Annotated in this window: 54 protein-coding genes (2 of these 54 only partly in view); 43 read left to right on the top strand and 11 right to left on the bottom strand. The window is 68.1% G+C overall.

The genetic code is table 11. The features are described from left to right. Positions 1-1406, top strand: partial view of a tetratricopeptide repeat-containing diguanylate cyclase gene (locus GZH52_RS14625; RefSeq protein WP_163317507.1) — the 3' portion only. 196 nt of this gene lie to the left of the window's left edge; the window shows 1406 of its 1602 coding nt (coding positions 197-1602); the start codon falls outside the window, past its left edge; it ends in the stop codon at positions 1404-1406. Beyond that, the gene (locus tag GZH52_RS14620; protein ID WP_163317505.1) at positions 1403-2026 is read left to right on the top strand and encodes an acyl carrier protein phosphodiesterase; all 624 of its coding nucleotides are present in this window, start codon (positions 1403-1405) and stop codon (positions 2024-2026) included. The genes GZH52_RS14625 and GZH52_RS14620 overlap by 4 nt, the downstream gene beginning before the upstream one ends. Here the strand turns inward: GZH52_RS14620 and GZH52_RS14615 are convergent. Then, the gene (locus GZH52_RS14615) at positions 1974-2672 is read right to left on the bottom strand and encodes a MarC family protein (protein WP_163317503.1); all 699 of its coding nucleotides are present in this window, start codon (positions 2670-2672) and stop codon (positions 1974-1976) included. The two genes, GZH52_RS14620 and GZH52_RS14615, sit on opposite strands and share 53 nt — an antisense overlap. Positions 2673-2810: 138 nt before the next feature. Between GZH52_RS14615 and GZH52_RS14610 the strand changes: the two genes are divergently transcribed. Further along, entirely contained in the window at positions 2811-4583 is a 1773-nt protein-coding gene (locus tag GZH52_RS14610; protein WP_163317501.1) for an ABC transporter ATP-binding protein/permease, read from the top strand. A 5-nt stretch (positions 4584-4588) separates the two neighbouring features. Here the strand turns inward: GZH52_RS14610 and GZH52_RS14605 are convergent, their stop codons facing one another. The 3 genes from GZH52_RS14605 to orn form a co-directional block, all read right to left on the bottom strand. Continuing rightward, positions 4589-5059 (bottom strand): CinA family protein, encoded by a 471-nt coding sequence (locus GZH52_RS14605; protein WP_432417440.1) that lies wholly within the window; start codon positions 5057-5059, stop codon positions 4589-4591. Beyond that, positions 5052-6701 carry a glucose-6-phosphate isomerase gene (gene pgi, locus GZH52_RS14600; RefSeq protein WP_163317497.1) on the bottom strand — a complete coding sequence of 550 codons (1650 nt, stop codon included), beginning with the start codon at positions 6699-6701 and terminating at the stop codon, positions 5052-5054. Before pgi ends, GZH52_RS14605 begins: the two co-directional genes overlap by 8 nt. An 81-nt stretch (positions 6702-6782) precedes the next feature. Then, complete coding sequence (gene orn / locus GZH52_RS14595) at positions 6783-7328, bottom strand: oligoribonuclease (protein ID WP_163317495.1); 546 nt, start codon at positions 7326-7328, stop codon at positions 6783-6785. Positions 7329-7401: 73 nt separating this feature from the next. On the opposite strand from orn, the gene GZH52_RS14590 reads away from it, so the two are divergent. From GZH52_RS14590 to GZH52_RS14575, 4 genes are all read left to right on the top strand, one after another. Further along, positions 7402-8655: a M48 family metallopeptidase gene (locus tag GZH52_RS14590; RefSeq protein WP_163317493.1), complete on the top strand. Its 1254-nt coding sequence runs from the start codon at positions 7402-7404 to the stop codon at positions 8653-8655. After that, positions 8652-8975, top strand: coding sequence for a 4a-hydroxytetrahydrobiopterin dehydratase (locus GZH52_RS14585; protein ID WP_163317491.1), 324 nt, complete (start codon positions 8652-8654; stop codon positions 8973-8975). Before GZH52_RS14590 ends, GZH52_RS14585 begins: the two co-directional genes overlap by 4 nt. Beyond that, entirely contained in the window at positions 8972-9844 is an 873-nt protein-coding gene (gene rsgA / locus GZH52_RS14580; RefSeq protein ID WP_163317489.1) for a ribosome small subunit-dependent GTPase A, read from the top strand. Before GZH52_RS14585 ends, rsgA begins: the two co-directional genes overlap by 4 nt. Positions 9845-9991: 147 nt before the next feature. Continuing rightward, complete coding sequence (locus GZH52_RS14575) at positions 9992-10726, top strand: beta-ketoacyl-ACP reductase (RefSeq protein WP_163317487.1); 735 nt, start codon at positions 9992-9994, stop codon at positions 10724-10726. A 66-nt stretch (positions 10727-10792) separates the two neighbouring features. Here the strand turns inward: GZH52_RS14575 and GZH52_RS14570 are convergent, their stop codons facing one another. Beyond that, positions 10793-12766 carry an SDR family oxidoreductase gene (locus GZH52_RS14570; protein ID WP_163317485.1) on the bottom strand — a complete coding sequence of 658 codons (1974 nt, stop codon included), beginning with the start codon at positions 12764-12766 and terminating at the stop codon, positions 10793-10795. 158 nt (positions 12767-12924) lie between these two features. On the opposite strand from GZH52_RS14570, the gene GZH52_RS14565 reads away from it, so the two are divergent. From GZH52_RS14565 to GZH52_RS14550, 4 genes are read left to right on the top strand one after another with little or no spacing between them, the layout of a single operon-like run. Further along, positions 12925-13497, top strand: a complete 573-nt coding sequence (locus tag GZH52_RS14565) for a phasin family protein (protein ID WP_163317483.1) — start codon at positions 12925-12927, stop codon at positions 13495-13497. Positions 13498-13557: 60 nt separating this feature from the next. After that, complete coding sequence (locus GZH52_RS14560) at positions 13558-14727, top strand: patatin-like phospholipase family protein (RefSeq protein ID WP_163317481.1); 1170 nt, start codon at positions 13558-13560, stop codon at positions 14725-14727. A gap of 38 nt (positions 14728-14765) precedes the next feature. Then, positions 14766-15416 carry a TetR/AcrR family transcriptional regulator gene (locus tag GZH52_RS14555; protein WP_163317479.1) on the top strand — a complete coding sequence of 217 codons (651 nt, stop codon included), beginning with the start codon at positions 14766-14768 and terminating at the stop codon, positions 15414-15416. A gap of 37 nt (positions 15417-15453) precedes the next feature. Further along, positions 15454-16230: a tetratricopeptide repeat protein gene (locus GZH52_RS14550; protein ID WP_163317477.1), complete on the top strand. Its 777-nt coding sequence runs from the start codon at positions 15454-15456 to the stop codon at positions 16228-16230. 9 nt (positions 16231-16239) lie between these two features. On the opposite strand, the gene GZH52_RS14545 is transcribed toward GZH52_RS14550, so the two are convergent. Then, positions 16240-17715: a wax ester/triacylglycerol synthase family O-acyltransferase gene (locus GZH52_RS14545; protein ID WP_163317475.1), complete on the bottom strand. Its 1476-nt coding sequence runs from the start codon at positions 17713-17715 to the stop codon at positions 16240-16242. 65 nt (positions 17716-17780) lie between these two features. Then, positions 17781-18062, bottom strand: coding sequence for a polyhydroxyalkanoic acid system family protein (locus tag GZH52_RS14540; protein ID WP_163317473.1), 282 nt, complete (start codon positions 18060-18062; stop codon positions 17781-17783). A 90-nt stretch (positions 18063-18152) separates the two neighbouring features. Between GZH52_RS14540 and GZH52_RS14535 the strand changes: the two genes are divergently transcribed. Beyond that, positions 18153-18890, top strand: a complete 738-nt coding sequence (locus GZH52_RS14535; protein WP_203525779.1) for a DUF8198 family protein — start codon at positions 18153-18155, stop codon at positions 18888-18890. Here GZH52_RS14535 and GZH52_RS14530 read toward each other — a convergent pair. Beyond that, on the bottom strand, positions 18887-19300 hold the full coding sequence (locus GZH52_RS14530; RefSeq protein WP_163317471.1) for a protease inhibitor I42 family protein: 414 nt from the start codon (positions 19298-19300) through the stop codon (positions 18887-18889). The two genes, GZH52_RS14535 and GZH52_RS14530, sit on opposite strands and share 4 nt — an antisense overlap. A 211-nt stretch (positions 19301-19511) precedes the next feature. On the opposite strand from GZH52_RS14530, the gene GZH52_RS14525 reads away from it, so the two are divergent. The 22 genes from GZH52_RS14525 to GZH52_RS14420 all read left to right on the top strand — a co-directional run bounded on the left by GZH52_RS14525 (position 19512) and on the right by GZH52_RS14420 (position 39387). Continuing rightward, on the top strand, positions 19512-20669 hold the full coding sequence (locus GZH52_RS14525; protein WP_203525778.1) for a hydrogenase small subunit: 1158 nt from the start codon (positions 19512-19514) through the stop codon (positions 20667-20669). Beyond that, entirely contained in the window at positions 20669-22462 is a 1794-nt protein-coding gene (locus GZH52_RS14520; RefSeq protein ID WP_203525777.1) for a nickel-dependent hydrogenase large subunit, read from the top strand. Before GZH52_RS14525 ends, GZH52_RS14520 begins: the two co-directional genes overlap by 1 nt. Positions 22463-22475: 13 nt before the next feature. Further along, positions 22476-23183 carry a Ni/Fe-hydrogenase, b-type cytochrome subunit gene (gene cybH / locus GZH52_RS14515; RefSeq protein WP_163317469.1) on the top strand — a complete coding sequence of 236 codons (708 nt, stop codon included), beginning with the start codon at positions 22476-22478 and terminating at the stop codon, positions 23181-23183. Between the two features lie 48 nt (positions 23184-23231). After that, complete coding sequence (locus tag GZH52_RS14510) at positions 23232-23546, top strand: HigA family addiction module antitoxin (RefSeq protein WP_203525776.1); 315 nt, start codon at positions 23232-23234, stop codon at positions 23544-23546. A gap of 160 nt (positions 23547-23706) precedes the next feature. After that, the gene (hybD, locus tag GZH52_RS14505; protein WP_203525775.1) at positions 23707-24291 is read left to right on the top strand and encodes a HyaD/HybD family hydrogenase maturation endopeptidase; all 585 of its coding nucleotides are present in this window, start codon (positions 23707-23709) and stop codon (positions 24289-24291) included. Next, complete coding sequence (gene hypC, locus GZH52_RS14500) at positions 24291-24590, top strand: HypC/HybG/HupF family hydrogenase formation chaperone (RefSeq protein ID WP_163317465.1); 300 nt, start codon at positions 24291-24293, stop codon at positions 24588-24590. The genes hybD and hypC overlap by 1 nt, the downstream gene beginning before the upstream one ends. Then, positions 24587-25036, top strand: a complete 450-nt coding sequence (locus tag GZH52_RS14495; protein WP_163317463.1) for a thioredoxin domain-containing protein — start codon at positions 24587-24589, stop codon at positions 25034-25036. The genes hypC and GZH52_RS14495 overlap by 4 nt, the downstream gene beginning before the upstream one ends. Continuing rightward, positions 25033-25899: a hydrogenase expression/formation protein gene (locus tag GZH52_RS14490; RefSeq protein ID WP_163317461.1), complete on the top strand. Its 867-nt coding sequence runs from the start codon at positions 25033-25035 to the stop codon at positions 25897-25899. Before GZH52_RS14495 ends, GZH52_RS14490 begins: the two co-directional genes overlap by 4 nt. Then, complete coding sequence (locus tag GZH52_RS14485) at positions 25896-26108, top strand: rubredoxin (protein WP_163317459.1); 213 nt, start codon at positions 25896-25898, stop codon at positions 26106-26108. Before GZH52_RS14490 ends, GZH52_RS14485 begins: the two co-directional genes overlap by 4 nt. Next, the gene (gene hybE / locus GZH52_RS14480) at positions 26105-26551 is read left to right on the top strand and encodes a [NiFe]-hydrogenase assembly chaperone HybE (RefSeq protein WP_163317457.1); all 447 of its coding nucleotides are present in this window, start codon (positions 26105-26107) and stop codon (positions 26549-26551) included. The genes GZH52_RS14485 and hybE overlap by 4 nt, the downstream gene beginning before the upstream one ends. After that, positions 26548-27468, top strand: a complete 921-nt coding sequence (locus GZH52_RS14475; protein ID WP_163317455.1) for a hypothetical protein — start codon at positions 26548-26550, stop codon at positions 27466-27468. The genes hybE and GZH52_RS14475 overlap by 4 nt, the downstream gene beginning before the upstream one ends. Beyond that, positions 27461-27802, top strand: a complete 342-nt coding sequence (gene hypA, locus GZH52_RS14470) for a hydrogenase maturation nickel metallochaperone HypA (RefSeq protein WP_163317453.1) — start codon at positions 27461-27463, stop codon at positions 27800-27802. Before GZH52_RS14475 ends, hypA begins: the two co-directional genes overlap by 8 nt. 28 nt (positions 27803-27830) lie before the next feature. Further along, positions 27831-28763, top strand: coding sequence for a hydrogenase nickel incorporation protein HypB (gene hypB, locus GZH52_RS14465; protein ID WP_163317451.1), 933 nt, complete (start codon positions 27831-27833; stop codon positions 28761-28763). Then, entirely contained in the window at positions 28760-31033 is a 2274-nt protein-coding gene (gene hypF, locus GZH52_RS14460; protein WP_163317449.1) for a carbamoyltransferase HypF, read from the top strand. Before hypB ends, hypF begins: the two co-directional genes overlap by 4 nt. Before the next feature lie 13 nt (positions 31034-31046). Then, positions 31047-31274 carry a HypC/HybG/HupF family hydrogenase formation chaperone gene (locus GZH52_RS14455; RefSeq protein ID WP_163317447.1) on the top strand — a complete coding sequence of 76 codons (228 nt, stop codon included), beginning with the start codon at positions 31047-31049 and terminating at the stop codon, positions 31272-31274. Continuing rightward, positions 31271-32383: a hydrogenase formation protein HypD gene (gene hypD, locus GZH52_RS14450; RefSeq protein WP_163317445.1), complete on the top strand. Its 1113-nt coding sequence runs from the start codon at positions 31271-31273 to the stop codon at positions 32381-32383. Before GZH52_RS14455 ends, hypD begins: the two co-directional genes overlap by 4 nt. Then, a complete protein-coding gene (gene hypE, locus GZH52_RS14445; RefSeq protein ID WP_163317443.1) occupies positions 32380-33417 on the top strand; it encodes a hydrogenase expression/formation protein HypE in 1038 nt (345 codons plus the stop codon). The genes hypD and hypE overlap by 4 nt, the downstream gene beginning before the upstream one ends. An 85-nt stretch (positions 33418-33502) precedes the next feature. Further along, on the top strand, positions 33503-34942 hold the full coding sequence (locus tag GZH52_RS14440) for a sigma-54-dependent transcriptional regulator (protein ID WP_163317441.1): 1440 nt from the start codon (positions 33503-33505) through the stop codon (positions 34940-34942). Further along, positions 34926-35927 (top strand): NADH-quinone oxidoreductase subunit B family protein, encoded by a 1002-nt coding sequence (locus tag GZH52_RS14435; RefSeq protein WP_163317439.1) that lies wholly within the window; start codon positions 34926-34928, stop codon positions 35925-35927. Before GZH52_RS14440 ends, GZH52_RS14435 begins: the two co-directional genes overlap by 17 nt. After that, positions 35924-37360: a nickel-dependent hydrogenase large subunit gene (locus tag GZH52_RS14430; protein WP_163317437.1), complete on the top strand. Its 1437-nt coding sequence runs from the start codon at positions 35924-35926 to the stop codon at positions 37358-37360. The genes GZH52_RS14435 and GZH52_RS14430 overlap by 4 nt, the downstream gene beginning before the upstream one ends. Beyond that, positions 37336-38664 (top strand): sensor histidine kinase, encoded by a 1329-nt coding sequence (locus tag GZH52_RS14425; protein ID WP_163317435.1) that lies wholly within the window; start codon positions 37336-37338, stop codon positions 38662-38664. Before GZH52_RS14430 ends, GZH52_RS14425 begins: the two co-directional genes overlap by 25 nt. 144 nt (positions 38665-38808) lie before the next feature. Continuing rightward, positions 38809-39387 carry a HupE/UreJ family protein gene (locus GZH52_RS14420; RefSeq protein ID WP_163317433.1) on the top strand — a complete coding sequence of 193 codons (579 nt, stop codon included), beginning with the start codon at positions 38809-38811 and terminating at the stop codon, positions 39385-39387. Positions 39388-39591: 204 nt separating this feature from the next. On the opposite strand, the gene GZH52_RS14415 is transcribed toward GZH52_RS14420, so the two are convergent. Both GZH52_RS14415 and GZH52_RS14410 read right to left on the bottom strand, forming a co-directional pair. Then, positions 39592-41244 (bottom strand): formate--tetrahydrofolate ligase, encoded by a 1653-nt coding sequence (locus GZH52_RS14415; RefSeq protein ID WP_349290664.1) that lies wholly within the window; start codon positions 41242-41244, stop codon positions 39592-39594. Positions 41245-41414: 170 nt separating this feature from the next. Beyond that, on the bottom strand, positions 41415-42410 hold the full coding sequence (locus GZH52_RS14410; RefSeq protein WP_163317428.1) for an NAD(P)H-quinone oxidoreductase: 996 nt from the start codon (positions 42408-42410) through the stop codon (positions 41415-41417). 48 nt (positions 42411-42458) lie between these two features. Between GZH52_RS14410 and GZH52_RS14405 the strand changes: the two genes are divergently transcribed. From GZH52_RS14405 to GZH52_RS14380, 6 genes are all read left to right on the top strand, one after another. After that, entirely contained in the window at positions 42459-44885 is a 2427-nt protein-coding gene (locus GZH52_RS14405; protein WP_163317426.1) for a heavy metal translocating P-type ATPase, read from the top strand. Between the two features lies 1 nt (position 44886). Further along, positions 44887-45072: a cbb3-type cytochrome oxidase assembly protein CcoS gene (gene ccoS / locus GZH52_RS14400; RefSeq protein WP_163317423.1), complete on the top strand. Its 186-nt coding sequence runs from the start codon at positions 44887-44889 to the stop codon at positions 45070-45072. Between the two features lie 118 nt (positions 45073-45190). Continuing rightward, positions 45191-46489: a NupC/NupG family nucleoside CNT transporter gene (locus GZH52_RS14395; RefSeq protein ID WP_163317421.1), complete on the top strand. Its 1299-nt coding sequence runs from the start codon at positions 45191-45193 to the stop codon at positions 46487-46489. 72 nt (positions 46490-46561) lie between these two features. Then, complete coding sequence (locus tag GZH52_RS14390) at positions 46562-47878, top strand: MFS transporter (RefSeq protein ID WP_163317418.1); 1317 nt, start codon at positions 46562-46564, stop codon at positions 47876-47878. A gap of 165 nt (positions 47879-48043) precedes the next feature. After that, complete coding sequence (locus tag GZH52_RS14385) at positions 48044-49474, top strand: carbon starvation CstA family protein (protein WP_163317416.1); 1431 nt, start codon at positions 48044-48046, stop codon at positions 49472-49474. A gap of 106 nt (positions 49475-49580) precedes the next feature. Beyond that, positions 49581-51989, top strand: a complete 2409-nt coding sequence (locus GZH52_RS14380; protein WP_163317414.1) for a sensor domain-containing protein — start codon at positions 49581-49583, stop codon at positions 51987-51989. Here GZH52_RS14380 and GZH52_RS14375 read toward each other — a convergent pair. Continuing rightward, positions 51944-52222, bottom strand: a complete 279-nt coding sequence (locus GZH52_RS14375; RefSeq protein ID WP_163317412.1) for a hypothetical protein — start codon at positions 52220-52222, stop codon at positions 51944-51946. The genes GZH52_RS14380 and GZH52_RS14375 overlap by 46 nt on opposite strands. A gap of 149 nt (positions 52223-52371) precedes the next feature. Between GZH52_RS14375 and GZH52_RS14370 the strand changes: the two genes are divergently transcribed. From GZH52_RS14370 to GZH52_RS14360, 3 genes are all read left to right on the top strand, one after another. After that, complete coding sequence (locus tag GZH52_RS14370; protein WP_163317411.1) at positions 52372-53568, top strand: multidrug effflux MFS transporter; 1197 nt, start codon at positions 52372-52374, stop codon at positions 53566-53568. Between the two features lie 552 nt (positions 53569-54120). Beyond that, complete coding sequence (locus GZH52_RS17075; RefSeq protein WP_163317409.1) at positions 54121-55674, top strand: EAL domain-containing protein; 1554 nt, start codon at positions 54121-54123, stop codon at positions 55672-55674. Between the two features lie 64 nt (positions 55675-55738). Next, positions 55739-55976: the 5' portion of a multidrug effflux MFS transporter gene (locus tag GZH52_RS14360; RefSeq protein WP_163317407.1), read on the top strand. Its footprint extends 5 nt past the window's final position; 238 of the gene's 243 nt are visible here — the first part of the coding sequence; it begins with the start codon at positions 55739-55741; its stop codon lies off the right edge, out of view.

Below are 55976 nucleotides of genomic sequence, written 5' to 3'. Positions count from 1 at the left end.
GCGCGCTGCAGGACTTGGTGCGCGCCAAGGAGCTGGCCGTCAAGACCGGCGAACACGAACTCGAGACGCTGGTGCAGTGCAGGATCGCCAACATCCATATCCTGCAGGGCCTGTACCCGGACGCGCTGGCGATCTGCCTAGATGCCCTGCGCGAGGTCGAACACCGCGGCGGCTCGGCCCACCTGGCACGCCTGCGCAACAGCCTCGGCTTCACCTACCACTTCCTCGGCGAGCAGGCCAAGGCGCGCGAACAGCTACAGGCGTGCGTGGCGCTCGCCCGCGCGCAGGGCGACCGCATGGTCGAGTCGCTCGCGCTGGACAGCCTCGCCAACACCGAGCTGGCCGAAGGGCAGGTCGAGGCGGCGCGCGCGAGCATAGAGCGAAGCATCCTGCTGCTGCGCGAGCTGGGCAACGAGGACTATCTGTCCGAATACCTGATCACCCTCGCGCAGGTGGTCGAGGCCGGCGGCGGAGACGGCCGCACCCACCTTGTCGAGGCACTCGCGCTCTCGCGCCGCCTGCAACTGCAGCGCCACGAGGCGCAGACGCTCTACCACCTAGGCCGGCTCGACAGCCGGCACCGCAGGCTGGATACGGCGCAGATGCAGCTGGAGCAGGCGCTCGCGCTGGCCGATAGGATAGGCGACGGCCGGCTGGGCTACCTGTGCTGTCACGCGCTGTCGACCCTGTTCAAGGGGCAGCGCCGTTACCGCGAAGCGCTGCAAAAGTTCGAGGCCTACCACCAGCGCAAGGAGGCGCTGCGCAGCGACACCGCCGAGCTGCGCATCCGCTACCTCGAAATCCGCCACCGCACGGTGCTGGCCGAACAGCAGAAGGAGCAGGCGCAGTTGCGCAACCAGGCGCTGGAAGCCGAAGTCCGGCGGCGCGAGGCGCTGCAAAAGGAAGCCGAGCGGCTCGCCCGCTTCGACGCGCTCACCGGCATCTACAACCGCCGCCACTTCCGCGCGGAAGCCGGCGCGGCGCTCGAGCAGTGCGCCGGCAACGGCCAGGACGCCTGCCTCGTCCTGTTCGACGCCGACCACTTCAAACAGATCAACGACAACTGGGGGCACGCCATCGGCGATCTCGCACTGCAGGAAATCAGCCGGACGCTGCAGGAAGGCGCACGCCAGGGCGACCTGTTCGGCCGTTACGGCGGCGAGGAGTTCGTGATGCTACTGCCCGGCGCCGCCCCGCACCAGGCGCTGGCCGCCGCACAGCGCATGCTGGAAAGGATCAGCGTGCGCGGGCTGCTGCTCGACGAGAACACGCTGCCGCTGTCGATGAGCGCGGGGGTCGCGCTGTGGCAGCAGGACATGTCGCTTGACGCGCTGATCCGCCGCGCGGACGAGGCGCTGTACAAGGCCAAGGCGCAGGGACGCAACCGCGTGGTGCTTGCGACATGAATTACCTCGCCCATCTGGCGCTCTCCCCGGACGATACGGCCGTCCGCTTGGGCAACCTGATGGGCGACTTCTGCCGCAAGGCCGAGCTTTCCGCGCTGCCGCCCGCCTTCCTGGACGGCTACGCGCTGCACCAGCATATCGACCGTTACACCGACGCCCACCCACTGCACAGGCAAAGCCGCGCGCGCATCAGCGCCCGCAGGGCCCGCTACTCGGGCGTGCTTATCGACCTTTTCTACGACCACTTCCTCGCCCGCCACTGGGACCGCTGGTACACGCCGGACCTCGGCCGCTTCGCGCAGGACGTCTACCACGCGCTCGACGCCAACCGGGCCCTGCTACCGGTTCGGCTCGCACAAGTCGCACCGCTGATGCGCGCGGATGACTGGCTGGTCGCCTACCGCGAAGTGGACGGCATCGCACGGGTGATCGACGCGTTCGCGCGCCACCGCGCCCGTGCCGGCAACCCGCTCACAGGCAGCGCCTGTGAGTTACTCGCCAACTACGCGGCGCTGGAAGCGGATTTTTTCGCGTTCTACCCGCAGCTTGCCGCCGAAGCGGCCGCGTTCAGCGCGCGGCCAGCAGCGGCAGCAGCAGCTCGCGCGCCCCGTCCCACATGATCTGCACGCCGAGGCAGAGCAGGATGAACGCGGTCAGGCGCATGAACACCACCGCGCCGGTCTGGCCGAGCAGCGCCAGCAGTCGCTCGCCGTGCCGGTAACAGAGGTAGACGAACACGCTGACCAGCGCGACGGCGACCATCGCCGCCAATGGCGCGAGCACGTAGCGCATCCAGCCCTCCCCCGTGTGCGCGAACGACGCGCCCAGCGTGATCGCGACCGACACCGAGCCTGGCCCCACCGTCAGCGGGAAGGCCAGCGGGTAGAACGCCTTCTGCTTGAGCGCGTCGCGGCTGATATGTTCGCCCAGTTGCCCCGACGCCGGAGAGGCCTCGGCCGGTTCGTCGTTCAGCATGCGCCAGGCGGCCAGCGTGATCAGCATGCCACCGCTGATCTGCACCACCGGCAGCGACACGCCGAAGATCTCCAGCACGAAGCCGCCGATATACATCGACCCCAGCAGCAGCAGGAAGGCGAACACCGCGATGCGCCGCGACAGGTAGACGCGCTGCTCTGGCGTGTTGCGCGCGGTCTGCGCGAGGAACACCGGCACCATGCCCGGCGGGTTCATGATCGGCAACAGCGCGGCGGCGACAAACAGCACCTTGGAGACGAATAACAACAGGGTAGCGAGCACGATCTGCATTCCGGGAACCGTTTCCCTAGCATTTCATGCCCGCTGCGGGGTGTAAAGGGCAGTCTCACTGTCAGGCAAGATGCCGGCGGCCCGGTTTTTGGCTAGGATACGCCTTCCGCCGGCACACGCCGCAGACCAGGGGACGACATGAACTGGAGCCAGGAGCTCGTCGACAGCAGCCTGTGGCTGCTCAAGGCCTTTACGCTGACCACCGCCATCGCGGGCGCCGTGCTCTACGCGCTGGCGAAAAGCACGGTATGGGGCCGCCAGTTCTGGCGGCTGTCGGGCGAGTACTTCTCGATCCGGCGCAACCCGCGCGCCGTGCTCACGCTGCTGGCCATCCTCCTGATCACGCTGTTTGGCGTGCGCATGAGCGTGCTGTTCTCGCAGTGGTACAACCAGATGTACGCCTCGCTGCAAAAGCTCGACGAGCGGCTCTTTTGGGTGTCGATGTGGAGCTTCGCCGGCCTGGCTAGCGTGCACGTGGTGCGCGCACTGACCAGCTACTACCTGAACCAGTCTTTCGTGATCCACTGGCGGCAGTGGCTGAACGAGCGGCTGCTCTCGCGCTGGGTCGACAAGCAGGCCTACTTCAAGAGCCAGTATCTGGCAACGCCGGCGGACAACCCCGACCAGCGTCTGCAACAGGACGTCACCAGCTTTGCCGCGCTGTCGCTGTCGCTGTCGATGGGCGTGATCGACGCCTTGGTGTCGACCATCGAGTTCACCATCATCCTGTGGGGGCTCTCCGGCGTGCTCGAGCTGTTCGGGCTTGAGATCCCGCGCGGCATGGTGTTCGTCGTTTATCTCTACGTGATCGTCGCCACCGTGTTCGCGTTCAAGATCGGCAAGCCGCTGATCCGGCTGAACTTCCTGAACGAGCAGCTGAACGCCGACTACCGTTACGCGCTGGTGCGCCTGCGCGAGTACGGCGAGAGCGTCGCCTTCTACCGCGGCGAGGCGGTCGAGGGCGGCAAGCTGCGCGAGCGCTTCTCGGGCATCATCGGCAACGCGTGGGCGATCGTGTTCAGGTCGCTGAAGTTCCAGGGCTTCAACTTCGTGGTCAGCCAGACCGCGGCGGTGTTCCCCTTCATCATCCAGGCGCAGCGCTTCTTCTCCAAGGAGATCACGCTGGGCGACATGGTGCAGACCGCGCAGGCCTTCGGCCAGCTGCAGGACAACCTGTCGTTCTTCCGCCAGGCGTACGACGACTTCGCAGGCTACCGCGCGGTGCTCGACCGTCTGACCGGCTTTGTCGACGCGATCGAGGCGGCCGACACACTGCCCTCGCCCACGCTGGAAGACGGCGGGCGCACGCTCGATGTGACCGGCCTCAATATCCGCACGCCGCAGGCGCGGCCGCTGCTCGCTGACGCAAGCTTCAGCGTGGAGCCGGGCGCACCGCTACTGATCCGCGGCCGTTCGGGCAGCGGCAAGACCACGCTGCTGCGCGCGATCGCCGGGCTGTGGCCGTACTGCGAGGGGCGCATCCGGCGCCCGGATGGCGAGCGGCTGTTCCTGTCGCAAAAGCCCTACCTGCCGCTGGGCACGCTGCGCGAGGCGCTGTGTTACCCGCACCCGCCGGCGGACGACGCGCGCGCGGCGCAGGTGCTCGCCGACGTGCAACTGGGGCACTTGAGCGAGCGTCTGGACGAGGCCGGTGACTGGTCGCGCATCCTGTCGCTGGGCGAGCAGCAACGCCTCGCCTTCGGCCGCCTGCTGCTGGCCGCACCGCGCGCCGCCTTCCTCGACGAGGCGACCAGCGCGATGGACGAAGGCCTGGAACACGCGATGTACGCGCTAGTGCGCGCGCGGCTGCCGGACTTGGTGCTGGTCAGCGTCGGCCACAGAAGCACGCTGGAGCGCCACCACCCGCACAAGCTCGAGCTCACCGGCGAGGGGCGCTGGCACTTCGCCTGAATACGCTACACGGCGAGCCGCGCGGCCAGCAGTGCGAGCGCTGCCGACACCGTCTGCGCGCGCACTGCCTTGCGGTCGCCGGTAAACAGGCGGCAGCAAGCCTGCCCGCCGTCGGGGCCGGCCACCGCGATCCACACGGTGCCGACCGGCTTGCCGGCGCTGCCGCCGCCAGGCCCGGCAATGCCGGACACCGCGACACCCCAGTCGGCCGACGCCACGCGGCGCGCGCCTTCGGCCATCTCGAGCACTGTCTCGCGGCTGACCGCACCAAAGGTGGCGAGCGTCTCGGCGCGCACGCCGAGCATTGCCTGTTTGGCCGCGTTGGCGTAGCTGACAAAGCCCCAGCCGAACCAGTCCGAGCTTCCCGCCACGTCGGTCAGGGCGGCGGCGATCAGCCCGCCGGTGCATGACTCGGCGAGCGCGACGGTTTGTTTGCGCGCGCGCAGCGCGTCGCCTATCCGTACCACCTCATCGATGTGCATGGTTTTCCCGGTAAAAGCCGATCAGCCCGCGGGTCGAGCTGTCGTGCGCACCGACGCTGGCGCCCTGCTCGAGTTCGGGCGCGATCGCGCGTGCGAGCTGTTTGCCGTACTCGACGCCCCACTGGTCGAAGGAATTGAGCCCCCACACCGCGCCCTGCACGAACACCTTGTGTTCATAAAGTGCAAGCAGCATGCCCAGCGTCTTGGGCGTCAAAGCCGAGAGTGCCAGCGTGTTCGACGGCTGGTTGCCGGGGAAGGTCTTCTGCGGCGCGAGCATGTCGAGCGCCTCGCCGCTGACGCCGGACAGTTCGGCCATCGCCTCGGCGACGGTCTTGCCGCGCATCAAGGCCTCGGTCTGCGCGAACGCGTTGGCGACCAGCACGCGGTGCTGCGCGTCGTCGTAGCGGCTTTGCATCGGCACGATGAAGTCGCTCGGCACCAGCCTTGTCCCCTGGTGCAGCAACTGGAAGAACGCGTGCTGGCTGTTGACGCCCTCCTCGCCCCAGATCACCGGGCCGGTGTCGAAATCCAGACGCTCGCCGTAGCGGCCGACCCGCTTGCCGTTGGACTCCATGTCGAGCTGCTGGATATGCGCGGGCAGCCGGCGCAGGCCGTGGTCGTACGGCATGATCGCGTGGGTGTGCGCGCCGTAGAAGGTGTTGTACCAGACGCCGATCAGCGCCATCAGCACCGGCATGTTGCGCGTAAACGGGGCCTCGAAGAAGTGCGTGTCCATCGCGTGCGCACCGGCGAGCAGCTCGCGGAAGTTCGCCTCACCGACTGCTAGCATCAGCGACAGGCCGACCGCCGACCACAGCGAATAACGCCCGCCGACCCAGTCCCAGAAACCGAACAGGTTCTCGGGCGGGATGCCGAAGGCACCGGCCGTGTCGGTATTGGTCGACACCGCGACAAAATGGCGCCCGATCGCGTCCTGCGGCGCGTGCTCAAGAAACCAGCGGCGTGCGGCGTGTGCGTTGAGCAGGGTCTCCGGCGTGGTGAACGACTTGGAGCAGACGATGAAGAGCGTGCTGCCCGCATCCAGATGTTCGAGCGTGCGCGCGAGGTGCGCCGGGTCGACGTTGGAGACGTAATGCACGCGCGGGCCGTCGTGCCAGGGCGCGAGCGCCTCGCAGGCGACCAAGGGCCCCAGGTCCGAGCCGCCGATGCCGAGGTTCACCACGTCGGTGATCTTTTGCCCTGCGTGGCCGCGCCACACGCCCGCACGTACCGCCTGCGAGAAACGCGCCATCCTCTCAAGCGTCGCGTGCACCTCGGGCACCACGTCGGCGCCGTCGACCACCAGATGCGCACCAGTAGGCAGGCGCAGCGCGGTGTGCAGCACCGCGCGGTTTTCACTCACGTTGATGCGCTCGCCACGGCGCATCGCGTCCATCTGCCCCTTGAGGTCGGCGACGTCGGCGAGCTCGAACAGCAACTCCAGCGTGCGGTCGGTGATGCGGTTCTTCGAGTAGTCGAGCAGCACGCCGTCCAGCCGCAACGAGAAGCGCTCGAAGCGCCCAGGGTCGGCGTCGAACAACTCGCGCATGTGCACATGCCGGGTTGAGCGTTGGTGCTGGTGCAGCCGCGCCCACACCTGCGACGCGTTGATGTCGTTAAAACGTAGGGTCGCCATTATTCATGCCAAAAAGTTTGCGTTGGTCATTAACCCAATAATAAAAGGGCGCGACGCGCCCTGCCGGCCGAGGAGAGGCAATCAGCCGCGGAAGAAGTTGGCCCGGTAGTAGCGCAGCTCGTCGATCGACTCGAGGATGTCGGCCAGTGCGGTGTGCGCGCCCTTCTTGACGACGCCCTTGGCGACGTCGGGCTGCCAGCGCTTGCACAGCTCCTTCACCGTCGACACGTCGAGGTTGCGGTAGTGGAAGTAGGCCTCGAGCTTGGGCATCCAGCGCGCCATGAAGCGGCGGTCCTGCCCGATCGAGTTGCCGCACATCGGGCTCGTGCGCGCGGGCACATGCTCGGCCATGAAGGCGATGAGCGCCACCTCGACGTCGGCCTCGGACAGGGTCGACGCGCGTACGCGCGCGGTCAGCCCGCTGTTGCCGTGGGTGCGGGTGTTCCATTCGTCCATCGCGTCAAGCACCGCGTCATCCTGGTGCACCGCGTACACCTCGCTCTGCGCGAGCACGTTCAAATCGTTGTCGGTGACCACCATCGCCACCTCGATGATGCGGTCGTTCTGCGGGTCGAGGCCGGTCATTTCCATATCCAGCCAGATGAGCTTGTTCGCGTCTTGTGCCATACTTGGTCGCCTTTTTGATGCTGCCTGTGCAATCCGCCATTTTCCGCGATCACCGCCGCTTCGGCAAACGACCATGACCGCCTCCCTCACCCTGCTGTTCATCGCCTGCGCGCTCGCGACACTCGCCGCCCGCCTCGTGCTCGGTGCGCGCCAGATCGCGCATGTGCGCGCGCACCGGGACACGGTGCCGGCCGCGTTCGCCGAGGCCATCCCGCTTGACGCCCACCAGAAGGCCGCCGACTACACCGCGGCGCGCATGCGCCTCGCGCTTGTTGGCGCCATCGTCGACACCGGCTGGCTGTTCGTGCTGACGTTAGGCGGCGGCATCGCCTACGCCCAGCGCATCGCAAGCGACCTTGCCGGCGACGGCATCGCCGGTGGCGTGCTGACCATCGCACTCGCCGGCGCCGCGGGCGCGCTGGTCTCGCTGCCGCTGACGCTCGCGTCGACCTTCGGCGTCGAGGCGCGCTTCGGTTTCAACCGCGTCACCCCCGGGCTGTTTGTGGCCGACCTGGTGCGCCACGCGCTGGTGGCAGCGGTGCTATTGCTGCCGCTTGCCGCGCTGGCGCTGTGGCTGATGCAGGCGGCGGGCGAGCTGTGGTGGCTGTGGGCGTGGGGGGCGTGGGCGCTGTTTTCGCTTTCCATGCTGGTGCTCTACCCGCTCGTGATCGCCCCTCTGTTCAACCGCTTCACGCCGCTGACCGACCCCGCGCTTGAAGCGCGCATCGGCGCCTTGCTCGAACGCGCCGGTTTTGCCGCGCGCTCGGTACTGGTGATGGACGGCTCGCGCCGCTCCGGCCACGGCAACGCCTACTTCACGGGTTTTGGCAAGGCGCGGCGCATCGTGTTCTTCGACACCCTGCTCTCGGCGCTCGAGCCTGACGAAATCGAGGCCGTGCTCGCGCATGAGCTAGGCCACTACCGGCTCCACCATATCCGTAAGCGCGTCGTCACCACGCTGGTCGCGTCGCTCGCGCTGTTTGCGCTGTTGGGATTTCTCGCGCGCGAGTCGCTGTTCTACCAGGCGCTCGGCGTTGCCGCGTCCAGCGCCACCAATGCCACCGCGCTGTTGCTGTTCTCGCTGGTGCTGCCGGTGCTGCTGTACTGGCTGACGCCGCTCACGAGCTACCTGTCGCGCCGCCACGAATACGAGGCCGACGCCTTCGCCGCGCGGGTGAGCGACGGCGCGGCGCTCGCCCGCGCGCTGGTGAAGCTCTACCGCGACAACGCGTCCACCCTGACGCCGGACCCGATCTATTCGGCGTTCTACGACTCACACCCCGGCGCGAGCGCGAGGCTCGCCCACCTGCAAGGATGCTTGCGATGAAACTGACCGAACTTGAATGCCGTGCCGGCGCCCCGCGCCTGGGCGCGGTCGAGCTGGACGACCTGATGGACGCGCTGCCCGACTGGCAGCTCGACGGCGACGCGCTGACGCGCGAGTGCCGCTTCGCCGACTACTACCGCACCATCGCCTTCGTCAACGCGCTGGCGTGGGTCGCCCACCAGGCCGACCACCACCCAGACCTGTCGGTACATTACAACCGGGTCGTCGTACGCTTCGGCACCCACGACGCCGGCGGCGTCACCCTGAACGATTTGATCTGTGCCGCCCGCTGCGACGCATTGCTGGAACAGCGCGCATGAAGACACAAGCCCTCGTCATCCGCAGCTACGGCCGCCGCTTCGTCGTCGAAATCGACGGCACCGAATACAGCGCGACCACCCGCGGCAAGCGCGTCGACTACGCGGTCGGCGACGTTGTCGACGTCACCGTGCAGAACGCCGAACAGGTGGTGATCGAGGCCGCGCAGCCGCGTCAGACGCTCCTCTACCGGCAGGACGAGTGGAAAACCAAGATCATCGCCGCCAACGTCAGCCGCGTGCTCTTGGTGACCGCCGCGGTGCCGTCGCCCAGCGAAGAGCTGGTCGGCCGCTGCCTGATCGCCTGCGAGGCCGAGGGCATCAGCCCGGTGATCCTCGTCAACAAGTCCGACCTGCCGGAGACCGCCGCGTGGCTCGCCAAGCTCGAGCTCTACCGGGAGCTCGGCTACCCGGTGGTGCCGGTCTCGGCGCTGGAAGGCGCCGACGCGGTGCGCCCGCTGCTGGAAGGCCACACCAGCGTGCTGGTCGGCCAGTCCGGCATGGGCAAATCGACGCTGACCAACGCGCTGCTGCCCGATGCGTGCGCGCGGGTCGGCGACATCTCGTCAGCGCTCGACAGCGGCCGGCACACCACCACCAACGCGACGCTCTACCACCTGGACGCGACGAGCCAACTGATCGACTCGCCGGGGCTGCAGGCGTTTGGCCTCGCGCACATCGCGGCAACCGACTTCATCCATTACTTCCCCGAGATGCGCGCGCTGATCGGCCACTGCCGCTTCCATAACTGCACGCACCGCAACGAACCGGGCTGCGCGGTGAAGGACGCCGCCGCCGAGGGCAAGATCGCGCCGCAACGGCTCGCGCTCTTGCAAAAGCTCATCTCGGCGTCCGGCCAGGTCCCCGCCTGATCCACCGCGCGCACCTTCGCGGTGCCGCGTGCGTGCATGCAACACCCGGTGCCGGCATTGACCGGCCAAACCCTGTTGTCACTAGGCCTTAACATGTCTTTGGGATAGTGTGGAGGAAAACAGATCCACACAACGAAGGAGACAAGCATGGCACGCATCGCACTCGTTACCGGCGGCATGGGCGGCATCGGCTCGGCCATCTGCCGCGCGCTGGCCGACGCCGGCCACACCGTGGTCAGCACCTACAGCAAGCCCGGCCGTGAAACCGCGTGGCTCGCCGACATGAAGGAGCTGGGCTACGACTTCCACGCACAGTTGTGCGACGTCACCGACTTTGACGCCTGCCGCGCGTTGGTCGCCAAGGTCACCGCCGAGATCGGCCCGATCGACATCCTGGTCAACAACGCGGGCATCACCCGCGACGCCTCCTTCCGAAAGATGGGCAAGGACGACTGGGACGCGGTGCTCGCCACCAACCTCGACTCCATGTTCAACATGACCAAGCCGGTGGTCGAAACCATGATGGAGCGCGGCTTTGGCCGCATCATCAGCATCTCGTCGATCAACGGCCAGAAAGGTCAGTTCGGCCAGGCCAACTACTGCGCGGCCAAGGCCGGCATGCACGGCTTCACCATGGCGCTGGCGCAGGAAGTCGCCCGTAAGGGCGTCACCGTCAACACCATCTCGCCCGGTTATATCGGCACCGACATGGTGATGGCTGTGCCCGAGGATGTCCGGGGCAAGATCATCGCGCAGATCCCGGTCGGCCGCCTGGGCAAGCCGGAGGAAGTCGCAGGGCTGGTCAGCTACCTCGCCTCCGACGCTGCCGCCTTCATCACCGGCGCCGACTTCGCGATCAACGGCGGCCAGCACATGATGTAAGGCCTCTGGCCACCCACGAAGAAAGCCGGCTGAACGCCGGCTTTCTTTATGCGTCCAACCCAGCCCTCAGAAATAGATCCCGCGCATCAACTGCCCCATGGCGACCTGGTTGGCCGACGGCGAGCCCTTGCCGTTGCCGCCGCCCGGGCCGCCGAAGGTGCGGAAACTGGTGTTCATGATCACCTGCGCGACGCGCGGCGCCAGCGCGTGCACCACCTGGCCGAAGATGCCCAGCCGGGTCGCCACCCTCACCTGCTTGTGGATGATGGTGTCGCAGATGATGTCGGCGGCTTCCTCGGCCGTCAGCGTCGGCACGTGGTCGTACGCCTTGGTCGGCTCGATCATCGGCGTCTTCACCAGCGGCATGTTGATCACCGAGAAATGCACGCCGCGGTCGGCGAACTCGGACGCCGCGGTGCGCGCCCACGCGTCGAGCGCAGCCTTGGAGGCGACGTAGGCGGAGAAGCGCGGCGCGTTGGTCAGCACGCCGATCGACGAGATGTTGATGATGTGGCCGCGCCGCTGTTCGGCCATGCTAGGCAGCAGGCCCATGCTCACCTTCAGCGCGCCGAAGTAGTTGAGCTGCATGGTGCGCTCGAAGTCGTGGAAGCGGTCGAACGAATCCTCGATCGCGCGGCGGATCGAGCGCCCGGCGTTGTTGACGAGCACGTCGACATGGCCGAAGTCGGCGAGGATGCGCGCGGTGAGTGCCTCGGCGCAGGCAAGGTCGGCGATGTCGCCCTGGTAGGCGTGAAGCGTCAGCCCCTCGGCCTCGAATTCGGCCTGCGTCTCGCTGATTTTTTCCGCGTCGCGCGCGATGGTCAGCACGGTGGCGCCGGCTTTGGCAAGCTTGAGCGCGGTCGCCTTGCCGATGCCCGAGGTCGCGCCGGTCACCAGCACCACCCGCCCCTCGACCTGGCCGCGCAGGCTGCGGTCGACGAACAGGTCCGGGTCGAGGTGGCGCTCCCAGTAGTCCCACAGCCGCCACGCGTAGTCGGCGAGCCTGGGCACCTCGATGCCGGTGCCCTTGAGCACGCGCTGCGTCTCGCGGCAGTCGAAGCGGGTCGGGTAGTTGATGAAGCGGAAAATGTCATCGGGCAGGCCAAGGTCAGCCATCACCGCGTCGCGCACCCGCCGTACCGGCGCGAGCGCCATCACCATCTGCCGCAGCGGCCGGGGGATGAAGCCGAATAACGCCGCGTTGAAGCGCAGCTCCATCTGCGGCGCGTGCGCGGCGCGCGCGAAGGTGTTGAGCAAGTCGCCCACCCGCATCGGCTCGGGGTCGACCAGGTGGAAGCAGCGGCCGTCCTCGCCATCCAGATGCGCGATATGGTCGACCGCGGCGACGACGAAGTCGACCGGCACCACGTTGATGCGCCCGCCCTCGACGCCGAGGGTCGGCATCCACGGCGGCAGCAGCCGGCGCGTCTTCTGGATCAGCTTGAAGAAGTAATACGGCCCGTCGATCTTGTCCATCTCGCCGGTCTGCGAGTCGCCGACCACCAGCGCCGGCCGGTAGATGCGCCAGGGCAGCGCGCATTCGCGGCGCACGATGGCTTCGGAGTCGTGCTTGGTGCGGAAGTACGGGTGCTCGAGGTGTTCGGCCTCGTCGAACATGTCCTCGCGGAAAGTGCCCTCGTAGAGGCCGGCCGCCGCGATCGAGCTGAACAGGTGAAAGCGCCGGGCGCCGAGCGCTTCGGCAAAACGCACCGCGTTGCGGGTGCCGTCGACGTTGGCCTTCTGTTGCGTTTGCGCATCGGCCTTCAGGTCGTACACCGCCGCCAGATGGAAGAAATGGTCGACCGTGCCGGCCAGCTGCGCAGCGGCAGCCTCGTCCACCCCCAGCATCGGCCGGGTCAAATCACCGACCAGCGCGCGCGCGCGCGTCCCGTCCACGCCCCAGTATTCGAGCAGCGCCGCCACCCTGGGCAGCTCGTGCTCGAGTACCAGGAAGGTCACCTCGCTGCCTTCGCGTTCCAACAGTTTGCGCACCAGCCTGCGCCCGATAAAGCCGCTGCCACCCGTCACCAGATAGTGCATCCCACCCTCCTGCCTCTGAAGCTATTTGTCATTGTTTGGATAGTTATGCCATGAATACGATTAGGCTGAACAGCCTAGGATTCATCCATACACTGCAATCGAGGGTTGGCTGTGGCCATACCCGCAACAATCACGGCAACCACAAGAGGAGAAGCATCATGGCCAAGAAACTCAAGGCGCTGGCAGGCTCGGTCACCGACAACCAACTGGCGGCGACCGTCCGCGAATCCGCCCAGCAAATCTGGCTGGCCGGCCTTGGCGCGTACGCCAAGGCGCAGGAAGAAGGCGGTAAGGTGTTCGACGCGCTGGTGCGCGAAGGCGAGAGCCTGCAGGCACGCACCCGCCAGGCGGCCGACGAGAAGATCGCCGAAGTCGCCGACAAGACCGCCGGCACCTGGGGCAAGCTTGAGCAGGTGTTCGAGGAGCGCGTCGCCCGTGCGGTGGCGACGCTGGGCATGCCGACCCGCAAGGACGTCGAGAAGCTCTCCCGCCGCGTTGCCGAGCTGAGCGAGCTGGTCGAGCTGCTCGCCGCCGAGAAGGCCGCACAGGAAAAACCGGCGAAGGCGCCGGCCAAGCCGCGCGCCGCCAAGAAAACCGCCGCGCCGGCCGAGGAAGCGCCGGCACCGGTCAAGCCCGTCGCCAAGGCCAAGCCGGCTATCAAGGCAGCACCGGTTCAAGCGCCGCAGGCCGCCGAAGCGGGCAAGGCTGACGACACCGTGACAGCCGCCTAAGGCGACGTCCTGCCACGCAAGGCCCGGCCCGCGCCGGGCCTTTTTCACGGGAGACACAGCATGAGCGAGATTGCCATCGCACTGGCCGGCGGCGGCCCGCTGGGCGCGATCTACGAGATCGGCGCGTGTGCCGCGCTCGCCGAATCGGTCGACGGACTGGACTTCTCCCGCGTCGACACCTTTGTCGGCGTGAGCTCGGGCGCGATCGTCTCGTCCATCCTCGCCAACGGCATCAGCCCGCACCGGCTCGCGCGCATCCTGATCAGCGACGACGCGGCCATCGCCTTCGAGCCGTCTACCCTGCTGCGCCCGGCGCTTGCCGAATACGCGCGCCGCGCAGCGATGCTGCCAGGCTTGTTGGCCGACACGCTCGCCGAACAGCTTGGCGCACCTAGCCAGCGCGGCGTGTTCGAATCGCTGGCTAGGCTGACGCGCGCGATCCCGACCGGGCTGTTTGACGGCGCCGAAGTGGACCGCATTCTGGGCGAACTCTTTTCCCGCGAAGGGATGAGCAACGACTTCAGGACACTCAAGCGCAAGCTGTTCGTCGTCGCCACCGACCTGGACGCCGGGCGCGCGGTCGCCTTCGGCAGCCCCGGCTTCGAGCACGTGCCGATCTCGCGCGCGGTGCAGGCGAGCTCCGCGCTGCCCGGGCTGTTCCCGCCGGTTGAGATCGACGGACGCAGCTACGTCGACGGCGCGCTGATCAAGACGCTGCACGCGTCCGTCGCTCTGCGCGAAGGCGCACGCCTCGTGCTGTGCGTGAACCCGCTGGTGCCTTACAACGCGCCCGTCGCCGGCGCCGACGAAGAGCACCTGGAGACGCGCGGGCTGCCGGCCGTGCTGTCGCAGACTTTCCGCGCGATCATCCACTCGCGCATGCACACCGGGCTTGCCCGCTACCGCCACGAGTACCCGGACGCCGACGTGGTGCTGTTCGAGCCTGCGCGCGACAACGCGCAGGTCTTCTTCGCCAACGTGTTCAGCTACCGTGACCGCCGCCGCCTGTGCGAGCACGCGTACCAGCACACGCGCACCGACCTGTATCGCCGGCGCCACACGCTAGCGCCGCTTTTCGAGCGGCACGGGCTGCGCCTCAACCTGGCCGCGATCACCGATCCCACGCGCACCCTGCTGTTCCCGCGCCCGGACAGCCTGAAGGCGACGCTCGGCAAACTGGACGGCACGCTGGCCAGACTCTCGCGTCTGCTTGACCCGGTGGCGCGCTGACGTCGTATGCTTAGTGCATTGCAAGGCGGAGCGCCGACATGGAGAAGAAACCGGCCCGACACACGCGCGAGCGCATCGCCGCCTGCGCGCTCGCGCTTTTCAACGCGCACGGCGCGGCCTCGGTCACGCCGGTCGCGATCGCGCTCGAGATCGGCATCAGCCCGGGCAACCTGCACTACCACTTCCACAACAAGGGCGAGCTCGTCGGCGAACTGCTTTCGCGCTACGAGACCGAAATCGCCCCGCTCCTGGAAGCGGCCAGCCTGAGCGACGACGTCGAGGACCTGTGGCAGTTCGCGCACCGGCTGTTCGACACGCTCGCGCGCTACCGCTTCCTGTTCCGCGACCTGAACGCGCTGATGGCCGACTACCCGGCCATCGCGCCTCGCCTCAGACGCCTGATCGCGCGCAAGGAAGACGCCGCGCGAAGGGCGCTCGCCGGGCTCTCCCGCAGCGGCCAGCTCGTCGCCGACGAGGACGCGCGCGGGATGCTGGCGGTCAACCTCACCCTGATCGGCACCTGCTGGCTCGCCTACGACGAGGCGCGCAGAGCTGCCGCCCCGAACGCCCCCGAACGCGGCGCCTGCCAGATGATGCTCGCCGCCGCTCCGTGGCTCTCTGGAGAAGCCGGCGCCCGCCTCGCCCGCCTGTCCCGGGACGCGCTCGCAGGGCCAGGGCAAAGAGACTGACCGACCACAGCAAGACAACAAGCACAAGGAGGAGACCATGAGCAGGAACTGGCACGCATTTCCCTACCCGGACGAGCGCTACCGCTACGCGGGCGAGCGCCTGAAAAAGAGCTGGGCGCGCCTGCACCGCGGCGATTGCGAGCCGTGGCCCGAGGACAAGGCCGTCGCCGACGCGTGGCGCGCGTACCACGCAGGCGAGTTTGCCGAGGCCGTGCGCGTCGGGCTTACCGCCGGCGACAAGGGCGAGAACGCCGCCGACAAGGCGGCGATGATTTACGCGACCTATCTGGAAGGCGACGCGGAAGAAGCGCTGGCTGTTTTCAAGGCGGTCGCCGAGCGTTGCGAGAAACGCCAGACGCGCACACCGACCGACGCCAACGCCTGGTACTACCACGCTTACGCGCTCGGCCGTTACGGGCAGGGCATCTCGGTCGCCAAGGCGCTCGCGCAGGGGCTGGGCGGCAAGATCCGTGCAAGCCTCGAGCGCGCGCTCGAACTTGCGCCGCAACACGCCGACGCGCATATCGCGCTGGGCACCTGGCACGCCGAAATCGTCGACAAGGTCGGCGCCATGGTCGCAGGGCTCACTTACGGGGCGAAGAAGGAGGAAGCCGAACGCCACTTCAGGCGCGCGCTCGAACTGAACCCGGATTCGGCGATCGCGCGCATGGAATTCGCCAACGCGCTGGCAATGCTTTACGGCAAGCGCAAGCTCGCCGAGGCGGAGCGGCTGTACGCCGAGGCCGCCCAGTGCGAGGCGGCCGACGCGATGGAGCGGCTGGATATCGAGGCCGCCCGCGAGGAGCTGGCCTGAGCAGCGCGGCTAGCGGCAGCCCTGCCCCAATAGCGCCGACAGCCGCCGCTCGACGGCGGCGGCGTCGGCGAGCGTGTCCCAAGGCTCCATCAGCACCAGCAGCAGCAACTGCTCGAAGGCGCGGGTGAAGCGCCCGACAATCGCCTCTGGGTCAGGCACCAGCTGCTTGTCGGTGATCAGGCCGATCTGCACCTTGCCGTCGTACGACAGGATGGACACCCCCATGCCGATCTTGCCCGACTGCGGCACCCAGAAGAGCGGCTGGCGCAAGCGCGCGCCGGCCAGGTACAGCGCCTGTTGCGGGCCAGGCACATTGGTCATCACCGCGGTCGCCTTGTTGGCCAGCAGGTCGAACACCTGCGTCTGCACCAGCTTTGGCAGCATGCCGAACGCGCCCAGGATGCCGAAACTCACCGGCGCCTGATAGGAATGCTTCAACGCGTCCATGCGCTCGCGCACCGCGTAGAGCCTTGAGAGCGGGTTCTCGACGCCGACCGGCAGCTCGAGTGCAACGAGGCCGAAGCGGTTGCCCAGGCGCGCGTCGCCCGGCGTGCGCAGGTTCACCGGCACCAGCGCGCGCAACTCGACCCCGTCGGTCGCGTCGCCCTTGGCCGCCAGATATTCGCGCAGCGCACCGGCGGCGGCCGAGAGCAGCATGTCGTTGACCGACACGCCAAGCACCTTGCCGACCGCCTTCACCTCGGGCAGCGCGATCGGCTCGGACCACGCCACGCGCTTGACGGACCCCGGCTCGCCCTTGAAACGGGTCGGCGAGTCGTCGGGCATCGCCGCCAGACGCGCCAGCTCCGCCGTCACGTCGCAACCGGTGCCCAGGTAGTCGAGTGCCTTCATCGGCTGCATCAAGAGGCCAAGGTAACCGCCCCACAGGCGGGCGGTCAGCCCGGCCGAAGTGACCAAGGCCTGGCCGACCGGCGCCCACACCTTGTCGAACCAGTGCGCCTCGTCCGCGTCTTGCATGGAGCTTGCAAGTGGCAGCAGCGGCGCCTCTTCGCCGCCCCCGCCTTCGGCCGTGCTATCCATCATCGAGAGCAGCACGCCGACCAGCGCGATCCCGTCGGCGATCGCGTGGTGGATGCGCACGATCAGCGCCTGGCCGCCAAGGGTGGTGTCGACCAGGTGCATCTCCCACAAGGGGCGGTTCGGGTTGAGCGGCACGGCGGCCAGGTCGGCGACGAAGGCCTGCAGCGCGTCCTTGCCGGCGTCCCCCGGCAGCACTGCGCGGCGCAGGTGGTGGTCGAGGTCGAAATCGCGGTCTTCCACCCAGCGGTAGCCGGCACCGTGCGGCCGCGCAAGCTGGCGGAAGCGGTCGTGCGCAAGCATGTGCACGCGGATCGTCCGTTTGAGGCGCCCGATGTCGAGCGCGCCGTCGAACAGCATCACGCCGACGATCTGCATCAGGTTGCAAGGCCTGTCCATGCGCAGCCAGGCGGTATCGACGTGGGAAACGGGTTCTTGTGCGCTCATGCTGGCGGCTCGCTATGAATGGCTTGCACGGATTATGCCACGCACATTACCGGTGGACGAACCCGTTAATCAGGTAGCAGCGCGTCGAGCCGCTCGCTGATCGCCTGCTCGAGCGAGGGGCGCAGCGGCCACAGCAGGAAGCCCAGCGTCAGGCACAGGCAGAGCTCGGCGTCGCCAAGCTCGAGCGTGCCGTGCACGCCGCTGCCGCGAAAATGCAACAGGCGTGCCGCCTGCCAGTGGTAGCGCAAGCCGTACTCGGCCGAAAGCGCCGCGGCAAGTGCCTGCGCGCGCGCGAGTGCTTCGTCGGCGCCTAGCGCGTGCACCCGGACAATACGGATCTCGTTCATGACGAAAGTATATATCGCATCCGTGCGGGCCGGTGGTCTGGGGAGGCTGCCTAGGCGATAATGCCCGCTTTGCAGCCAGTACCCTTCTCCATGCAAGACACCGCCAGCGAAGACGCGCGCGCCCAGTTGGGCGAAATGCTGCAGGCCCACCTCGCCGAGGCAAACCGCCTGCGCCGGGCCGCCGAAACCGACCCCGCCCTGCAGGCGGCACGCCAGGCCTTGCGCCAATGGCAGGCGGCGCGCCTCGCGCGCACCCACGCCGACTTGCTGGCGAGCGCGCGTTACGGCGCGGCCGCACGCTTCTTCCTGGACGAACTCTACGGCGGCGGCGACCTTTCCGAGCGCGACCACGAGATCGCGCGCGTCGTCCCCAAGGTGGTCGCGATGATGCCCGAAGGCGGGCTCAGGGTCGTCACGCTGGCACTTGAGCTCGATGCGCTCTCCGAGCGGCTGGACGCCGCGATGGTCGAAGCGCTGGGCGAGAACTGCCACACCGGCGCCATCGACGCAGCCCGTTGGGCGGCAGCTTACCGCGCGAGCGGCAACCACGCGGCGCGCGCGCGCCAGATCGAGCTGACCGATCTGGTCGGCCGCGCGCTTAACGCGCTCACCCAGAAGCCGCTGATCGGCGTGACCCTGCGCATGATGCGCGCGCCGGCCGCACTGGCAGGCCTCGCCTCGCTGCACGCCTTCCTCGAATCAGGCTACCAGAGCTTCGCCGCGATGAAGGGTGCCGACGAATTTGTCGCCACCATCGTCGGGCGCGAGCGCGCCATCATGCAGGCCGTGTTCGCCGGCGACGACAGCGTGCTGCAAGCGCCCGGCTAATCGACCCTGACCGGGTAGGCGAGCTCGCGCAGCGGCGCGCCGCCCTCCCACGGCCGCCGGTACTCGAACACCAGCACGCCCTGCCCGCGCGCACGCGCCCTGAGCGTCCATTGCTCGAGCCCGCGCCCGCCGGCGAGGCCCGGTTTTTCCGGCAGGAAGACCGGCTCTCCGTCCGCCTCTAGGAGCGCGGCCCCGCGCATCTGCCACGACCAGCCGTAGCCGGTGCCCGGTTGCGCCGGCAATTCGACCAGCAGCGCCTGCGAGCGCACGAGCGTCACCGCGAGGCCGTTGTCCGCCTCGGTCAGCACTACGCCGGCGTTCGGTACCTGCGCCGTGGCGTCGTCCCGTGCGGGCGGCGCCGACGCGCAACCAGCCAACAGCAAGGCGGCTATCATCATCCGGTATTTCATACATCCTCCCGTGGCCGGCACTGGCAAGCCACTTTCCACTTTGCATAATCTGGCGCACACCCGCAAGCCGCCTCCACCCGCACCCCTCTTCTGCAACACTTTGTAAACAAAGGCTTTACCCGTACGCCATGCCTTGGCACGCATATTGAATACCCCGTCAGGTTAATCCGGCCCTTGCGGCCGCGTAAAAGGCATAAGGAGAGGCCACGATATGGAGACGTTTTACCAGGCGATGCGCAGGCAGGGCGTGACCCGCCGCAGTTTCCTCAAGTTTTGCAGCCTGACCGCCACTTCGCTAGGGCTGGGCTCGGCGTTCGTCCCGCGCATCGCGCACGCGCTGGAGACCAAGCCGCGGGTGCCGGTGATCTGGCTGCACGGACTCGAGTGCACCTGCTGCACCGAATCGTTCATCCGCTCGGCGCACCCGCTAGCCAAGGACGCGATCCTGTCGCTGATCTCGCTCGACTACGACGACACCATCATGGCGGCTGCCGGCCACCAGGCCGAGGCGATTCTCGACGACATCATCAAGACCCACAAGGGCAACTACATCGTCGCGGTCGAGGGCAACCCGCCCCTGAACGAGGACGGCATGTACTGCTTCCCGGGCGGCGAACCGTTTGTCGAAAAGCTCAAGCGCGTCTCGGCCGACGCCAAGGCGCTGATCGCGTGGGGCTCGTGCGCGAGCTGGGGCTGCGTGCAGGCGGCCAAGCCCAACCCGACGCGCGCCACGCCGATACACCAGGTGATCACCGACAAGCCGCTGATCAAGGTGCCCGGCTGCCCGCCCATCCCTGAAGTGATGGCGGCGGTGATCACCTATATGGTCACCTTCGACCGCCTGCCCGAGCTGGACCGCCAGGGCCGGCCGAAGATGTTCTACGGCCAGCGCATCCACGACAAGTGCTACCGCCGCGGCCATTTCGACGCCGGCCAGTTTGTCGAGCAGTGGGACGACGAAGGCGCACGCAACGGCTGGTGCCTGTACAAGGTCGGCTGCAAGGGTCCGACCACCTACAACGCCTGCTCGACCGTGCGCTGGAACGGCGGCGTGTCCTGGCCGGTGCAGTCCGGCCACGGCTGCATCGGCTGCTCCGAGGACGGTTTCTGGGACAAGGGCTCGTTCTACGACCGCCTGTCGCGCGTACCGTTCGGCATTGAGGCCAACGCCGACCAGATCGGGCTGACCGTCGCCGGCGTAGTCGGCGCCGGCATTGCCGCGCACACTGCACTGAGCGCGATCAAGAGCACGGTGCTGAAAAAACAGGACCTCAAGCCGCTCGACCCGGCCACGAAGACCGACGCCGCAGAGCCGGCCGCGCCCCCCCAGCCGGACGAAGCAAACAAGACGACCGAGGAACAGAAATAATGGCCGCTTACCAGACCCAGGGCTTCAATCTCGACAATAGCGGCCGCCGCGTGGTGGTCGACCCGGTCACCCGCATCGAGGGCCACCTGCGCTGCGAAGTGAACATCGACAGCAATAACGTGATCACCAACGCGGTGTCCACCGGCACCATGTGGCGCGGGCTGGAGGTGATCCTCAACGGTCGCGACCCGCGCGACGCGTGGGCCTTCGTCGAGCGCATCTGCGGCGTGTGTACCGGCACCCACGCGCTAAGCTCGGTACGCGCGGTCGAGGACGCGCTGAAGATCCAGATCCCGGACAACGCCAACCGCATCCGCAACCTGATGCAAGGCGCGCTGTACGCGCACGACCACCTGGTGCACTTTTACCACCTGCACGCGCTGGACTGGGTCGACGTGGTGTCGGCGCTGAAGGCCGACCCGAAGATGACTTCGGAACTGGCGCAAAGCATCTCGAGCTGGCCGAACTCCAGCCCCGGCTATTTCCGCGACCTGCAGTCGCGCCTCAAGCGCTTTGTCGAGTCGGGTCAGCTCGGCCCGTTCCGCAACGGCTACTGGGGCCACCCGGCGATGAAGCTGCCGCCGGAAGCCAACCTGATGGCGGTCGCGCACTACCTGGAAGCGCTCGACTTCCAGAAGGAAATCGTCAAGGTCCACACCATCTTCGGCGGCAAGAACCCGCACCCGAACTGGCTGGTCGGCGGCATGCCGTGCGCGATCAATATTGATGATGCCGGCGCGGTCGGTGCGATCAATATGGAGCGGCTCAATCTGGTCAAGCAGGTGATCGACCAGACCCGCGCCTTCTGCGAACAGGTCTACGTGCCCGACGTGCTCGCCATCGCCCGCTTCTACCCGGAGTGGTTCAAGCTCGGCGGCGGGATCGCGTCGCAGAACCTGCTCTCCTACGGCGACTTCCCCGACATCGCCAACGACTATTCGGAAAAGAGCCTGCGCCTGCCGCGTGGCGCCATCATCAACGGCAAGTTCGAGGAAATCCACCCGGTCGACCTGTACCACCCGGAGGAAATCCAGGAATTCGTCACCCACAGCTGGTACAGCTATGGCGACGACAGCAAGGGCCTGCATCCGTTTGACGGCATTACCCAGCCCAGCTTCGTGCTGGGGCCGAACCACAAGGGCAGCAAGACCAAGATCGAGTCGCTGGACGAGTCGGCCAAGTACTCGTGGATCAAGTCGCCGCGCTGGAAGGGCCACGCGATGGAAGTGGGGCCGCTGGCGCGCTACCTGATCGGCTACCACCAGAACAAGCCGGAATTCAAGGAGCCGATCGACCAGCTGCTGTCGCAGCTGAATGCGCCCAAGGAAGCCTTGTTCTCGACGCTGGGCCGCACTGCGGCGCGCGCGATCGAGTCGGTGTGGGCGGCACAGGAGATGCAGCGCAACTACGACGCGCTGATCAGCAACCTGAAAAACGGCGACACCGCCACCGCCAACGTCGAGAAGTGGGACCCGGCGACCTGGCCCAAACAGGCGCAGGGCGTGGGCTTCACCGAAGCGCCGCGCGGTGCGCTGGGCCACTGGCTGAAGATCGACGACACCAAGATCGCCAGCTACCAGTGCGTGGTGCCGACCACCTGGAACGCCGGTCCGCGCGACGCCAAAGGCCAGATCGGCGCGTACGAGGCGTCGCTGATGGGCACGCCGATGGCACGCCCGGACGAGCCGCTGGAAATCCTGCGCACGCTGCACAGCTTCGACCCCTGCCTCGCCTGTTCGACCCACGTGATCGGCGAAGACGGCGGCGAGCTGGTCAGCGTGCAGGTCCGCTAAACGGAGGTCGGCCATGGACAAAGACGTCAAGAGCTACGGCTTCGACGGCAGCGCGCCGCAGGGCATCGGCCGCAAGGTCACCTCGGTCTACGTGTACGAGGCGCCGGTGCGGCTGTGGCACTGGGTGACGGTGCTGTGCATCATCGTGTTGTCGGTCAGCGGCTACCTGATCGGTGCGCCATTGCCGTCCAGCCCGCACTACCATTTCGTGCTGGGCTATATCCGCTTCGCGCACTTTGCCGCCGGCTACATCCTGGCGGTCGGCCTGATCGGCCGGCTGTACTGGGCGCTGGTCGGCAACCACCACGCGCGCGAGATCATCCTGGTGCCGGTGTGGGACAAGGCCTGGTGGAGCGAGTTTTTCTTCGAGATCCGCTGGTACCTGTTCCTCGAGCGCTACCCGAAGAAGTACATCGGCCATAACCCGGTCGGCCAGATCGCGATGGCGAGCTTTTTGTGGGCCGCGCTCTTCATGTGCGCGTCCGGTTTCGCCCTGTACGGCGAGGGACTGGGCGCGGGCAGCTGGGCCGACACCGCCTTTGGCTGGATGCTCCCGCTGTTCGGCGGCAGCCTCGACTTGCACGCCTGGCACCGCCTGGGCATGTGGGCGATCATCGTGTTCGTGATGATCCACGTCTACGCCGCCATCCGCGAAGACATCATGTCCAAGCAGAGCATGGTCTCGACCATGATCAGCGGTTTTCGCATGTTCAAGGACTAAACCCTCCTCATTGACACCGGGGCCGACCCCTGCCCCGGTCTTTTTATCTTGCCTCGCACCGTCTTCTGCCGCACCCCGCTCGCGCCGGGGCGCTTTCTCGACACCCGCTTCCTGCGTCCGGCAAGGCTCAGCCAGACCGACGCCGCGCGCCTGCTGGGCATTTCGCGCCGCCGCCTGAACGAGATCGTCGTCGGCCGCCGTGCGATCAGCGCCGACACCGCCTTGCGCCTGGCCGCGCTGTTCGGCCCAAGCCCCGCTTTCTGGCTGCAACTGCAGTGCGCGTGGGACCTGGCCTGCGCCGCGCGGGCGCTGCGCCGTGCAAACCTTCCTTCCGGCAAGCCCTCGCCAGCGCAAGAACACTAACCACCCGGCTTTTGCCTGTGGCGGCACCCTCCCTGCCAATCATGCTGATTGCAAAAGGGAAAGCCTGCCTGCCGCCCACTTTACCTTCTTGGCATGAAATTTGATCTGTAACGGCATCCGTTACAAACCAAACCCTATGCACACTGCAAACATTAAGGTAATGGGCCTGGGCAACCTGCTGTGGGCCGACGAGGGCTTCGGCGTGCGCGCAGCCGAGCTGGTCTACGCGCGCTACGCATGGCCAAACAGCGTCGAGGTGATCGACGGCGGCACCCAGGGCCTGCTGCTATTGCCCTACGTCGAGGCGGCCAGCCATTTGATCCTGCTGGACGCGATCGACTTCGGCCTGGAACCGGGCACGCTACGCGTGTTCGACAACGACGCCGTTCCCGCCTACCTGACCGCCAAGAAGATGAGTCTGCACCAGACCGGCTTTTCCGAGGTGCTGGGGCTGGCCAGCCTGCAAGGGCGGATGCCGGCGCAGCTCAAGCTGATCGGCGTGCAGCCGGCGGTGCTCGAAGACTACGGCGGCAGCCTGAGCGCGCCGGTGCGCGGCAGGCTGGAAGAAGCCGTCGCGCTGGCCGTCGCGACCCTCAAGGACTGGGGCGTACCGCTGACCCCGCGCACCGACGGCGACACGCTCAACGACGCGAGCCTCTCGCTTAGCGCTTACGAGAACGGCCGCCCGTCGGCCGAAATGGCGTGCCGGATAGGGGACGCGCGCGTGCTGGAGGGACAAGGCTGATGTGCGTTGGCGTCCCGATGCAGGTTGTCGAGTGCGAAGAGAACCGCGCGCTATGCGCAGGGCGCGGCACGCGCGAATGGCTGGATACCCGTCTGGTCGGCGCAGTCGCCCCAGGCGACTGGCTGCTCGCCTTTTGCGGCGCCGCGCACGAGAAGCTGGACGCTGCGCGCGCCGCAGCCATGCTTGACGCCTTCGCCGCGCTGGAAGCGGCGCTGTCCGGCCAGTACGACGCCGGCGACTTCTTCGCCGACCTCGACCGTGACCCCCAACTACCCGCACACCTGAGAAAACCCGTATGAACCTGCATGCCAACCAGGCGACCGCCGCACTGTACGCACGCCTTGCCGCGCGCGACTGGCCGCGCGTCAGCGACGCGACGCTGGACGAAATCGCCGCCGGCCAGCCGCGCCTTATGCTGATGCTCAGCGCCGACCCGCTCAAATACCCCGAAGTCGCCGACAACGTGGTGATCGTCCCCGAGGTGCTCGCCGCACTGGGCGCGGCCGCGCCGGCCGTCGCCTGGGCCGACGTCGACGAGAGCGCCAAGATCGCCCGCCGCTTTGGCGTACTCAAGTTCCCTGCCCTTTTGATGCTTGCCGCCGGCGACTACGTCGGCGTGATCGCCGGGCTGCGCAACTGGCCCGACATCGTCGAGGAAACCGCGGCGCTGCTCACCGCGCCCACCCGGCGAGCACCGTCCATCGGCATCCCGCTGACGGCGGCCAACACGAAAGGCTGCGCATGAAACCGTTCCCGATTCCCGTCGTCGGCCTGCTCGGCCCCGGCTCGCAGCCGGCCGACGAAGACTTCGCCTACCTGCCGCTGCCGCGCGATATCGAAGGCTTCGACACCCCCTGCCTGCCGACCAGCGACGAGGTCGTCCACCTGACGGCCGCGCACCGAGCGATCGCCGAACTGCTGGGCGCGATGCAAGGCTATACCGGCGACGCCGAACGCTACCCGGTGCTGTCGCTGGACAACCTCGACGCCGACAACCGCGCGCTGATCAACCAGTTGCTGGGCGAGGGCGAAGTCTCGGCGCAGGTCAAGCCGGTCACCGGCGGCCGCCTCGACATCCAGGAGTCGGTATTCGCCGGCGTGTGGCGCGTGCTGGCGTACGACGACACCGAACAACTGGTGGGTGACCGCGTCGAGGTGTGCCCGATCCCGGCCGCGCTGTGGCGCGAGGCGCGCGCGTTCGCGTCTGCCGAGCTCACGGCGCCCGACACCCAAGGCGTGCCGCTGATGAACGCGCTGCCGGTAATCGAGGAGCTGCGCGACAAGCTCGCGCACCCGCCATCCGACGCGCACGTGATCAATTTCTCCTTGCTGCCGATGACGCCGGACGACCTCGACTACGTGAACGCCGTGCTGGGCGCGGGCAATAGCGGCGTGTTCTCGCGCGGCTACGGCAAGTGCCGCGTGCTGTCGACCGCGCTGCGCGACGTGTGGCGCGTGCAGTACTTCAACGGCATGAACGGCATCCTGCTCGACACCGTCGAAATCACCCGCATGCCCGAGGTCGCGCTGGCCGCGGCGGACGACCTCGCCGACTCCTTCGAGCGCCTGCAAGAAGCGTACGACTGGCTCAAGGGGGAGACACCATGAGCTTCGAGGGATCGTACCTGGGGCACGACGAGCGCCTGCCCGAGTCCGCGCGCATGGAGTGCAAGATCTGCTGGTGGGTGTACGACCCCGCCGCAGGCGACGCGCAGTGGCAGATCCCGCCGGGCACGCCGTTCACGCAACTGCCCGACTACTGGCGTTGCCCGCAGTGCGACGGCGCGCACGACCAGTTCATGGTGCTGCCCGAATGAGCATGACGCCAAGCCCGGCCGCGGCGCTTGAGGCCGCGTACACGCAGATCGCTGCCACCAGCATGGCCGACATGCCGCTGAGCCACCCGCGCGTAGAGGTCGAGGCGGTCGGCTTCAGGCGTCACGAGGCGTGGTGGGTGGGCGTGATCATCACGCCGTGGTGCATGAATGTGATGCTGCTGCCGGCCGACACAACCCCGCCTGCAGCGTTTGCCGCAGGGCTGGTCGCGCTGCCCGGCGCCGAGCTGCCGTTCATGCCGGGCAAACTTGCCGGCGTCGGCGACTACCTGATGTGCTCGCTGTTTTCGCCCTTGCCCGACTTCGACAGCCACGCCACCGCGCGCGCGACCGCCGAAGCGGTGCTCGCCGAGCTGTTTCCGCCGCCGGCGCCGCCTGGCCCGGATTTGTCGCGCCGGCGCCTGTTCGGGCTGGGGCGCGGATGAAGCCGGACACGCTCGCCATCCGCGTAGGCATTGCTGATGGCCAGCGCCGCCAGGTCCACGCCCGTTGGGCGCGCACCGAGGCCGAGCGGCTGTTCATCGGGCGCAGCCCGGCCGAGGCGGTGGCGCTCACGCCGATGCTGTTTTCGCTGTGCGCACGTGCGCAAGCGCTCGCCGCGCGCCTGGCGTGCGCTGCGGCAGCCGGCGCGCCAGCCCTCGCCACCGCCGAGGAGCGCCGCGCGCTCGAAGCCGAGGCCGTCGCCGAAACGCTGCGCGTGCTGCTGCTTAACTGGCTGCCCGCCTTCGGCGAAGCGACCGACGACGCGGCGATCGCGCTGCTACGCGGCGGCGCGTACCAAGCCCTGGCCGCGCGGCATGTATTTGCCGTGCCGGCTGCCAAGGCCGCGCGCTGGACACAAGATCAATGGCAGGCGTTCGCCATGGCAGGCGCCACCGCCTGCGCGCGCATGCTGGCCACCCTCGCGCGGCACGCGGCGTGCGAACCGCTTGCCGGCGCCGTACCCGACACCGGCGCGCTTGCGCGCGAAGCGGCGTTTGCCGCGCCGTGGCTGGCCGCCGGCCGCGTGCACGAGGCGCGGCTAATCGCCCGCCTGCGCAGCCTCGCCCGGCAGCTCGCCGGTGAACCGGTGCTCGCCGTGCACGCGCACCATGCAAACGGCAGCGGCGTCGCCGAAGTCGACTGCGCGCGCGGCCGGCTGCGGCACGAGGTGACGCTAGACGCCGCCGGGCACATCGCCCGCTACCGCATCACGCCGCCGACGCTAACCCACGCGGCAGCGGGCGGCGCCATCGAACACGCGCTCGCGCACGCCCGCGACGAGCGCTCGGCGCGGCAGGCGATCTGCCTGATCGACCCGTGCGTGCCGTGGACGCTCGCTTTCGGAGACAACCATGCATGAAATGTCGCTGGCCGAGGGCATCCTCGACCTCGTCGAACAACAGGCCGCCCGCGACGGCTTTGCCCGCGTGCGCGAAATCCACCTCACCATCGGCGCGCTCGCCGGCGTCGAGGTGTCGTCGCTCGAATTCTGCCTGGACGCGGTCTGCCGCGGCACGCTGGCCGACGGCGCGGCCATCGTCAGCGAACGGCTGCCGGGCAAGGGCTGGTGCCTCGCGTGTAGCCAGCCCGTAGAAATCAGCGCGCGCTTTGACGCCTGCCCCGCGTGCGGCGCGTACCAGGTGCAGGTCACCGGCGGCGACGAGATGCGCGTCGCCTCGCTCCTGGTCGACTAAGCCCACCCATTCATAAAGGACAGCTCCCATGTGTACCGTATGCGGATGCGCCGGCGACGGCGCCTCGATCAAAGGCCACCACGGCCACGGCCCGGCCATGAAGTACCCGTACCGCCCGCGCAAGGCGCGCGCGGCCGTACCCGAAGAAGCCAAGCCCGCCGCGGCCGCAGATACGCTCGACTACGGGCAGGGCCCGGCCCGCGCGCACGCGCCGGGCCTTAGCCAGGCGCGGATGGTCGAGATCGAGGCCAACATACTCGGCAAGAACGACGGCTACGCGGCCGACAACCGCGCCTGGCTCGCCGAGCGCGGCCTGTTCGCCGTCAACCTGGTGTCCAGCCCCGGCTCGGGCAAGACCACCTTGCTCACCGAGACGCTGACGCGCATCGCGTCCACCACCCCCGCCTGCGTGATCGAGGGCGACCAGCAGACCAGCCACGACGCCGAGCGCATCCGCGCCACCGGCGTGCCGGCGCTGCAGATCAACACCGGCAAGGGCTGCCACCTGGACGCGCAGATGGTCGGCGTCGCGCTCGAACGGCTCGCGCCGCCCGACGGCGCGCTGGTGCTGATCGAAAACGTCGGCAACCTGGTCTGCCCGGCCGCGTTCGACCTCGGTGAGGCGCACAAGGTCGCCATCCTGTCGGTGACCGAGGGCGAGGACAAGCCGCTCAAGTACCCGGACATGTTCGCCGCCGCGTCGATGATGCTGATCAACAAGGTCGATTTGCTGCCCTACCTCGACTTCGATGTCGACGCCTGCATCGCGTACGCGCGCCGCGTCAACCCGGCGATCGAGGTGATGAAGGTCTCGGCCAAATCGGGCGAAGGGCTGGACGCGTGGCTCGCCTGGCTCGCCAGGGGGCGCGAGGCGGCGCTGGCCGCCCGCTCGGGCGAAGTCGCCCGCTTGCGCGCCGAAGTCGCCCGGCTGGAATTCCGCCTGCAGGAAATCAGCGGATGAGCGTGTGCCGCGAGCGGCTGACCGTGCGCGGCCGCGTGCAGGGCGTCGGCTTTCGCCCCTTCGTGTGGCGCGAGGCGACCCGCCTTGGCCTCGCCGGCGCCGTCGCCAACACCGCCGACGGCGTAGCAATCGACGTGCAGGGCGACGCGGCGGCGCTGACCCTGCTGCGAGACGCGCTCGAGAAGCGCTTGCCGCCTTTGGCGCGCGTCGACGCGCTGGAGGCGCACAGCCTGCCGGCGTCGGAGGGTGCCAGCGGCTTTGTGATCGCCGACAGCGGCGCCGGAGTCGAGCACGCGCGCGCGCCGGCCGACAGCGCGATCTGCGAGGCGTGCCTCACCGAACTCTTCGACTCGGCCAACCGCCGCTACCGCCACGCGCTGATCAACTGCACCGACTGCGGCCCGCGCTACACGGTGATCGGCCGCCTGCCCTACGACCGCGCGCATACCAGCATGGCGCCCTTCGCGCTGTGCCCGGCGTGCGCGGCCGAGTACGCCGACCCGGCCAGCCGGCGCTTTCACGCCGAGCCGACCTGCTGCCCGGCGTGCGGCCCGCAACTGACGCTCACCGACGCGGCCGGCCGCGACCTGGGCGAACCGGTCGCCGGCGCGGTGCGCCTGATCGCAGAGGGCCAAATCGTCGCGCTCAAGTCGCTCGGCGGCTACCACCTCGCCTGCGACGCGCGCAACGCGGAAGCGGTGGCTCGGCTGCGCGCGCGCAAGCAGCGGCCGCACAAGCCGTTCGCGCTGTTGCTGCCCAATCTCGCGTCGGCGCGCCGCCTCGCGCGGGTGAACGACGCCGAGGCCGCGCTGCTCGCCTCGCGCGAGCGCCCGATCGTGCTGCTCGCGCGTTTGCCGCACACAGACGAAGCCCTTTCCCTCGTCGCCCCCGGCTGCCCGCAACTGGGCGTGATGCTGCCGGCCACCCCCTTGCAGTGGCTGCTGCTGAGCGCCGCCGAGCCTGATTGCCGCCAAGCGGCGGTGGACCTCGCCTGGGTGATGACCAGCGCCAACCTCAGCGGCGAGCCGGTGCTCACCGACGAGAGCGACGCGCGCGACAAGCTCGCCGGCGTCGCCGACGCCTTTCTCGCCTACGACCGCGAAATCGTCGCGCGCTGCGACGACAGCGTGCTGCGCGTCACGCCGCTGGGTACACAAAGCCTGCGCCGCGCGCGCGGCTACGCGCCCGAGCCGCTGACGCTCGCGCGCGCCGGCGCGCCGGTGCTCGCCACCGGCAGCTACCTGAAGAACACCGTCACCGTACTGCGCGGCCGCGACGCCTTCGTCTCGCCGCATATCGGCGAGCTGAATACCCGCGCGGGCGTGATCGCGCAGCAGCACGCGGCCGAACACCTGCTCGCGCTCACCGGCGTGCAACCGGCGCTTATCGCCTGCGAAGCGCACGCCGAGCACGCCGCCACCAACCTTGCGCGCGAGCTTGCCGGGCGCCTGGGCGCGGCACTGATCGAAGTGCAGCACCACCACGCGCACGCGGCAGCGGTGCTCGCCGAGCACGGCCACAGCGCGCCGGCGCTGGCGCTCACGCTCGACGGCTTCGGCGCAGGCCCCATGGGCGACGCGTGGGGGGGCGAGCTGTTACGGCTTAACGGCGCCACCTGCCGGCGTCTGGGCCACCTCGCCACGCTGCCGCTGCCCGGCGTCGACCGCGCCGCGCGCGAGAGCTGGCGGATGGCGACCGCGCTGCGCGTGCGCCTGGGCCTGCCCACCGCCGACGCGCGTTTCGCCGCCGCCGGCTTTGACACCGCGGCCATCGAGCAGATGGTGCGCCTCGGGCTGCGCAGCCCGGAAACCAGCAGCCTCGGGCGCTGGTTCGACGCCATCGCCGCGCTGGCCGGCGTCAATTTCACGCAAAGCTTCGAGGGCCAGGCCGCGCAGGCGCTCGAAGCGCTCGCCCGCCCCTGCCCGCCTGGCGACGGCTTGTGGCGGCTCGACAACGGCGTCCTGTCGCTGTGGCCGCTTGCCGCGCACCTGGCAACGCTTGGCGACGCTGCCGACATCGCCTCGTGCTGGCACGCCACGCTCGCCGCAGCGCTCGCCGATTGGGCAATCACCGCGGCGCAAGACCAGAACGTCGGCACCGTCGCGCTCGCCGGCGGCTGCCTCGCCAACGCGCGCCTGATGCAGCCGCTCACCGCGGCGCTACGCGCGGCCGGCCTCGAGGTGTTGCTGCCCGTGCAGCTGCCCGCCGGCGACGGCGCGATCAGCCTCGGCCAGGCGTGGGTCGCCCGCCTGAGCCTCGAATCCCCATAAGGAAACCCCATCCATGTGCCTTGCCATGCCGGTCCGCGTGACCGAACTCATCCCCGGGGAGCTCGCCCGGGTCGATATCGACGGCGTCAGCCGCGAAGTGTCGGTCGCGCTGATCGACGCGCCCGAGGTCGGCGACTACCTGATCCTGCACGTGGGCTACGCGATCGGCCGGCTCGATGCGGCCGAAGCCGAGCGCACGCTCGCGCTGATGCGCGAACTGGCCGCGGGGGGTGAGGCATGAAATTCGTCGACGAATTCCGTGACGGCAAGCTCGCCCGCGAGATCGCCGCGCAGATTGGCGCGATCGCCCGCCCCGACCGCGAATACCGGCTGATGGAGTTTTGCGGTGGCCACACCCACGCCATCGCCCGCTACGGGCTGACCGGCCTGTTGCCCGCCAATATCCGGCTGATCCACGGCCCGGGCTGCCCGGTGTGCGTGCTGCCGATCGGCCGCATCGACGGCGCGATCCGCCTCGCGCTCGAACACCAGGTGATCCTCGCCTGCTACGGCGACACGCTACGCGTGCCCGCCAGCGGCGGCATGACGCTATTCAAGGCGCGCGCCGCCGGCGCCGACGTGCGCATGGTGTACTCGGTCGCCGACGCGCTCGCACTCGCGCGCGACAACCCGGCGCGCGAGGTGGTGTTCTTCGCGATCGGCTTCGAGACGACCACGCCGCCGACCGCGCTCGCGCTGAAGGCGGCCAAGGCCGAGCAGCTCGGCAACTTCAGCGTCTACTGCAACCATGTACTGACCCCGCCGGCGATGCGCCACCTGCTCGCAGGCGGCGACGTTCAGCTTGACGGCTTCATCGGCCCCTCGCACGTGAGCACGGTGATCGGCAGCGCGCCTTACGAGGCGGTCGCCCGCGACTACGCCAAGCCGGTGGTGATCGCCGGCTTCGAGCCGCTGGACGTGCTGCAGTCGGTCGCGATGCTGATCGAGGCGATCAACGCCGGCCGCTCGGACGTCGGCAACCAGTTCTCGCGCGCGGTCAGCCGCGAGGGCAACGCGCGCGCGCAAGCCGTGGTCGCCGACACCCTGGTGCTGCGCGAGCGCTTCGACTGGCGGGGGCTGGGCGCCGTCCCCGCCTCGGCGCTGGCCATCTCTCCTGCCTACGCCGAATACGACGCCGAGCGGCGCTTTGGCCTGACCGACACGCGCGTGCCCGACCACAAGGCGTGCGAATGCGGCGCCATCCTGCGCGGGCAAAAGACGCCGGAACAATGCAAGGTGTTCGCCATCGCGTGCACGCCGGACACGCCGCTTGGCGCGTGCATGGTCTCCAGCGAAGGCGCGTGCGCCGCCCATTACCACTACGGACGCTTCACCCGGAACCCGACATGAAAAAAACCGCCCGCAGGCGGCTGGACCTCTCCGGCCGCGTCGACCTCACCCACGGCAGCGGCGGCCGCGCGATGGCCGAGCTGATCGGCCAGCTATTCGCCGCCGCCTTCGACAACCCCTACCTTGCGCAGGGCAACGACCAGGCCATCGTGCCGCCTATCGGCGGCCGCCTCGCCATCGCGACCGACAGCCACGTGATCTCGCCGCTGTTCTTCCCCGGCAGCGACATCGGCAGCCTCGCCGTGCACGGCACGGTCAACGACCTGGCCATGGGCGGCGCCCGACCGCTCTACCTGTCTGCCGGCTTCATCCTCGAAGAAGGGCTGCTGCTCACCGACCTGCAGCGCATCGTCGAATCGATGGCGGCGGCGGCGCGCGAGGCCGGGGTCGCCATCGTCACCGGCGACACTAAGGTGGTCGAGCGCGGCAAGGGCGACGGCGTGTTCATCTCGACCACCGGCGTCGGCGTCGTCCCCGACGGGGTCAACCTCAGCGGCGCCAACGCGCGCGCGGGCGACGCCATCCTGGTGTCCGGCACGCTGGGCGAGCATGGCATGGCGGTGATGTCGCAGCGCATGTCGCTGGGCTTTGCCTCCGACATCCGTTCGGACAGCGCGTCGCTCCATACCCTTGCCGACGCGCTGCTCACCGCCTGCCCGTCGCTTCGCTTGATGCGCGACCCGACCCGCGGCGGGCTGGCGACCACGCTTAACGAGATCGCCGCGCAGTCGGGCGTTGGCATGCTACTGGACGAGACCGCGCTGCCGGTGAGCGCGCCGGTGCGCGCCGCATGCGAGCTTCTGGGGCTGGACCCGCTCTACGTCGCCAACGAGGGCAAGCTGGTTGCCATTTGCGCGCCCGGCGACGCCGAGGCTGCGCTCGCGGCGCTGCGCGCCCACCCGCTGGGGCACAACGCCGCCATCGTAGGCCAAGTGGTCGAGGACGCGCAGCACTTCGTGCGGGTGGCGACCGCCTTCGGCGGCGAGCGGCTGCTGGACTGGCTGTCTGGCGAAATGCTGCCGCGCATCTGCTGACCTGGAAAGCAAATGGGCATAAAATTGCCCAATACATAGGACATAAGAGTGACGCGCCGCGATCGCGGCGCCCGCCGGAGAAGACATGCCGCCGCAACCCGCCGTACTGCTGGTCGACGACGAACCACGCTCGCTCGAAGCGCTGGTGCGTACCCTGGAAGACGATTTCACCCTGTTTACCGCGCACAGCGCGCTCGAGGCGCTCGACATCCTCGCCGCCGAATCGGTACAGGCTATCGTCGCCGACCAGCGCATGCCGGACATGAGCGGCGTGGACATGTTGAAGCTGGTGCGCGAGCGTCACCCGCAGGTGGTGCGCATCGTGCTGTCCGGCTACACCGACAACCACGACATCATCGCGGCGGTCAACGAGGCCGGCATCTACCAGTACCTGCTCAAGCCGTGGCACCCGGAAACCCTGCAGCTGACGCTCGCCGGCGCGGTCGAACTCTTTCGCCTGCAAGAAGAGAACGAGCTTCTGAACGTCGAGCTGAAAAGTTCGACGCCGTGGCTCAAAGAGCGCGTCGCGCACAAGCGCGCCCAGGCCACCGAAAACAGCGCGATGGCGCGCATCGTGCGCACGGCAGGCAGCCCGATGGACGCGGCATGCCAGCTGCTGACCCGGGTTGCGCCGTTTGACATCGCCGTGCTGCTCGAGGGCGAGTCCGGCGTTGGCAAGGAACTGCTCGCGCGCGCGCTGCACTACGCGTCTACCCGCAAGGACCACCCCTTCGTCGCCGAGAACTGCGCGGCGCTGCCCGAACAGCTGCTCGAGAGCGAGCTGTTCGGGCACAAGCGCGGCGCGTTCACCGGCGCCTACCAGGACCATGTCGGCCTGTTTCAGCGCGCCGACCGCGGCACGGTGTTCCTGGACGAGATCGGCGAGACCTCGCCCGCCTTCCAGGCCAAGTTGTTGCGCGTGCTGCAAGAGGGCGAGATCCGCCCGGTGGGCAGCGCGCGCGCGGTGAAAGTCGACGTGCGCGTGGTCTCGGCCACCAACCGGCGCCTGGTCGAGCTGGTTGCCGCCGGCCGCTTCCGCGAGGATCTCTACTACCGCCTGTCCGCGTTCGCGGTCGAGGTGCCGCCCTTGCGCGAGCGCGCCGGCGATATCGTGCCGATCGCGCAAAGCCTGCTCGCGCAGCTTGCGCCCGCCTGCCACAAGCCCGCCGCCCGCCTCGCCCCCGCCACGCTCGCGCGCCTCAGCCAGTACCGCTGGCCGGGCAATGTACGCGAGCTCAAGAACGAGCTGCAGCGCCTTTTGGTGCTCAGCGACGGCGACGAGCTGGGGCCTGAGCACCTGTCGCGCCAGGTGCTGTACGGCGCGGGCGAAAACGAAAGCGCCGAGCTTGAGTTCCTCGGCGGCGTCGACGGCGACCTCAAGACCCGGCTGGAGACGCTGGAAAAGCGCATCGTGCACGAAACCATGACCCGGCTGCGCTGGAACAAGACCCGTGCGGCGAACGAGCTTGGCCTGTCGCGGGTCGGGCTGCGCAGCAAACTGACCCGCTATGGCCTCGAACAATAAGACGCTGCTGTGGCTGCACTCGGGCGGCTGCGGCGGCTGCACCATGTCGCTGCTGTGCGCCGAGGCGCCCGGCTTTTTCGACGCGCTGCAGCTTGCAGGCATCGACCTGCTCTGGCACCCGTCGCTGTCGCAAGCCAGCGGCGACGACGCGCTCGCGCTGTTTGACGCGCTCGCCAGCGGCGAACGCGCCCTCGACATCCTGTGCGTCGAAGGTAGCGTGATGACCGGCGCCGACGGCGCCTACCACCTGTTGCCGGACGGCCGCCCGTACAGCCGGCTGATCGAGGCGATCGCGCGCCGGGCGCAGACGGTGATCGCCGTCGGCACCTGCGCCGCGTACGGCGGCATCAGCGCCGCCGGCGACAACCTGGGCGGCGCGACCGGCCTCGCCTTCGACAGCTCCCTGCCCGGCGGCCTGCTTGGCGCCGACTTTGCCGCCCGCGCCGGCTTGCCGGTGGTCAATATCGCCGGCTGCCCGACCCACCCGGACTGGGTACTGGAAACGCTCGCGCTTGTCGCGCGCGGCGAACTGGCCGCCACCGACCTCGACCGGCTGGGGCGGCCGCGCTTTTACGCCGACCGCCTGGTCCACCACGGCTGCGCGCGCAACGAATACTACGAATTCAAGGCCAGCGCCGAGGCGCCGGGCCAGGCCGGCTGCCTGATGGAGTACGCCGGCTGCAAGGGCACGCAGGCGCACGCCGACTGCAATACCCGGCCGTGGAACGGCGCCGGCTCCTGCATCGACGGCGGGCACGCGTGCGTCAACTGCACCTCGCCGCACTTCGCCGACCCCGGCCACCCCTTCCAGAGCACGCCCAAGATCGCCGGCTTCCCGGTCGGGCTGCCCACCGACATGCCCAAGGCGTGGTTCGTCGCGCTCGCCACGCTGTCCAAGTCGGCGACCCCGGCGCGGGTGCGCGCCAACGCGACCGCCGACCGCGAGCGCGTCGCGCCTTCGATCAGCGGGCGGGTCAAGCCATGAGCCGGCGCGTGATCGGCCCGATCAACCGCGTCGAGGGCGACCTCGCGCTGACGCTGACGCTGGAAAACGGCCGCGTCGCGCACGCCGAAGTGTCCTCGCCGCTGTTTCGCGGCTTCGAGCGCATCCTCGCCGGGCGCCATGCGCAGGACGCGCTGGCCATCGTGCCGCGCATCTGCGGCATCTGCTCGGTGTCGCAGGCGATGGCCGCCGTCAACGCGCTCGAAGTGCTGTACGGGGTGAGCGCGCCGCCCAACGGGCAGAAAGTGCGCAACCTGGTGCACGCCATCGAGAACCTGTGCGACCACCTGACGCACTTCACGCTGTTTTTCATGCCCGACTTCGCGCACGACGCGTACCGTGCGCGGCGCTGGCACGCGCGCGCCGCCAGCGCGTTCACCGCGCAGCGCGGCAGCGCGCACGCGCCGATGCTCGAAGCGCGCGCGACGCTGATGCGCGTGGTGGGCCTCGTCGCCGGGCACTGGCCGCACACCATGAGCCTGCAAGCAGGCGGCGTCACCCGCACGGTCAGCGCCACCGAGCGCGTGCGCCTGGCGCGCTACCTTGCGCTCGCGCGCCGCTACCTGGAAACCACGCTGTTCGGCTGCCCGCTCGAAGCGATCAGCGCGCTGTCGACCCCCGCCGGGCTCGCCGCGTACCGCGACGCGCACCCGCACGCGCAGTTTGCGCTATTCCTGGAAGTCGCCGACGACCTTGACCTTTACGCGCTCGGCCGCTGCGACGCGCCCTTGATCGCCGCCTGCGCCTACCCGTCGGACGACGGTCCGCTCAGTGATGCGCTGTGCTGGCAGGACGGCAAGCCGACGCCGCTGGATACGGCCACGATCAGCGAAGACGTCGCGCACAGCCGCTACGCGGGCGAGGCCGCGCACCCGTTTGCCGCCGACACGCTGCCCTTGCCGGCCAAGGCCGGCGCGTACAGCTGGAACCGCGCGCCCCGCCTCGCAGGTGCGCCGGCACAGACCGGCGCGCTGGCCCGTGCGCTCGCGCGCGGCGACGCGCTTTCCCACGCGCTGATGCGCGCAGGCGGCAGCAACGTCGCCAGCCGCACCATCGCGCGCGTGCGCGAAATCGCGCTATTGCTGCCGGCAATGGAAACCTGGCTCGCGTCGCTGGCGCTGGCCGAACCGTTCGCCGTGCCCTGCCCGCCCATCCCGCTGCACGAGCGCGCCGAAGGGCTGACCGAGGCCGCGCGCGGCATGCTCGGCCACTGGGTGACGCTGGAAGGCGAAAGAATCGCGCGCTACCAGATCATCGCGCCGACCGGCTGGAATTTCTCGCCGCGCGACGCCGCCGGCGTGTGCGGCCCGCTGGAAGCCGCGCTGGCCGGCACCGAAGCGCCCGATGCGCAGGCGCTGACCATCCAACATATCGTACGCAGCTTCGATCCATGTCAGGTCTGCACCACCCATTGATCGAACCGGATGCCGCCACGATCGCCGAGCAGGCGTGGATCGAGGTCGTGCAGCGCATGGACGAGGTCTACAGCGAGCTGGTGGCCTCGCAGCTGACGCTGGAAGCCAAGCATCGCGAGCTTGAAGAGAACCACCGCTTCGTGCACGGCGTGCTCTCGGCGATGAGCGACGTGCTCCTGGTATGCGACACCCAGGGCGTGGTGCGCCAGGTCAACGCGGCACTGACGATGCTCACCGGGCGCGACGAAGCGGGCACCGTCGGCCGCGCACTGGCCGACCTGGCGCCGGACGGGCCGCAGCGCGCCCAGGTACGCGCGCTGCTGGGCGCCGGCAACGCCGGCATCCAGGAGCTGGAGCTGCCGCTCGCGCGCGAGGGCGGCGGCGAAGTGCCGGTCACCTGGAACGTCAACGCCCTGTCGGACGCCGACGGTCGCTACTCGGGTTTTGTCGCCATTGGCCGTCCGGTGGGCGAACTCAAGCGCGCGTACGCCGAGCTGCAAACCGCGCACGAGGCACTGAAGGCAGCTCAATCGCAGCTGGTGCAGGCCGAGAAGCTCGCCTCGCTCGGCCGGCTGGTCGCCGGCGTCGCCCACGAACTGAACAACCCGATCAGCTTCGTGCTGGGCAACGCGCACGCGATGGCGCGCTACGCGGCCAAGCTCGAGCGTTACCTCGGCGCCGTCCATGCGGGTGCACAGCGCGAGGATGTCAGCGCCTTGCGCGCGGCGCTCAAGATCGACCGCCTGCTCGCCGACCTGCCGTCGCTGACCGCCGGGCTGATGGAGGGCGCCGAGCGCAGCGGCGCGATCGTCGACGCGCTCAAGCGCTTCTCGGCGATCGAGGACAACGTCGGCCAGCAAGTTGACCTGTCCCAGACCCTGCGCCGCGCCTTGCACTGGGTCAGCCGCGCCAGCCGCATCAGCGTCGGCGTCGAGACCCGGCTGCCCGATGCGCCGGTGTGGGTCAGCGGCTCGGCCAACCAGCTGCAACAGGTGCTGGTCAACCTGCTGCAAAACGCCTACGACGCGCTGGAAGACCAGCCCGACCCGCAACTGACGATCAGCCTCGACACCAGCGATCAGCACGTCACGCTGTGCGTCGCCGACAACGGCACCGGCATCGCCGAGGCGACGCTGCCGCACATCTTCGACCCCTTTTTCACCACCAAGCCGGTCGGCAAGGGTACCGGGCTTGGCCTGTCGATCAGCTACGGCATCGTCGAGCGGCACCGGGGTACGCTGTGCGCGCATAACCTCGCCACCGGCGGCGCCTGCTTCACGCTGACGCTGCCGCACGCCGGTTAAGCCGCTGCCAGCACACTCCGGAAACTGCAAAAGGACTTGCCGGCTACCAGACACCGGCGCTCGTAAACCCATGATTTGTCGCACGCGCCGACCCGGCATGTATTTTGCATGGCACGACGGATAACCCATCAAGAGGATGACCCGATGAAAGCTTCCCGTATCACCCTGCTCTTCGCAGCCGTCGCCACCCCCGCCTTCGCGCACACCGGCGTCGGCCATGAATTCACCCTGTTCGCCGGCCTTGGCCACCCGCTGTTCGGCCTCGACCACCTGCTGGCGATGGTCGGCGTCGGCGTGTGGGCGGCCCTGCAAGGCGGGCACGCCCGGGCCCTGGTCCCGGCGGCCTTCGTGCTGAGCATGGCGCTGGGGAGCGTGCTGGGCTTCGCCGGCGTGCACCTGCCGGCGGTCGAATCCGGCATCGCGCTGTCGGTGATGGTGTTCGGCCTGCTGATCGCGACGCTCGCCCGCCTGCCGCTGTCCGCCGGCGTCGCGCTGACCGCGCTGTTCGCGCTGGTGCACGGCCACGCACACGGCGCCGAGGCGCCGGCAGCCGGCGCGTTCTGGCTGTACGGCGTCGGTTTCGTGACCGCGACCGCACTGCTGCACGGCGCAGGCTACCTCGCCTCCAGCCGCCTGCAGCTAAACGGTGCCGAGCGCCTGCTGCGCGTCGCCGGCAGCGCGATGGCCGGCGTGGGCGCCCTGCTGCTCACGCAGACCCTGTAGAGCGTGTTCACGGTCTCGCGAGCGAAGGCGAGACAAGGCAAAAACGGCTGAGAAAGCGGAATGTACAAGGGGTACATGAGCATTTCGAAGCCGTTTTTAACGCCGTATCGCTGATGCGCAGCAGACCTTGAACAGGCTCTAAACCTCGCAAGGCAAACAAAAGCCGCCGGTGTTGCCGGCGGCTTTTTCACGTCCCAAGCGGGCTCAAGCGAGCCCGTGCACCTCGCCGCCGGCCACGTCGATGTTGAACGCCTGCGGCTGCCTGGGCAGGCCCGGCATCCTGAGCACGCTACCCGCCATCGCGACGACAAAGCCGGCGCCGGCGTTCGCGTAGAGCCGCTCGATCGGCAGCACGAAGCCTTCGGGCGCGCCGCGCAGCTTCGCGTCGTGGCTGAACGAGAACGGCGTCTTGGCGACGCACACCGGCAGCTGCTCGCAGCCGAAGGCCTTGAGTTGCGTGAGGTCGGTGCGTGCGCGCGCCGACAGCTTCACCCCGGCGCCGCCGTACACCCGGCGGCAGAGCGCGTCCAGCTTCTCCTCCAGCGGCGCGTCCAGCGGGTAGCTGTAAGCCGGCGCCACAGGCGTGTCGGACGCCGCGTCCACCACCGCCTGCGCCAGTTCCAGTGCGCCCTCGCCACCTTTGGCGTAACCGTCGCACACCGCGAAGCGCGCACCCTTTGCTCTTGCGTAGTCGCGCACCACCGCGATCTCGTCGTCGGCGTCGCCCGCGAAGCGGTTGAGCGCGACCACCACCTGCTGGCCGAACGCGAAGAGGTTGTCCAGGTGGCGGCCGAGGTTGGCGAGGCCCTGCCTGAGCGCGTCGGCGTTGCCGTAAGCCGCGTCGGAGAGCTCGACGCCGCCGTGCCAGCGCAAGGCCTTGAGCGAGGTCACCAGCACGCAGGCGGCCGGCGCGAGACCCGCCTGCCGGCATTTGATATTGAAGAATTTCTCGGCGCCCAGGTCCGAACCGAAGCCCGCCTCGGTCACCGCCCAGTCGGCACACGCCAGCGCGGCGCGGGTTGCCACGAGCGAGTTGCAGCCGTGCGCGATATTGGCGAACGGGCCGCCGTGCACGAAGGCGGGGGTGCCCTCCAAGGTCTGCACGAGGTTGGGTTTTTGCGCGTCGACGAGCAGCGCCATCAGCGCGCCGGTGGCGCCAAGCTCGCCTCCCGTGTAAGGGCTGCCGTCGGCGCGCACACCCAGCAGCAGGCGGTCCAGCCGCGCGCGCAGGTCGGCCTCGCCGTCAGAGAGACACAGCGCGGCCATGATCTCGGACGCGGCGGTGATGTCGAAGCCCGTCTCGGCCGGCACGCCGTTGGCCGGCCCGCCCAGGCCGCTGACCATCAGGCGCAGCGCGCGGTCGTTCACGTCGAGCACGCGCCGCCACAGCACTTCCTTCAACGACACCGCGCCGTGGTGGCGCGCGTTGTCGATCAGCGCGGCGAGCAGGTTGTTCGCGCTGGTGATCGCGTGGAAGTCGCCGGTGAAATGCAGGTTGATCGAGGTAGACGGCACCACCTGCGCGTAACCGCCGCCGGTCGCGCCGCCCTTCATGCCGAAACAGGGGCCGAGCGAGGGCTCGCGCAGCGCGAGTGCCGCGGACTGGCCAAGCCTGGCAAGGCCGTCGGCCAGCGCTACCGACACCGTGGTCTTGCCGCTGCCTGCGGGGGTACCGCTGGTCGCGGTCACCAGCACCAGGCGGCCGCGCGCCTGCCGCGCGGCGGACAGGCCGACCTTGGCCTTGTCGCGGCCGTAGGGCTCGAACTCGTCGGGGGTGAGCCCGAGCGAGCCTGCCAGAGCGTCAATCGGGCGCGGGCGCGCGAGGCGGGCGATTTCGGTATCGGACAGCATGCTTATCCTTGCAAGACGGAAAGTCCGGCAAGATATCAGCAAGCAAGCACTTCTTTTTTGCGCCAGATCACACAAGCGCACGCAAAAAAAAAGGGGCGACGTCGCCGTCGCCCGAGTCCCATCCATACCAAATCAGAAGGATTTCGCCTTCCGGATTTCAATATAGCCGATGACAATTACATTTGCATTAAATTCGACAAATCCAGCACAACTTTTCCGAGGTTGTTGTTTTCTTCCACATGGCGGTGCGCGTCGGCGACCGCCGCCAGCGCGAACACCGCGTCCAGCGTGACCCTCGCCTCGCCAGCGGCCAGCGCCGGCAGCACGCGGCCTTCCAGCGCGGCGGCGAGGCGCGCCTTCACCTCGAGCGGCTGGCTGCGCAGCGTCGAGCCCATCACCCGCAAGCGCTTGACCAGCAACAGGCCGAGATTCAGCTCGGCGTTGCGCCCGCCCATCACGCCGATCAGCACCAGGCGCCCGTCGGTGTTGAGCGAGGCGAGGTTCTCGCGGAAATAGCTGGCGCCGACCGGGTCGAGGATCACGTCGACGCCGCCGGCCGCCTTGAGCCTGTCAGAGAACGCGCCGTCACGGCGCGCGTTGAACACCGTCTGCGCACCGAGCGCCCGGCAAAACTCGAGCTTCTCATCGCTGCTCGAACTGGCGAGCACGTCTGCCCCCAGCATGCGCGCCAACTGGATGGACGCCGCGCCGACACCGCTGGCGCCAGCGTGTACCAGAAAGCGCTCGCCGGCCGCAAGCGATGCGACCTCGACCAGGTTCAGCCACGCGGTCATCCACACTTCGGGCAGACTCGCCGCCTCGGCCCAGGCAAGCCCCGCCGGCTTGGCGATCGCCAGCGCCTCGTCCAGCAGCACGTATTCGGCGTAGCCGCCGCCGCCGACCAGGCCGAACACCGCGTCGCCCTTCGCGAAGCGCGACGCGCCCTCGCCCACGGCTTCGACCACGCCGGACACCTCCAGCCCGAGCACGCCGGAGACGCCCGGCGGCGGCGGGTAATGCCCCTCGCGCTGCACAATATCGGCGCGGTTGACCCCCGCCGCCATCACCCGCACCAGCAACTGGCCGGGTGCGGGCTCGGGGCGCGGCAGCTCGCCCAGATAAAGGGTATCGGCCCCACCGGGCCCGCTTTGCAGCACCGCACGCATCAACATCACCGCCTCCTCGCACCACAGCATTCCAAGCGGTTACAATAGCACGCGATGACCGATTCCTGCTTCCATTGCGGCCTGCCCGTCCCGTCGGGCGCCGCCCACCCGATCCGCTACCGCGAACGCACCGAACCGGCCTGCTGCGCCGGCTGCCAGGCCGTCGCGCAGACCATCATCGACGCGGGACTCGACGACTACTACCAGCACCGAGACGGCAGCAGCAACCGCGCCGAGGCGCTGCCGACCGAACTGCTCGAGCAGATCCGCCTGTACGACAACGAGACCCTGCAGCAAAGCTTCGTGCGCAGCGAAGACGGCGACGTGCGCGAGGCGTCGCTGATCCTGGAGGGCATCACCTGCGCCGCCTGCGTGTGGCTGAACGAGCACCACCTGCAAAGGCAGGACGGCGTGCTCGCGGTCGACATCAACTACACTTCGCACCGCGCGCGCGTGCGCTGGGACAACCGCAGGATCCGCCTGTCGCAGATCCTCGAAGCGATCGCGGCGATCGGCTACCGCGCGCACCCTTACGACGCCGCACGCCAGGAAGCGCTGCAACAGAAGGAACGCAAGCGCTCGATCAACCGGCTGTGGGTCGCCGGCCTGTCGATGATGCAGGTGATGATGTACGCGGTGCCGGTGTACATGGCGCCGGACGGCGAGATCGAACCCAACTTCCTGTGGATGCTGCACTGGGCGAGCCTGATCCTCACCCTGCCGGTGATGGTCTACTCGGCTGTGCCGTTCTACCAGGCATGCTGGCGCGACCTGAAGGCGCGCCGGGTCGGCATGGACACGCCGGTGACGATCGGCATCCTGGTCACCTTCTTCGCCAGCCTGTACGCGCTCGTCAACCATATCGACCACGGCATCTACTTCGATTCGGTGTCGATGTTCGTCTTCCTGCTGCTGGGCGGGCGCTACCTGGAGGGCGTCGCCCGCCGCCGCGCGGGCTCGGCCGCCGAGAGCCTGGTCAAGCTGATCCCGGCGTTCGCGCACAAGGTGGCGCGCTGGCCCGAGTCGCGCACAAGCGAAGAGGCGCCGGCTGCCCTGCTTACCACTGGCGACGTGATCCTGGTGCGCCCGGGCGAGACGGTACCCGCCGACGCCGAGGTGCTCGAAGGCAGCGGCAGCGCGAGCGAGGCGCTGCTTACCGGCGAGAGCGTACCGGTGCCCAAGCAGCCCGGCGACACGCTGATCGCCGGCAGCGTGAACATCGACAGCCCGCTCTACGCGCGCGTCACCGGCACCGGCGAGCACACCCGGCTCGCCGCCATCGTGCGCCTGCTCGATTTGGCGCTCGCCGAGAAGCCGCGCATGGCGCGCGTCGCCGACCGCGTCGCCGGCTATTTCGTGCTCGCGCTTTTGCTCGCCGCCGCCGCCACCTTCGCCTGGTGGTTCCCGCAGGACCCGGAACACGCGCTGTGGGTGACCGTCGCCGTGCTGGTGATCTCCTGCCCGTGCGCACTGTCGCTGGCGACCCCGGCCGCGCTGACCGCCGCCACCGGCGAGCTCGCGCTGGACGGCCTGCTGGTCACCCGCGGCCACACGCTCGAAGCGCTCGCCGGCGCGACCGACGTGGTGTTCGACAAGACCGGCACGCTGACCCACGGCCGCATGCGCCTGGTCCGCACCGACTGCGCGGGGGAACTCGCCCCCGGGCAGGCGCTCCTGCTGGCCGCCGCGCTCGAATCCGGCAGCGAACACCCGATCGCGCGGGCGCTGACCGACGTGGCCAGCCCGGGCCTGCTGACCGCGCACCGCCTCGCCAACCACCCGGGCGAGGGCGTGGCTGGCGAAATCGACGGGCAGCGCTACCGGCTGGGCAAGGCGGCGTTCGCCGCCGCTGGACGCGCGTTGCCCGCCCTGCCAAGCGCGCCCGAGGGCGCGACCGAGATCTGGCTCGCCACCGATGATGCGGTGCTCGCCCGCTTCGCCATCGGCGACAGCGTGCGCGAAGACGCGGCCGAAGCAATCGCCGCCTTGCAAGCGCAAGGCCTGACCGTACACCTGCTGTCGGGTGACGGCGAGGCGGCGGTCAGGCAGCTCGCCGCCGAGCTTGGCATCAGCCGCCTCAAGGCCGGCGCGAGCCCGGAGGACAAGCTTGCCTACGTCGGCGCCTTGCAGCAGGCCGGCAGCCGCGTGCTGATGGTCGGCGACGGCATCAACGACGCGCCGGTGCTCTCCCGCGCCGACGTCTCGGTCGCGATGGGCGGCGGCACCGACGTCGCCGCCGAGAGCGGCGACATGCTCCTGATCGGCAACCGCCTCGCGAGCCTGCCTGCAGCCGTAACGATGGCCAGGCGCACCCGCCGGGTGATCCGCCAGAATCTCGCGTGGGCGGCACTCTATAATCTGGTCGCGCTGCCGCTGGCGATGGCCGGTTTCGTCACCCCGTGGATCGCCAGCCTGGGCATGGCGGCCAGTTCGCTGATCGTCGTCGGCAACGCGGTCCGCCTCACCCGCAGAAAGCACTAGAATGGAAAGCCTGTACCTGCTGATTCCGCTGAGTCTCGTCCTCGCCTTCCTGATCGGCGGCCTGTTCTGGTGGGCGACCCGCTCGGGCCAGTTCGACGACCTCGAAGGGCCGGCACACCGCATGATGATGGACGACGACAGTCCGCAACAAACCGACAAAAACAAAACCAAAAACATAAATAATTAAGCATGTGTAGCACTTTGGTCTAAAAGAAGGGGAGGCGTGCGCATCGACGCCACAAGGGTCCGGCTCTTCGTGTAGAATCCGCGCACTTTTTTTCACCCCCCCTGCGGACCAGCGAACCATGCACACCCTCCAAGCCCTGATCGGCATGCTGTTCCTGATCGGCGTGGCCTACGCGGCATCCACCAACCGCAAGGCCATCAACTGGCGCATCGTCGGCGCCGGCCTGCTGATCCAGAGCGCCCTGTTTGTCCTGATCACCTACGTCCCCGCGGTCAACGGCGTGTTCAGCGCCGTCGGTACCGGCTTCGCCAGGCTATTGTCGTTCGCCGGCGAAGGCGCCGGTTTCGTGTTCGGCGACCTGGCCAACCCGGCCAAGTTCGGCTTCATCTTCGCCTTCGTCGTGCTGCCGGTGATCGTGTTCTTCTCGGCACTGACCGCCCTGCTCTACCACCTGGGCATCCTGCAGCGCGTGGTCGCCGGCATGGCGTGGTTCATGAAGCGCACCATGAAGCTGTCCGGCCCGGAAAGCCTGACCGTCGCCGGCAACATCTTCCTCGGCCAGACCGAGGCACCGCTGTTGATCCGTCCTTATATCCGCCACATGACCAAGTCCGAACTCGCCTGCGTGATGGTCGCCGGCATGTCGACGCTGGCCGGCGGCGTGCTCGCCGCCTACGTGAGCTTCCTGGGCGGCGCCGACACCGCCGAGCAGGCCAAGTTCGCGACCATGTTGCTGACCGCTTCGTTCATGAACGCGCCGGCGGCGGTGGTGTTCGCCAAGATCATGTTCCCAGAGGACGACGCCGAGCACGAATCCGGCCAGGACGCGCACGAGGCGGACGAGCCGGAAGGCAGCACCTTCATCAGCGCGATTGTCGGCGGCGCGTTCGACGGCGCCAAGATGGCGACCGCGATCGCGACCATCCTGATCGCCATCGTCTCGCTGATCGCGATGATCAACTTCGTGCTCAAAGACGGCCTGGGCGACGCCATCGGCGTGAACGCGCTGATCGCCAGCACCACCGGCGGCGTGTTCGACGGCCTGACCCTGCAGTATCTGTTCGGCCAGGTATTCCGCGTGTTCGCGTTCATGATGGGGGTGAGCTGGGCGGAGAGCCTGCAGGTGGGTTCGCTGATCGGCCAGAAGATCGTGCTCAACGAGTTCATCGCCTACCTCGACCTTGCCAAACTGAAGGAAGCCGGCGCGCTGTCGCCGCAGGCGATCCTGATCTCGACCTTCGCGCTGTCCAGCTTCTCGAACTTCGGCTCGGTCGGCATCTCGGTCGCCGGCATCGGCGCGCTGGCGCCGAACAAGCAGAAGACGCTGGCGCAGATCGGCATGCGCGCGCTGCTGGCCGCCGTGATGGCGGGCTTCATGACCGCGACCATCGCCGGCCTGTGGCTGTCCGTGCTGTAAGCCTTCTCGGCTGACAACACGAGGGGGAAGCGGCTACCATGCCGCTTCCCTCTTTTTTCGACCGGACCCGCCGTGCAGGCTTCGTTCAGCTTCTTCTCCACCAGCCGCTTCCTGCCGCTCTTCTCGACGCAATTTCTCGGTGCGTTCAACGACAACCTGCTCAAGACCGCGATCGTGGTGATGATCAGCTACCAGGGCTTGTCGATGGCGGGGCTGGGGCCTGCCATGCTCGTCAACGTGTGCGCGGGCGTGTTCATCCTGCCCTACTTCCTGTTCTCGGCCAGCGCCGGCAAGCTCTCCGAAAAGATCGACAAGGCGGTGCTCGCCCGCGCGATCAAGCTCGCCGAGATCCTGATCATGGCACTGGCCGCCGTCGGCTTCTGGCGCGCGTCCGCGCCGCTACTGATCGGCGCCCTCTTCCTGATGGGCGTGCACTCGACCTTCTTCGGCCCGCTCAAGTACTCGGTGCTGCCGCAGTACCTGAAGGCGCGCGAGCTGGTCGGCGGCAACGGGCTGATCGAGATGGGCACCTTTCTCGCGATCCTGCTCGGGCAGATCGGCGGCAGCGTACTGATCCAGCACGGCCACCTGGCGATCACCCTGCTGCTCTGCGCCGTCGCGCTCGCCGGCTACGCGGCCAGCCGCGCGATGCCGCCTGCGCCGCCCTCCAGTCCCGACATCAGGCTCTCGTTCAATATCGCCGACGACACCGCGACGCTGGTTTCCCGCGCGTGGCGGATGCGCGACGTGCGCGCGGCCATCCTCGGCATCTCGTGGTTCTGGCTGATGGGCTCGGTGTACACCACCCAGTTGCCGACCTTCACCCGCCTGAATCTCGGCGGCGACGCCGACGTCTACACGCTGATGCTCGCGCTATTTTCGCTGGGCATAGGCTTGGGCTCCGTCGTGTGCGCCAAGCTCTCGCAGGGCAAGCTGCAACTGGGGCTGGTGCTTTTGGGCAGCGCCGGCATGAGTGTGTTCGGCCTCGATTTGGCCCTTGCCGCGTACACCCCGCACCAGGGCCCGCTGCTTTCGCTTGGCGAGTATCTGGTGCAGCCGGGGCATCTGCGCGAAATGGCCGCGCTGACCCTGCTCGGTTTCTTCGGCGGCTTCTTCACCGTGCCGCTTTACACCTGGCTGCAGACGGCGAGCCCGGACGACTTCCGCTCGCAGGCGATCGCCGTCAACAACATCGTCAACGGCCTCTATATGGTGCTCGCCGCCGCCTTGAGCGTCGCCGTGCTCGCGCTGACCGACAACATCGCGCTCCTGCTCGCCGGCGCAGCCGTGCTCAACCTGCTCGCCTGCGCGCACCTTGTCGCGTGCGCGCCGCGCATCTGGCAAGAACGCGGCGCGTGGCTTTCGGCGCTCAAACGCGCGCCGCGCTAGCGCCATTTGCGCCAGATCATAACAAGAACAAAGCACTTGCTTTATTTTTGCCGAGCGCCGGCCTTTGCCGGCGTCATGCCTGCCGCCCCGCACCTTGCGTGCGACCAGAGCCGACAAAGGCCACCGGGCGGCCTCTACATCGGTCGAAATAAAGGAAAGATCCCCATGATCTGGTTTCTCATCGCCTGTGGCCTGCTGATCGGCGGCTACTTCATTTACGGCGCCTTCGTCGAACGCGTGTTCGGCCCCAAACCCGCGCGGGCCACCCCCGCCGCCAGCCACGCAGACGGCGTCGACTACGTCGAAATGCCGACCGCCAAGGTCTGGCTGATCCAGCTTTTGAACATCGCCGGCATCGGCCCGATCTTCGGCCCCATCCTCGGCGCGCTGTACGGCCCGGTCGCCATGCTGTGGATCGTGTTCGGCTGCATCTTCGCCGGCGCCGTGCATGACTACTTCTCCGGGATGCTCAGCGTGCGCGCCGGCGGCGCGTCGGTGCCGGCAGTGGTCGGCCAGCACCTGGGAGGCGTGGTGCGCCAGTTCATGAACGCGTTCGCGCTCTTGCTGCTGATGCTGGTCGGCGTGGTGTTCGTGCTGAGCCCGGCCGGCCTGCTGGCCAACCTGACCGGCACCGAGGTCGCGATCTGGACCGCGGTGATCTTCGCCTACTACATCCTCGCCACCGTGGTGCCGGTCGACAAGATCATCGGCCGCGTCTATCCCTTCTTCGGCGCGCTGCTGCTGTTCATGTCGGTCAGCCTGATCGTCGGCCTCGCGCTGTCCGACCACAGTTTCTACTCGGCCGGCCTCGACTTCGGCACCAACATGCACCCGGGCGAGCTGCCCCTGTGGCCGCTGCTCTTCATCACCATCGCCTGCGGCGCGCTGTCGGGCTTCCACGCGACGCAGTCGCCGCTGATGGCCCGCTGCATGGCCAACGAGAAGCACGGCCGCTTCGTGTTCTACGGCGCGATGATCGGCGAGGGCGTGATCGCGCTGATCTGGTGCACGCTCGGCCTGTCGTTCTACGACAGCCCGGCGGCGATGCAGGCAAGCATGGCCGCCGGCGGCCCGGCCAAGGTCGTGCACGAGGTGTCGACCTCGCTGCTGGGCATGACCGGTGGCGTGCTCGCCGTGCTCGGCGTGATCGTGCTGCCGATCACCTCGGGCGACACCGCGTTCCGCTCGGCGCGCCTGATCGTCGCCGAACTCATCAAACTGCCGCAAAAGGCGATCGGCAAGCGCATGCTCATCGCGGTGCCGATGTTCGCCGTCGGCCTCGCGCTCAGCTACGTCGACTTCAACGTGATCTGGCGCTACTTCGGCTGGGCCAACCAGGCGACCGCCAGCATCATGCTGTGGACCGCCGCTGCCTACCTGATGCGCCACGGCAAGTTCCACTGGATCTGCACCGTACCTGCCCTGTTCATGAGCGCGGTGTGCATCACTTATCTTGCCAACGCGAAGATCGGCTTCGGCCTTGACCTGACCACCTCGACGGTGATCGGCGTCGCCGGCGCCATCGCGCTTGCCGTGCTGTTCTTCGTCAAGGTGCGCCGCTGCGACGCGGCGATCGCCGCCGAACAGCAGGCATGAACGACCTTAACGGGCGGCATGGCGCCGCCCGTTAATGACATCAGGATGGACAGAACCCCGATTCAGCCTTAAATTGGCCATTATTCCCCCTGTCCGACAATGGCCAATGCAGCCCCAGCCTCCTTCCCCCTACCCGCTCGCCTTTGCACTGAACCCCTGCGCGCAACTGATCGTCGACGCAGCGGGCCTCATCGTCGCGGCTAACCAAGCGGCCTGCCGCCTGCTGGGCGCCGGGGAAGAGGCGCTCTGCGGCATGTCCTGCGCGCCCTTGCCGGCCAACGCCAGCGAGCGCGCACTGGACGGCGGATGGCGCCTGATCATGCTCAGGCCCGAGTGCGCACAGACGTCTGCCGGGCTGCCCATGCACGTGGGCAAGGCGGTGCTCGAACTGCTCGCGCACGGCGCGCCGCTCACCCAAGTACTCACCGACCTCGCCTTGGGCATCGAACGCGCGAACCCCGCGGTGCGCGCCAGCATCCTGTTGCTCGCGCGCGACGGGCGCCACCTGCTGCTGGGCGCCGCGCCCAGCCTGCCCGCCTTCTACAACGAGGCCGTGCACGGCCTCGCAATCGGCGACGGCGTCGGCGCCTGCGGCACCGCCGCCGCGCGCGGCGAGCGCGTCATCGTCGAGGACATCGCCACCCACCCCTACTGGGCCGCCTATACCGCGCTTGCGCGCGCCGCCGACCTCGCCGCGTGCTGGTCGGAACCCGTCGTCAGCCCGGAGGGCAAGGTGCTCGGCACCTTCGCGCTCTACCACGCACGCCCGGCCTCGCCCAGCGACGCCGACATCGCGACGATCACCGAGGCCGCCCACCTCGCCTCGGTCGCCATCGAGCGCAGCCGCATCCTCGAGGCGATGCAGCTGTCCGACCTGATCCTGCGTTCCAGCAGCGAGGCGATGCTGGTGATGGACGACACGCGGCGCATCCAGACGGTCAACCCCGCGTTCACCGCGCTGACCGGCTACCCGGAATGCGAGGCGGTCGGCCTGGACGCGCGCGTGCTGCGCGGCCCGTCCAACCGGCCCGAACGCATTGCCGCGGTCGACACGGAATTGAACAGCAAGGGACGCTGGCAGGGCGAATTCTGGCTGGCGACGCGGGACGGCGCCGAGTTTCCGGCGCGGCTGACGCTGGACACCGTCACGCACGGCAGCAACACCCACACCGTCGCCATCTTCTCCGACTTCTCGCAAAAAAAGGCCGCCGAGCGGGCAGTCTGGCAGCAGGCCAACCACGACAACCTGACCGGGCTGCCCAACCGCCGCCACCTGCTCGACCGCCTTGCGCGCCAGCTCTCTGCCGGCGAAGGCAGGCTGGCGGTGCTGTTCGTCGACCTCGACCACTTCAAGACGGTGAACGACAGCCAGGGGCACGGCGCGGGCGACGCACTGCTAGTCGAAGCGGGACAACGCCTGCTCGCGTGCGTGCGCGGCGGCGACATGGTCGCGCGCATCGGCGGCGACGAATTCGTCGTACTGGTGGCGGAAGCCGACACGGTGCAGGCCGGCCGCCTCGCCGAGCGCATCCTCGACGCCTTGTGCCGGCCCTTCGTGCTGGGCGGCGAGGCCTGCCATATCAGCGCCAGCGTCGGCGTCGCGCTGCACGACGCGCGTGCCGGCGTCGACGCCGAGACGCTGCTCGGACAGGCCGACCTTGCGATGTACGCGGCCAAGCAGCAGGGGCGCAACAGCGCGCATTTTTACGTGGAAACCCTGCAGCAGGCGGCGCTTGAGCGCTCGCAATTGCTGCGCGAACTACGCGACGCACTCAGGCGCCAGGCGTTCACGCTGGTCTACCAGCCCGTCGTCGAGCTCGCTACCGGCCGCATCCGCAAGGCCGAGGCGCTGCTGCGCTGGCGGAACGACGCGGGCGAGTCGGTCAGCCCCGAGCGCTTCATCCCGCTGGCCGAAGAGGCCGGGCTGATGCCCGAGATCGGCGAGTGGGTGCTGCAGCAGGCGGCAAGGCAAGCCGCGCGCTGGCGCCGGCTGGACCCCGGCTTCGTGGTCAGCGTCAATGTCTCGCCGGTGCAGTTCAGGCGCGAGCGCAGCAGCGTGCCGCTCACCGAGACCATCGCGGCGCTCTCCGGCATCGCCGTCGAGATCACCGAAGGCGTGCTGCTCGACGCCGACCCTGCCGTGCAGGCACAACTGTTGCGCCTGCGCGACGCCGGCGTCGAGGTGGCGATCGACGACTTCGGCACCGGCTACTCGTCGCTCGCCTACCTGCAGAAGTTCGACATCGACAGCCTGAAGATCGACCGCCGCTTCGTGCAACACCTACACCTGAGCGGCGTCGACCTCGCCCTGTGCGAAGCGATCATCGTGATGGCGCACAAGCTGGGCTTAAGCGTGGTCGCCGAGGGGGTGGAGTGCGAAACGCAGCGCGCGCTGCTCGCGCGTGCCGGCTGCGACTACGGCCAGGGCTTCCTGTTCTCGCCGGGCGTACCCGCCGACGCGCTGACCGCTCAGCTGGTTGCCTGCCGCGCCGCCGAGACTTCGAGCGCGCCGTAACCGAGCGCCTCGCGCCGCGAGCACAGCGGCGCGAGCGCCGCACGGTCGAGCGTCGCGAGCACCGCCTCGGGCTCGGGCTTGCCGTGCCACCAAAAGAGCCACAGCGCGTCGCGCGGCGGCCACATCCACAGCACGCGCTGGTAGCACACACCGCCCGCCTCCAGCGTTTCGGGCTCGCGCCCGACCTCGCGCCACTGCCCGTCCAGCGGGCCGCCGACCAACAGGATACGCATGCTGCCTCCTCGTGATTGTTCCGCTTTATCGTCGCACGCCCGGCGCCGGGCGCCCTTGCCCGTCGTCAACAAAAAAGCAGCCGCTACCTGGCAAGGCAGGGCAAACGCAAAACCGGTAGAATCGGACACCGCCTGACCACTGGAAACCCATGCCCCGCCCCGTCCCGTCGCTCGCCATCATCCTCGCTGCCCTCGGCACCCTCGGACCCTTCGCGATCGACACCTTCCTGCCGGCGATGCCGGCGATCGCAGGCGCCTTGTCCGTCGATGAAACGCAGACGCCGCTGATCCTCTCTGCCTATATGGCAAGCTTCGGGCTGATGATGCTGTGGCACGGCGCGATTGCCGACGCCATCGGCCGCCGCCCGGTGCTGCTCGCCGGCACCTTCTGCTACGCGCTCGCCGCGCTGGGCTGCACCTTCGCCGACAGCTTCGGTGAACTCATCGCCTTCCGCGTGCTGCAGGGGGTCAGCGGCGGGGTCGGCCTGATCGTCGGGCGCGCCATCATCCGCGACTGCTATCAGGGCATTGCCGCGCAAAAGCTAATGTCGCAGGTGACCATGCTGTTCGCGCTCTCCCCGGCGATGGCGCCGGTGATCGGCGGCTGGCTGTACTCGGCCTTCGGCTGGCGCGCGGTGTTCGCCTTCATGGCGGTGGTCGGCGCCGTGCTGTTCGTGATGTGCGTGACTGCGCTGCCCGAGACGCACCCGGTAGAAAAACGCACGCCGCTGGCCGCGCGCGCGCTCCTCGCCAACTACCGCGCCGTCGCGATCAACCCGCGCTTCCGGCTCTATACCGTCGCGGTCAGCCTGAACTTCGTCGGCTTCTTCGTCTACGTGCCGTCCGCCCCGGCCATGCTGATCGGCCAGTTGGGGCTCGGCCCCAACGACTTTTTGTGGCTGTTCGGCCCGGCGGTCGCCGGCATGATCGCCGGCGCCTGGTTGTCCGGGCGTGCCGCCGGCCGCTTTACCGCGCGGCAGGCGGTCAACGCGGGCTACGCGATGATGCTCGCGGCCGCGCTCGCCAGCGTCGTCCACGCGCTCCTGTTCCCGCCTGCGCTGCCGGCCAGCGTGCTGCTGATCGGGCTTTACACCATGGGGATGTCGCTCGCCGCGCCGTCGATCACGCTGGCCATCCTCGATTTGTTCCCCGCCCAGCGCGGCACCGCCTCCTCGATGCAGGGCTTCGTGCAGACGCTGACCGGCGCCGTCGTCGCCGGCGCGCTCGCCCCGCTGATCTGGCACAGCGTGACGCTGCTGGCCGCCGCGTCGCTCGCTTTCGCCGCGCTGGGCCTCGTGTTCGTCCGCCTCGCCCGCCGACACGCGCCGCCGACCCCGGCGTCCTGAACAACAAGCGCTGCCAGTTGCAGCGCTTGCCCCCCAGCGACCACGCGCACCAGGGCGACGCCGGCGAAGTCGTGCCCCACCCCCGCATCACGTAGCGGCTCGCAATTGTCACGCGCGCAAGGATGGCGCTGCATTGCCCCCCGCCGCGCAGGTGCGCGCGTACAACGGGCGCACATCACGGGCGCCCATGCCGTTACCGCGCGGATTGCCCCAAACGCCGGAAGGGGCCGCCGCCCGCAAGCATGAAGTGCGCTCCGGGCAAGACTGGGTCGGCGCGCGTTCCCCGGGCAGGACGCCTGACCGGGCATGTTTGCGCCGAGCCGTTCGTCACGCACAGGCCCGATACCACCGGGCTGCGTGTGCCGCGCTGCCACGGATGGTTTTCCGGGTTTGCTGCCGCACCAAGCGCAAGCACGGAATTTTCAATTGGCAAACCGATACCACAAAAACAAACAAGCGCCAGTCAGCCAAACAAATCCTTACCGCTAATTCTATTTTTGATTATGGTAATATAAAAACAAACAGACATTAAACAAAAAACGCAAAATGTTAGTGCACACCAATAGCAAAATAAAAGCGGTTATCATATCGGCAGCAGCCGGCATCTGTGTCCAGATCGTCGGCGTCACCATCATTTGGAACGTCTTCTTCAGGCACGTAGAAAATCACATCCAGAGCGAGCAAGCCAATAACCTTGAAAGATTCGAAGATTATATTGGCGGGCTGCGGTTCGCCGCCGAAAAAGCACATGTAATCTCGCTTGGCCTGCCAAAGAGAGGATGCGAGCTAGTCATTGATGAATTGAGGCTGATGCTAGCCTCCATGCCCAACGTCAATGCAATCGGGGTGTCTGACCTGAGCAGCGGTCGAATGTGCGGAACCACGGTTGGCGATGCCGCCTTGACCCGCGAAGTGCTAAAAATGCAGGATGGCATGTATGGCGCACTGCAATTCAGCGACCACAACAATGTAAAATCTTCTTATGTTTATTACCGGAAAATGCTGGGCGACTACATGGCCTGGGCCCTGCTGCCGGCAAGCAAATTCTCCCCGAAAAACGGCAGGCATGGAAATGTAAAGGTGCTGTTAGGCGGACAAAACCTGCAGACCGACAGAAAGCAAAACCAGGACAGCGCCAATCAAAAACATTACAGCTACAGCCACGAAGTATCGTCAGCTAAATACCCGATAAAAATATTGAATCAATTCACCGACGCGGAAATGAAGTATTGGTTTTTTGACAAGTGCAAATGGTATCTACTCTCCCTGCTCGCCTTGTCCGTCTCCATCAGCGTGGCGACCTTGCTTTTCATAACAAGGTCACTCCCAATAGCCAGCCTGTTTACTGCAGGGGTAGAGAATGACGAATTCGAACCTTGCCTGCAGCCAATCGTGGATGCCAGGACTGGCAGATGGGTCGGCGCCGAGGTTTTGATTAGCTGGCCCCAGGCGCCAAGCGGGGCAAGGACGCCTGACATCTTCATCCCCATGGCAGAAAACTTTGGGCATATAGAAGATATCACCTGGCAAGCAATGAGAAAGACCGCGCACGCATTGCGCAACATGACGTGCCCCGACAATTTTTTCATATCATTCAACGCTAGCAGGGAATTGATATCCAACCCCTTATTTGCCAGGGAGTGCCGACACTTCCTTGAGTCCTTCAAGGCCAACAATAACAAACCAACATTATGCATCGAAATCACCGAACGGGACGATAGCAGCAGCGAAATACCCTACCCCGCATTGGTGGACTTTTCCCGCATGGGCGTCAAGTTTACCGTAGACAACTTCGGAGCCGGATACAGCAATATCGAATCACTGAAGACAACAAACCTGATCGACAAGATCAAGATCGGAAAAATCTTTATTGATCAAGTCGACCAGTTTAAAAACAACATTCTTTTGGACGCCATTTTTTCACTTGCCGAAGCCGTGAAGCTGAACATCATTGCAGACGGTGTAAAAACAGAGTATCAGCAAAAAAAATTACTGGAAAAGAGAATCAACATCCAGCAGGGGCCATTGTACTCACCGCCAATCCAGGCCTCTGGGTTTATCGCGGCATTGCAGAACAATCTAATTAAAACCGCAATGAACAATTAGGCACCCTCTGCTTCCAAAACTTTCAGGGCCGTTGCCGCCGATCGGGATTTAAACCATAGGAGAAGTGCTGGCTGCGCCGTCGATCACGCTGAGCATCCTAGATTTATTCCCCGCGCAACGCGGCACCGCGTCCTCGATGCAGGGCTTCGTGCAGACGCTGACCGGCGCCGTGATCGCCGGCGCCCTAGCCCCGCTGATCTGGCACAGCGTGACGCTGCTGGCCGCCGCGTCGCTCACCTTCTCAGCGCTGGGCCTCATGTTCGTCCGCCTCGCGCGCCGCCACGCGCCACCGACGCCGGCGT

This window comes from Crenobacter caeni, assembly GCF_010435965.1.
GTDB classification, from domain to species: Bacteria; Pseudomonadota; Gammaproteobacteria; order Burkholderiales; family Chromobacteriaceae; genus Craterilacuibacter; species Craterilacuibacter caeni.
This window is presented reverse-complemented; position numbering and strand designations above follow the sequence as displayed.

Excerpts from the sequence above, each read along its gene's own strand:
- GZH52_RS14620 (WP_163317505.1), top strand. The coding sequence starts at position 1,403 with ATGAATTACCTCGCCCATCTGGCGCTCTCCCCGGACGATACGGCCGTC.
- GZH52_RS14615 (WP_163317503.1), bottom strand. The coding sequence starts at position 2,672 with ATGCAGATCGTGCTCGCTACCCTGTTGTTATTCGTCTCCAAGGTGCTG.
- GZH52_RS14610 (WP_163317501.1), top strand. The coding sequence starts at position 2,811 with ATGAACTGGAGCCAGGAGCTCGTCGACAGCAGCCTGTGGCTGCTCAAG.
- pgi (WP_163317497.1), bottom strand. The coding sequence starts at position 6,701 with ATGGCGACCCTACGTTTTAACGACATCAACGCGTCGCAGGTGTGGGCG.
- orn (WP_163317495.1), bottom strand. The coding sequence starts at position 7,328 with ATGGCACAAGACGCGAACAAGCTCATCTGGCTGGATATGGAAATGACC.
- GZH52_RS14590 (WP_163317493.1), top strand. The coding sequence starts at position 7,402 with ATGACCGCCTCCCTCACCCTGCTGTTCATCGCCTGCGCGCTCGCGACA.
- GZH52_RS14585 (WP_163317491.1), top strand. The coding sequence starts at position 8,652 with ATGAAACTGACCGAACTTGAATGCCGTGCCGGCGCCCCGCGCCTGGGC.
- rsgA (WP_163317489.1), top strand. The coding sequence starts at position 8,972 with ATGAAGACACAAGCCCTCGTCATCCGCAGCTACGGCCGCCGCTTCGTC.
- GZH52_RS14575 (WP_163317487.1), top strand. The coding sequence starts at position 9,992 with ATGGCACGCATCGCACTCGTTACCGGCGGCATGGGCGGCATCGGCTCG.
- GZH52_RS14570 (WP_163317485.1), bottom strand. The coding sequence starts at position 12,766 with ATGCACTATCTGGTGACGGGTGGCAGCGGCTTTATCGGGCGCAGGCTG.
- GZH52_RS14565 (WP_163317483.1), top strand. The coding sequence starts at position 12,925 with ATGGCCAAGAAACTCAAGGCGCTGGCAGGCTCGGTCACCGACAACCAA.
- GZH52_RS14560 (WP_163317481.1), top strand. The coding sequence starts at position 13,558 with ATGAGCGAGATTGCCATCGCACTGGCCGGCGGCGGCCCGCTGGGCGCG.
- GZH52_RS14555 (WP_163317479.1), top strand. The coding sequence starts at position 14,766 with ATGGAGAAGAAACCGGCCCGACACACGCGCGAGCGCATCGCCGCCTGC.
- GZH52_RS14550 (WP_163317477.1), top strand. The coding sequence starts at position 15,454 with ATGAGCAGGAACTGGCACGCATTTCCCTACCCGGACGAGCGCTACCGC.
- GZH52_RS14545 (WP_163317475.1), bottom strand. The coding sequence starts at position 17,715 with ATGAGCGCACAAGAACCCGTTTCCCACGTCGATACCGCCTGGCTGCGC.
- GZH52_RS14540 (WP_163317473.1), bottom strand. The coding sequence starts at position 18,062 with ATGAACGAGATCCGTATTGTCCGGGTGCACGCGCTAGGCGCCGACGAA.
- GZH52_RS14535 (WP_203525779.1), top strand. The coding sequence starts at position 18,153 with ATGCAAGACACCGCCAGCGAAGACGCGCGCGCCCAGTTGGGCGAAATG.
- GZH52_RS14530 (WP_163317471.1), bottom strand. The coding sequence starts at position 19,300 with ATGAAATACCGGATGATGATAGCCGCCTTGCTGTTGGCTGGTTGCGCG.
- GZH52_RS14525 (WP_203525778.1), top strand. The coding sequence starts at position 19,512 with ATGGAGACGTTTTACCAGGCGATGCGCAGGCAGGGCGTGACCCGCCGC.
- GZH52_RS14520 (WP_203525777.1), top strand. The coding sequence starts at position 20,669 with ATGGCCGCTTACCAGACCCAGGGCTTCAATCTCGACAATAGCGGCCGC.
- cybH (WP_163317469.1), top strand. The coding sequence starts at position 22,476 with ATGGACAAAGACGTCAAGAGCTACGGCTTCGACGGCAGCGCGCCGCAG.
- hybD (WP_203525775.1), top strand. The coding sequence starts at position 23,707 with ATGGGCCTGGGCAACCTGCTGTGGGCCGACGAGGGCTTCGGCGTGCGC.
- hypC (WP_163317465.1), top strand. The coding sequence starts at position 24,291 with ATGTGCGTTGGCGTCCCGATGCAGGTTGTCGAGTGCGAAGAGAACCGC.
- GZH52_RS14495 (WP_163317463.1), top strand. The coding sequence starts at position 24,587 with ATGAACCTGCATGCCAACCAGGCGACCGCCGCACTGTACGCACGCCTT.
- GZH52_RS14490 (WP_163317461.1), top strand. The coding sequence starts at position 25,033 with ATGAAACCGTTCCCGATTCCCGTCGTCGGCCTGCTCGGCCCCGGCTCG.
- GZH52_RS14485 (WP_163317459.1), top strand. The coding sequence starts at position 25,896 with ATGAGCTTCGAGGGATCGTACCTGGGGCACGACGAGCGCCTGCCCGAG.
- hybE (WP_163317457.1), top strand. The coding sequence starts at position 26,105 with ATGAGCATGACGCCAAGCCCGGCCGCGGCGCTTGAGGCCGCGTACACG.
- GZH52_RS14475 (WP_163317455.1), top strand. The coding sequence starts at position 26,548 with ATGAAGCCGGACACGCTCGCCATCCGCGTAGGCATTGCTGATGGCCAG.
- hypA (WP_163317453.1), top strand. The coding sequence starts at position 27,461 with ATGCATGAAATGTCGCTGGCCGAGGGCATCCTCGACCTCGTCGAACAA.
- hypB (WP_163317451.1), top strand. The coding sequence starts at position 27,831 with ATGTGTACCGTATGCGGATGCGCCGGCGACGGCGCCTCGATCAAAGGC.
- hypF (WP_163317449.1), top strand. The coding sequence starts at position 28,760 with ATGAGCGTGTGCCGCGAGCGGCTGACCGTGCGCGGCCGCGTGCAGGGC.
- GZH52_RS14455 (WP_163317447.1), top strand. The coding sequence starts at position 31,047 with ATGTGCCTTGCCATGCCGGTCCGCGTGACCGAACTCATCCCCGGGGAG.
- hypD (WP_163317445.1), top strand. The coding sequence starts at position 31,271 with ATGAAATTCGTCGACGAATTCCGTGACGGCAAGCTCGCCCGCGAGATC.
- hypE (WP_163317443.1), top strand. The coding sequence starts at position 32,380 with ATGAAAAAAACCGCCCGCAGGCGGCTGGACCTCTCCGGCCGCGTCGAC.
- GZH52_RS14440 (WP_163317441.1), top strand. The coding sequence starts at position 33,503 with ATGCCGCCGCAACCCGCCGTACTGCTGGTCGACGACGAACCACGCTCG.
- GZH52_RS14435 (WP_163317439.1), top strand. The coding sequence starts at position 34,926 with ATGGCCTCGAACAATAAGACGCTGCTGTGGCTGCACTCGGGCGGCTGC.
- GZH52_RS14430 (WP_163317437.1), top strand. The coding sequence starts at position 35,924 with ATGAGCCGGCGCGTGATCGGCCCGATCAACCGCGTCGAGGGCGACCTC.
- GZH52_RS14425 (WP_163317435.1), top strand. The coding sequence starts at position 37,336 with ATGTCAGGTCTGCACCACCCATTGATCGAACCGGATGCCGCCACGATC.
- GZH52_RS14420 (WP_163317433.1), top strand. The coding sequence starts at position 38,809 with ATGAAAGCTTCCCGTATCACCCTGCTCTTCGCAGCCGTCGCCACCCCC.
- GZH52_RS14410 (WP_163317428.1), bottom strand. The coding sequence starts at position 42,410 with ATGTTGATGCGTGCGGTGCTGCAAAGCGGGCCCGGTGGGGCCGATACC.
- GZH52_RS14405 (WP_163317426.1), top strand. The coding sequence starts at position 42,459 with ATGACCGATTCCTGCTTCCATTGCGGCCTGCCCGTCCCGTCGGGCGCC.
- ccoS (WP_163317423.1), top strand. The coding sequence starts at position 44,887 with ATGGAAAGCCTGTACCTGCTGATTCCGCTGAGTCTCGTCCTCGCCTTC.
- GZH52_RS14395 (WP_163317421.1), top strand. The coding sequence starts at position 45,191 with ATGCACACCCTCCAAGCCCTGATCGGCATGCTGTTCCTGATCGGCGTG.
- GZH52_RS14385 (WP_163317416.1), top strand. The coding sequence starts at position 48,044 with ATGATCTGGTTTCTCATCGCCTGTGGCCTGCTGATCGGCGGCTACTTC.
- GZH52_RS14380 (WP_163317414.1), top strand. The coding sequence starts at position 49,581 with ATGCAGCCCCAGCCTCCTTCCCCCTACCCGCTCGCCTTTGCACTGAAC.
- GZH52_RS14375 (WP_163317412.1), bottom strand. The coding sequence starts at position 52,222 with ATGCGTATCCTGTTGGTCGGCGGCCCGCTGGACGGGCAGTGGCGCGAG.
- GZH52_RS14370 (WP_163317411.1), top strand. The coding sequence starts at position 52,372 with ATGCCCCGCCCCGTCCCGTCGCTCGCCATCATCCTCGCTGCCCTCGGC.